The following is a 46,552-nucleotide window of genomic DNA, read 5'->3' on the forward strand; positions in this document are numbered from 1 at the left end:
TAATTACCGAGCAACCGTGGCTAGCGCCAAAACGGCTGATTACCGAGCAACCGTGGCTAGCGCCAAAACGGCTGATTGATGAGCAACCGTGGCTGACGCCAAAACGGCTGACCCGTCCCGCCTACTTGGTGCGCAGTTTCCACACCGGACAAAACCTCTCGTCGGGCCGGGCCAATTGATCGACCACCCGGCTGAGCAGCAAGACGGTCGGGCCGTCGTCGGGGTAGCGTTCCAGCAGCGTCGACAGGCGTCGTGCCGCTTCGAAGAAACGACGTTGCTCGAATGCCGCCAGGGCCTGTTCGTACTGATCTTTCAAATCGAAAAAATCGGCAACCGTGCCGTCGCTGATCTCATAGGCCGCCAGCGGTTGATCGATGCCGACGACCTGGACCTCGCCCAGCCGCCGAAACCGTTCGCTGTCCAGCGTCTGGATGGTCGATTCGGTCGCCAGAGCGGGAACCCGAAAGAACTTGGTGGCTCCCTGAAAACGGCTGCCCACGTTGACCGTATTGCCCAGGGGCCCGTATTTGAATTTCAGCTGCGAGCCGGTATTGCCCACGCGGGCCTGTCCGGTACTGAGTCCGACGCCGAAGCCGAAATCTTCGACCAGCACGTCGTGCCAGCGATCGCACAGCGGTTGCCGCAGGGCCAACATGTCGGTCGCCGCGGCCACGGCTCGGGCGGCATGATCGCTCTGAGCGCCCGGCGCGCCCCACATCGCCAATAGTTCGTCACCGACGTAATCGACCAACACCCCATCGTGCCGCAGCACACATTCGCTTAACTCCGTCAGGATGTCATTGATCCAGCGAATCGTTTTGGTGGCGCCCAGTCGTTGGGTGATGGTGCTGAAGCCGCGGATGTCACAGAACAACACCGTCACATCCGCATCGTGTCCATCGAGCAGACGGGGATTCGCTTGCAACTGGTCGGCGACGCGGGAGGTAAAGAATTGTTCCAAGCGCGTGCGGTTCTCCTCCTCGCGGCGGCGGGCCAAGCCGGCGGAGACCGTTTCGGCGATCACTTCCAACAACGTGGCTTCGAGCGCCGAGATCGGAGGGCTGCCCAGGGTTTGCTGGATGCGGTCGCCGCACAGCGCGCCGATGACCTGCGAATGTTCGCCGTGCAGCGGGGTCGCGACGCCGCGATCGAGGTTGACCAGGGACTCGAGCGCCAGATCGCCGGCTGTGTCGCCGAGCGGTTCGAAGAATTCGGTTTTGCCGTTATGCAGCATCGAGGTCAGCAGGGTCTGACTGAACGGCCGCGTGGACACGGCGGCCTGGTTGGTTTCGCGCGGTGGGTACTCGGCGACGCAGTCCCAGCCATCGGCGCTGCGCATTAGGATCATCGCGCGGTCCAGTTCCAAGGCTTTGGCGGCGGCGTGCGTGGCGGCCTGAAAGAATGCGGTCGATCCGGCCGGGTGTTCGCGAATCTGCAGGATCATCCTCAGCAGCTGGACGACGGCTTCGCTGCGGGTACCGATATCGCGGTCCGCAACCATCCGCGTAAAGGACATCATCGGCGCCGAGGCGGTCAGCGGTTCGCCCGGCGTCTCGGTCGCCGGCGCCCGATGGGTCCGCGCACTCCAGGCGTCGTTGTAGACCTCGATGGCGATCGCCGGTGAAACCTGGATCCGAACCGGGCGCGAGAACGCGTGTTGCTGGCCCGGACCGACCGTACCGAAACCATCGATCTGAAAATCGACGTGTTCGTGCAGGTTGCGGATCAGCAGATCGTTGTCGACGACGGCGACCCGCAGCAGTCGGCGGGGAAAGTAGCGATTGGCGTTGGCGGCGACGATCACCCGCGGCACCGGCCCCGCGTCGTGGCGTTCGAACGGTGGCGGTTCGCCATCCTGTTGGCGTCCCACCTCGACTTCGGCCAAGGCGTACGATGCGACCGACATGCCCGAGCAGAAAACGGTCAATTGGATCATCGTTAGTGACGCCGCCAAAAATTCGGAGAAAGCAAGACCAACACGCTGAATAACTCCACTCTCCCCAGCATCATCAACCACACGAACAGCAGTTTGGCGCCCTGGCTGAAGCCGGCATAGTTCTTGGTCGCTCCGACGACGCCCAGGCCGGGGCCGATATTGTTCAGCGTCGCGGCGACCGCGCTGGCCGAATCCAACAGCTTCTCATCCAGGGTGCTTTTCAGCCGTTGCTGGGGCGTTTCCAGGATCGGTGGCTCGGCGTCGTCCGGACGGTCCGTAGGGGTCGTGATCGCCGCCGCTCCCTCGCTGGTGCGCCGCACACCCCAGGTCTCATCCGGTTCCAGGGTTACCAACAACATCCACGACCAGATGAACAACGCCAAGAACAGACAGAAGTACAGCATGATCCCGCGGGACAGATCCGGATCGTCCACCACTTGCCCGCCGACACGCAACTGGCGGACGACTCGCGGTCGATGCGCCCGTTCGACCTCCAGTTTTAATATTTTAACAAACAGAATGTGCCGGATCACTTTCATGCCGCCTCCGGTGCTGCCCGCGCACCCGCCGACGAACATCAGCATCAGCAGCGCCCCGCGGCCAAAGTTATTCCAGGAATCGAAGTCCGCCGTGCCGTACCCGGTCGTGGTGACAATCGACACGACCTGGAACAAGCCGTAACGCAGGGCCGAACCCGCTGAATCAAAGCGGTCGTCCTGATTGCTCATCCCAAAGAACACGACCCCGATCGTGACGATCAGGATGATGCCGAGAAAGGTCTGAAATTCCAGGTCCCGCCAGAGGCGTCGCGGCCGGCCGATCGAGCAGAAATACAGCAGCGTAAAATTCGTTCCCGCGAGGATCATGAACAGGATCGTGGTGTACTCGATCCATTCGCTGTCGAACCGTCCCAGGCTGGCGTTGTAGGTGCTGAAGCCGCCGGTGGCCATCGTCCCGAAGGCGTGGCACAGACTGTCGAAGACCGTCATGCCTTCGAGCATATAGATCATCGCCAGCACGGCATTCAGGCCGATGTAGATCGCCGCGAAGACCAGCGCCGTGTGCTGCATCCGCGGCATGCTGCCCTCCTTGCTGGGACCGGGCATCTCCGCCCGCATCATCGCCTTGCCAGCCGACCCCTGCCCCAGGATCGCGACGAACAGGACCACGATGCCCAGCCCGCCCAGAAAGTGCGTCCAGGAACGCCAGAACAAGACGCAGTGCGAGACCAGGCGTGGGTCTTCCAGCTCCGTCAGCGTCGTCGCCCCGGTCGTACTGAACCCCGACTGGGCTTCGAACATGCATTCGACAAACGTGATCGGTCGTTCCGGAGCGACGTAGGTGTCGCTCAGGTAGATCGGCAGGGCCCCGAGCACCGTGGCCATCACCCAGCTGAGTCCGACGATGGCCATCGCTTCCTTGCGATACAGCGTCTGGCCGCGCGAGGGACGTCCCAGCCGGCGGAGGCTCGCGCCCAGCACGCCACAGATCAACATACTGACCGTAAACGCACCCAGCGCACGCCACTCGATCGATTCGGCGGCCGGTGCGTACTGGCGATTCGCCAAACCGGGAAACGCCCAGGGCAAACTGAAGATCATCGATCCACCGATCAACAGGCAGACCGCGCCCAGCAAACGGCTCAGCAACGCGAAATTCATACAGATCCCGGAAAGCGAATGATCTCAGCGGACACGGACTTGCATTTGGATACCACCGAAGCGGGACGGGCCGCCACAGTCTAAACGATCACCGGGGATTACAAGAGCGAGTGGCGGTCCGCCAGATCGCTGCCCGTTGACAGCCCGCACGTGGTGGGGAATAAACTGCCTGTGTGCTTCAGATTCGTTCTCTCTCGAACCTCTAAGGAAATTTCAGCATGGCCGAAGTCAAACTCAAAGGTAATCCCTGCCAAACCTGTGGCGAACTGCCCTCCGGCGGCAGCGATGCACCGCCGATCAAGTTGACCAAGACCGACCTGTCCGAGACCACCGGTGCGGACTACAGCGGCAAACGCGTCGTTCTGAACATCTTCCCCAGCATCGACACGCCCACCTGCGCCACCAGCGTGCAACGCTTCAACAAAGAAGCCAGCCAGCTGGACAATACGGTCGTGCTGTGCGTCTCGCGCGACCTGCCCTTTGCCCAGAAGCGATTCTGCGGGGCCGAAGGACTGGAGGATGTGGTGCCGGCTTCGGATTTCCGCAGCGGTGACTTCGGCCGCGCCTACGGCGTGCAGATCGAAGACGGCCCGCTGGCCGGCCTGTTGGCCCGCGCCGTGGTCGTCCTGGATGAGAACGGCAAAGTCATCCACAGTGAGTTGGTCGAGGAGATCGCCAACGAACCGAACTACGACGCCGCCCTGGCCGCGCTGAAGTAGCCCCAAGACGTTAGGGCTGCGTCACCATTTAATCTGAGGGCCCGGGGAGGGCCCTACGAAAACCCTCTCCGGGCCTAAGAGCCCGACTCTCCCAGTGGGAGAGTAAAACCGAATGAAATGTTGCGACGTGCTTAGAACCCGCTGGGGGCCTGGTACTCGGCGTACTCGTCGAATTCGTCGTGGCGATCCGGCGCTTTGTTCTGGAACCGCGTGTACTGCTTCTCCCAGGTCAACTCGACCTCGCCGACCGGACCGTTACGCTGTTTGGCGATGATGATCTCGGCTTGTCCGGCGTACTGCTCGCGTTCTTCGCCGCGGTGGTAGTACTCTTCGCGGTGCACGAACATCACGACGTCCGCGTCCTGCTCGATGGCCCCGGATTCTCGCAGGTGGCTCAGTCGCGGGCGGTGGTCCTTGCTGTCTTCGGCCTGCCGGTTCAACTGGCTGAGGCACAGCACGGGGACTTTGATTTCACGAGCCATTCCTTTTAAGCGCCGAGCGATCTTGGCGACCTGTTCCTGCCGCGGGTCTCGAGAGTTGTCCGGTTCGATCAGCTGGAGGTAGTCGATCACGATCAATCCCAGCGAACCGTCGCGGCGCACGATCCGGCGGGCACCGGCCGCGATCTCGCTGACCGTCCGGCTGGGCGAATCGTCGACGTAGAACGGCGACTGGCTGACTTCATTGGCCTTCTGCATCAAGCGTGCGCGTTCTTCGGTGGTGATGTCCCCGGCCCGCAGCTTGTGACCGTTGACGCGGGCCAGCGAACAGAGCATCCGGTCGGCCAACTCGATCGCCGACATTTCCAAACTGATGAACAACGCCGGCACGCCACTGGCCAGCGAGATGTTCTCGGCGATGTTCATCGCGAAGGCGGTTTTGCCCATACTGGGCCGAGCCGCCAGGATGATCAATTCGCCCTCGTGGAAGCCGCCGGTCATGGCATCGAAGTCGATGTAGCCGGTTTCGACCGTGCCCTCGGAGTGTTCGTTGCACATACGGGCATCGATGCGGTCCATCGCTTGATGCAGGATGTCGCTGATGTTGTTGACCGACTGTGTGGAGCGGCCGTCCATGATCGAAAACACCCGCTGCTCGGCCTGGGCGACCAGGTCGCGAGCCTCGTGCTTTTGCTCGTAAGCGTCGCGGAGGATCTCGGTGCCGGCACCGATCAGTTTTCGATACGTCGCTTTCTCGGCCACGATCTTGGCGTAGTACACCGCGTGAGCGGCGTTGGGCACCGCGGCGGCCAGCCGTCCCAGGTAGGCGGCCCCGCCCACCGCTTCGTACTCCTCGGCTTTGCGCAAGCGCGAAACCAGCAGGGTCACGTCGATCTTTTCGCCTTCGTCGTGCATCTCGCGCAGGTGCGCAAAGAGCTTGCGATTGGCATCGTCGTAGAAATCGTCCGGACGCAGGATCGACGCCAGGTCGTCACAGACCTCCGGCAGCAACAGGATACTGCCCAGCACCCCCATTTCCGCTTCGCGATCAAAAGGCACCTCACGCTGCAAGATCTCGCTCGCGGAGGGTTCTTTTTTCTTTCTGTCTCGGCGCGACCGGTCGCGGTCGTCTCCACCTGCAATCATTACCACCACTCCGTTGGAAAAACGTCTATCCCGTACGCAACATGTTTTCGATCGTCGCCGCCGCCTGCCGCATCCGCTGGGCATCGGGGGCCTTGCCATCACCGGCCGTCTCGGACTGTAACCAGCATTCTACGCGTTTGGTGGCCGCGATCACCGTACTATGGCTGCGATTGCCGAAGTACCCCCCGATCTCGCTGTACGCGGCACGCGTGTATTGCCGCGCCAGATACATCGCCAACATTCGCGGTTGGCTGACACTGCGTGTTTGGCCCCGCGACTGCAACGTGCCGGTCGGCAAACCAAACGCATCACAGACCGCTTTCTGAATATCGTTCATGCCGATCACCGGCGCGGCCGATCGCAGGATGTCGCCGGCGGCCGAATCCAAGACCTGTTGCCACGTCGGCATCTGGCCGCGCAACTGGGCAAGAGCGCGAATTTGATTGATCAATCCCGACAAGACGCGGCCGTCGCCGGTGGCCGACCCGGCCAGCGGCGTCAGCAGCGATTCGGGCAATTCCAATCCTACCATTGCCGCAAACTGCTGCAACACCGATCGCCGGCAGTCCTCGTCCAAGGGCCGCACGCTGCACAGCATCCCGCCGCTGAGCCGGCCGGCCAGTTCGGTGGGCAGCCCGTCGATCTCGCCCGGTGGCCGGTCCGCGGCAAACATCAACTGCTTGCGGCTTCGCAGCAACGCGTCGACCGTGTGCTGCAACTCGCGCAACGTCGCGCGTTTGTTACCGCCGAAGAACTGCACGTCGTCGATGATCAACGCGTCGACATCGCGGTACCGCCGGCGAAACGTCGGCAAGCCGCTGCCGCGAAGGGCGGTGGTAAAATCGTTCGTGAAATCTTCCGCCGTCAATTGAATCACCCGCGGCAGACGATGCTTGCGACGCAGCACCTCACGCACGGCGGTCAACAGATGCGTTTTGCCCGTGCCCGAGGGTCCCCACAGGAAGACCGGCGAAGCCGAGCCCGGTTGTTCGACCACCATCCGCGTCGCCGTGTGGGCCAGTTCGTTACAGGCGCCGACCACAAAATGCTTCAGCGACATCGACCAACGCGTCTGCGGCGGCTGGGTCGAATCCGTCGTCGCCCCGCCCCCGGTCGCACCGTCCCCGCCGGCATTCATCTGCACGCGGTTGCCGTTCATCTTGACCGAAACGCTTTGCGGGCCTCGGGAACGACGGCGCGTCGGCCGTGTGCCAGCCGGACGCGGTGCCGGACGGTTTGGCGGCTCGGCCGTCGCTGCGGTGCCGGGACCAGCTCCGCCAGCCGCAGCGGGCGAGCCGACAGATTGCGCCGCGGCAGACGGCGGGTCCGCGCTTCGCGCCCGGTCACCGGCCGCGGCGCTTGCAGGTTCTTGTACTTGGTCGTCGGCGGACGCTTCGTCGCCGGCCGTGGCGATGATCCGCACCTCGGCATCGGGACCCAAGACTTGACGAGCCGCGTGGCGGACGTCGGACAGGTGCCGGGCTCGCAAACGATCGGCCGCGAAGGCGTTGTCGGTCGACACGGTGACTCCAGCGGAATCCACATGCAGCACGACGCCTTCGCCAAACCATAGCGCATAACGACCGGGGCCCATTTGCCCGCGCAACGCCTCCTTGATTTGTTCAGCGACATCCATGCCACCTGCTTGTTTCAGCTGGTGCATACCGGTAGCGCAACCCTCCCTGATGGACGATGGCCAGTAGCGAAAATGAAACCCAACCCAACAGACGGAGGCAGCCGAGACGCCGGCGCAACAGCGCTCGACATCGAACTGCTCTCAGCGGCGACAAGGCCCCCGTGCGTTTCCTTCGTTGAGTGACGACAGGCGGGAATTGTAGGTCAGCTAGCAAAGGAGTCAAACTGGAGTTCAAGAGTTTCGCAGGCGGGTCTGCGACGACCGACGCGGGACTAGGAAAGCCCCTGCTTTTCATCGTCGGCAGCGACCCGGCGGCGCCTGCACCAGCACTTTGACGATCGGTGGAAAAGCTGTAGAACGTTTCCGCCCAAACCGTCGCGGACGCAAAAACCGTAATCGTAAAGCGTCTGAGTATAACTACTTAGGGGAGTGCTAGCAAAAACGAAGGTTCGGTTAAAGTGCGGCGTCGGTTTTAGCCCAAGGCGACTCGAATCCCCTGATTTCTCTCGGAGACGCGAATTCCCATCCGTCCGGCGGCCCGCGGATAAAGCGTGGCTTGAACGCACGACCAGCCCAGCCGGTAGATCAACCCCAAAGGCCGGAATCCGAGATGGGTGAAGGCCCGCCGCGAGGGCTCGTTGGTCCAGTCCATGGACGTAAAGGCGTGGGTGACCGGACCGTCAAACGCAAGGACCCCCGAAGCGTCCAAAAGGCCCGAGCCGTCTGAAGAGCCCGAGCCGTCCGAATCGCAGGAAGCGTCCGGGTCGAGCTTCCGGGCCAGGCCGAGGGCGGCGCTGAGCAGGGCCGCTGGCAGCCGTCGGCCGCGGTGCTCCGGGACCGTGAATGCGGTATGAACGAAGACGCCGCCGGCGGGCAACTTTAGATCGGTCCCCAGATGCGGTGCACGGCTGAAATGGAAAGCCGCGGGAACATGGCCGCGAGCCAAAAAGACGTAGGACGCCACCCGGTCCCGATAGAAGGCGGCCAGACAGTGCTGGGCTGAATCCGCGGCCACAATGCCACGGGGCAGGCCCAGCGCCGACCGCTGGTCGGGGCCCAGCGGTTTCAGCTGGTACCCCGGGGGTGGGTTTTGCGGAGCCAAACCAGCGGTTTCGGCAACCAGCAGGCGTTTTACATCCAGCACCGCAGCGCGGCGGATGGCTCGGTAGGACCAGCGAAGACAGGGCTGCAGCAACGACATCGATCCGGCCGGGGCAAACGGCGAAGGTAAACCAAGCGGTCCAAGACGACTCTCCACAGACTCCTCGGCAAGTCGGCAAGTCGGCAAGTCGGCAAGTCGGAAAAAGTCCTTCGGCATGGGGACCTGCTGACTGAAGTCTAGATGGCGGCAACGGCCGGTTTCCCGTCTGACGGGGCTACTGGCAGCAAAACTTGCAGGCATTGCGAAGGCTGTAGCGGCCAACGGGTTTGTAGCGATTGCGGTGGCCGGATGCATCGTGCCCGCGCGGTTCGTTAAGCCGTATCGCTGGTATCGATCAGGACAGGATCGCCCCGGCAAAAAACGCGGCAAAGCGGTATTTCGACTACATAAACTGTTGAGTCGCGCGGTTTGACGGATACCATCGAAACCGTGGCTGCTCGCCGCGGGTGTGTTGCCCGTGATGGATGGGATCGGCCAGTTGTGGAACAACAAACATGATGAGACGCGTTCGATATGAGCGATACGCACCCTGTAACTGACGAAGTCGATTTGTTGCTGGACAACGCACGCTTGCGGGACGAGCTGGAGCCCTACGTTGACGAATCGGTCGACGGCACGGTCCGCATGCCGCTGAATGCCGAAAACGAGTATCTGGCTTCGATGTTGGCTTGGGAGCGAGCGCCGGCAATGCCGATCGCCAAATGGTTTGATCCGCCTTTGCAACTGCCGCACCCCGAATCGTTGTCCGACCAACAGATCCACGAACTGCTCGAGCGGACGATCACGCAACTGCGTCAAGCCCACGTGATGCTCGAGTGCACCGAACACCTTTCGGACCGGCAACTGTACACCATCATCGTTCGCGACATCCTGCCCTGTTGCGAAAAGAAAGTCGACCTGCCGCACAACTATCTGTACTGGCGTTGCTTGGACGACGATGACGACCACACCTGGCTGCGCTACTACGCCTCGGCCGTCGAACGGCGTCGCTGGCAAGAAGCCACCGGCCAGGCTCCCCCGCCCAGCGAAACGCCGCCCTACCCGCGAAATACGCCCCGCTGAGCAAACCGGGGCTATCGCCCAGACGGCTCAGAGTGGGAACCGGGCTCAGAGTGGGAACCGGGGCTATCGCCCAACCGGCTCAATTAGGAAACGCTCGAAGAACGCGTAGATGGCGGCGTTGGACTGGGCGTTGGGGGAGTGCTCGGGACGATTGGTCATCGCGACCCGGTCCTCGTATCCCAGCAGCCGATTGACGGCAATCGTGTGGTTCAGGGCGAGCCAGCGCTCGGGCGGGTCCTCCGATCCGCCGGAAACCAAAAACGGCCGCGGCGCCATGAGCGCATGCAGCTCGTGCAGGTCGCGGCCCTCGGCAACCAACTGCGGATACAGTCCGCGGGCTGGGTTCTCTTTGGTGATCATGCCGCGTTTTCGCCAGGGCCGCGGGTGGTAGCCCAGGTAGTACGGCTCCCAGTAATTCACGCTCGGTCGCGATTCGTCGAACACGATGCCCGGGTCCGACCAGGCGGCGCAGGCGAATTTGTCGAACAGGCAGGACGCGAACATCGCCCACTTGCCGCCAAAGGAATGCCCGACGATCCCGATCCGCTGCGAGTCCACCTCGGGGCGGTTGGCCAACGCGTGCCAGGCGTTGGCCGCGGCATAGCCCAGCATCGACAGCGGCTGGACCGTGGCCCGGTCAATGTGCGGATGGAACAGCGCGTAGGTTTTCGAAGCGGTGGCCTCGCTGGTCCCCAGCGACAGTGTCACGAACCCGCGCCGAGCCAGCTGGAGGGCGAAGTCGCGGTAGGGTTTGCCCTGGCCGATCGCGGTTTCCGGTTCGTAGTACACGGTGATGACGGCCGGGTGCGGTCCCGGGCCCTCGGGCACCAACAGATACCCTTCGGTGCGGTTCTCGGGCGTCCACTGCAAACCCACGCGATGCACGCTCAAGCCCTCCTCCCTGGTCGTCTCCAGGATTTCCAGCTGCTGGTCCTCCATCAGGGGCGGCCACGCGCCCAGTTTTTCTTGCCACAGCTTCAGGATTTCGGCTCGTCGCCGCTGCCAGTCTTCGGCGGTTCGAACGCGACTGCCATCGGCGAATCGCAGCGGCGAGCGGTAGTCACCATAACGATCGCGATACTTCGGAGGCGGCGTAAAGGCTCCGGCCAGCGGCCCGGCCCCTTCAGCCGACTGCGCTGCATCGGCCGATTTCGGCGGGTCGGTCTCGGCGTCGTCTTCCAGGATCAAGCAATTCGAGACGTTGTTGCCGAAGGTGTCGAATCGATCCAGCGTCCAGACGACGCGTTTGGTCTCCGGTTCTACCTCGATCAACAGCGGCTGGCCCGGCCCGGCGTGGCAGTTGCCGATAACGCGGTTTCCGTTGGCCAGCACCTGCACCGTGGTGACCCACGCCAGGGTGATCCCGGGCAGGTCGTGCTGGCGGATCTGCCACACGATCTGACCTTCCGGATCGACTTCTAGGACACTGTGCCCGTTGCCCGTTCCGATCAGCGTGTTACCGCCCGCCAGTCGCAGGGCCGAGAAGACTTTGTTGCCAAACGCGTCCGGACCGTGTCCCGGGGCGGGTTCGCGGTCGAACAGCGGAACGCGGTACTGCCAAACGATGTGTCCCGCCGCGTCGTATTCGCGCACCGTGCCGTCGGCTTCGTGGCAGACCAGGTAGTGGCCGCTGGCCAGTTTTCGGGCCAGTCGCGTATCGGTATGCGGGTGCGGGTTTTCCACGACCAACGGCACGGTGTGGACGATTCGACCCTGCCGATCGACTTCGATGATCCGCCGCCGCCCGCTCTCGGCGATCATCACCGTGCCATCGTCCAGGGGCTGGAAACCGTGGATCTCCACCGGCCCGCTTTGTTCGCCTTCGGCACCGGCGGCGTCGTATTTCCAAACAACCTGTTTGCTCTCGCGGTCGATCTCCACGACCGCCGCCTTGCCCTGCTGGACCATCAGGTTGCCGTTGTCCAGCACATGCAGGTCATGAATCGGCCCCCAGGGCCGCTGCCACTCGATGGCTCCTCCGGTGTCCAGGATGACCAACCGTCCGTTGCCGTGCAAAGCCACACGATGATCCGCGGACACCGCAGCCGGGAACCAGAACAAACCGCACCACAAGAGGAGAAAGCGGCGAGCAGAAGCAGAAAGGGGACGCATTGGCAAAACCTGTCAAAAGGGTCCGGTGGGAGGAACGGGGCGGGTGGAAAGGACAGACAAGGGTGGGGCGGACAGAGAGCGTGGGCAGACGGAGACGTCTCAATCGTACCCGAGCGGCAAAGCATACCACAAATGCGGATCGTGAACGAAATGCGGGTTGCGAATGTTGCCGCGCCGCGCCGGCGGTGACTCGCCCGGTTGCCGCCCGCTGGACACTGGCCCGCGACGGGCAGTCGGCTAGGATAAAAACATCCTGTCTTCGCTCGCTTCTCTCTCGCACGGTCAATAACCGGGTATGAACAACCGCCCCCTTTCCCCAACCGAGCCCTTGTCGACGTACCTTGCCAGGGGCTGGCGTTCGCCCGTTTGGACGCCGGTGGGTTGGCGGCGAATCGTTTGCGGCCTGTTGAGTGTCGGGATCGGTGTGGGCCTGGGAGCGGTCGACGGGGTGGCCGGACCGCTGGCTCCGCAGCCGTTGGTCCAGCCGCCCGAGGATGGGCCGCCCGAGGATGGGCCGGCGGTGCAGAACGCTGACGAAGTGGCTGCGGAGGAGCAAGAGGAGGACGTGGTGATCGCCGCGCCGCTGTCCGGTCCGACCGCTGCGCTGGAGATACCGGTACCGGCGGGCGAGTCCGACAGCGAAAACGCGGACCACGGCGAAAACGCGGACCACGGCGCCGCGGGTCAGCCTGCCGAGCAAGCGTCTGCCGAGGCCGACCACGCGGAGTCCTCCGGCGCCGAAAACCAGGACGCGACGGCCGCGACGCTGCGAAAGCTGGGCCCCTTTCTGGCGGCCGCCGAAACGGGCCTGAAACGCTTCGACACCGAGATCGAAGGCTACACCTGTTTGCTGATCAAGCGCGAGCGGATCGACGGCGACTTGAGCGATCATCAGTTCTTGTGGATGAAGGTCCGCGAGCGGCGTGAGCACAAGGAAGAATTAATTACTCCGCAAAGTGTCTACATCCGTTTTCTTAAACCCGCCTACCTGGCCGGCCGCGAGATCCTGTATGTAGAAAACGAGCGCAACGGTCAAGCGCTGGCGCGAAAGGGCGGGCGGCGGTTGCCGAACCTGACGCTGACCATCCGGCCGGACAGCCCCGTCGCGCTCTCGCAGAGCCGCCAGCCGGTCACCCGGGCGGGCCTGCGGTTTCTGCTGGAAGACCTGGTCGACAGCATGCGCAACCGACTGGATCCTACCCAGTGCGTCTTAAACGAATACCAATCGGCCCAGATGGACGGCCGCCCCTGCCGTCACTTCGAGGTCAAGCAGTTGATCCGCAAGCCGGAGGCGGAGTTTTACATCGCGCGGGTTCTGCTGGACGAACAACTGCGGCTGCCGGTGTACTTCGCCTCGTACGATTGGCCTGCCGAGCCCGGTGGCAAGCCGGTGCTGCAGGAGGAGTACATCTTCACGCGGTTGAAGCTGAATCCGGGACTCACAGACGAAGACTTTCGTCGCGACCATCCCGAGTACCGCTTTGCCGAAGAGGACGATGACGAACCGGACGACCAGCTGAAGCAGCAACTGGCCGATCCCGAAGCCAGCAAGCGGTTGTAGGCAGCCAGCGAACAAGCATTCCCGCCCGCCTGCTCAGCGGCTGGCCTGGACGGTGTAGTTCAGCACGCGGCGTCCGTCCTGTTCGGCCGCCCTGAGCAGCAGCGTTTTGCCGACCAGTTCCTGGCCGCCCGCGAGTGCGAATTCGCGGCGGACGCGTTGGCCGGCATCGACCGTCACGGTGCGGCGCTGGTACTGACGACCCGGCGGGAACAACCGACAGTCGTAGCTTTGACGGGCCGCGGAGGAGTTATCCATTTCCAGGCGGACAACCAGTTGTCCGGTCTCGTCCAGTCGCGTTGTGATCTGCACGTCCAGACCTTCTGGGCCGACGCGCAACTGGCGATACACCATGAAGGGCTGGGACGCGGGTTGCCCGAGGCGGAACTCCAGCGTGATGTCTTCGACACCGGTTTTGGCGTTGGAGCGCAGCGTCACGGGCACGTCCTGCAGGACCGCGCCGCCGCCGCGAATCTGCCAGGACAGCGGGCGGCGGGGCAGATCCCAAGCATCGTTGGCCCGCATCACCAAGTCGCCTTCGAGCGGCCGTTCGCTGGGGTTCTGTAGGCGGACGCCGACGGTCTGCGTGCGTCCCAACAGGCTATCGATCGAAGCGCGATCCAGTTCGACAGCCATGCGAAAACGCGTCATCAAGGGGTGGACACCGACGATGAACTTGGGAATCGGTTCGGCCAGGATGCGTTGGCGTTTTCCGCGGCGATCCCGGACCGTCTCCGCGGCCTGTCGCCGGCCCCAGACCGACAGTTCCTCGACGTCTTCGCCCAAATAGATTTCTTCGACCGTGGGATTCGTATTCCAAACGATCAGGACGCAGCGCGTTCCATCGCTGAGCACGATATTGGAGCTGCCACCGGGCAAGGTAATACTGCCTTCGCGTCGCAACGTGCCGATCGTGGCGGCCGTGGTTCGCCAGGGCAGCAACATCACATCGGGCAGTCCGCTGGGCCGCAACAATCCCAGCTGTGGCGCCGTGGGGTCGGACACAAAGGCGGCCTCCACGTCGTGTCCCCGCACCGTGGCCATCCGCAAGACCAGGTCGCGAATACGCGTTGCGGTGTCGTAATCGGACTTGGGCAACGGATCCAGCAGGATCCAGGTCTTGGTTTCCGGACCGCTCTGCGCCGCTTGTTGTTCGATGGCCAGGTAGGCATCCAGTTCTGCGGCGGTAAAGGCTTGTGGCTCGCTGCGAACGACGGCCTTCCAGGCTCGCTGCGAGGCCGGTGGCTGGGGCTCGAGCCAGGGCCATGAGAGCACCATGTTCAGCGGTTGGCCGTATCCCTGCAGGCCACGATTGATGTCCTCGACCGTTTCTTTTAGTCCGCCGCGATCCAGGAAACTGAAGTCGCGTTCGCTGCCCAGCTGCCACCAGCGAACCTTCATGGTCAGGCGTCCCATCAGGGTTTCCAGCAGCGGTTGCCAGGTGTCTTGATCGCGAAACACGTTGACCGCCGGCACCGCTCTCCGGGCGTCGATCTCCGCCGCCGTCCCAGCCGGGGGCTGATCCAACACGCCAACCACCTGGATCCCGCTTTCCAGGGAGCGGTTCATCATCCAGGCCAATTGATCGCTGGCATCGGCATCCTGGCCGTCGATCCAGCAGGGATATTTCAGCCAGCCCACGTGGCAGTCGCGCAACCATTCCGGCAGTACGCGCAGGTCGCCGTGCGGGGCCCCGCGGGGCAGCGTCCAACCGAACGGCCCGCCCGGGCCATCCAGTGGATCGATGATCGCCAGCGAGGTTTCGGTTTTCAGCGCACTGCGATCGGCCGCCAACAATTCCGCCGTCACGCGGTAGTATCCCGGCGGCAGATCCGTCAGGGTCCAGGTCGCTTGGCCGCCGTAGGCCAACAATCGCGACCGGTCGGCATGTGTAAGCACTGCGGCCAAGTGTTCGGCGATGGGGCGATCGAACGCGTCCCACAGTCGAAACTGGATCGACGCCTCGGCGAAACGCAGGCCCATCGCCTCGGCGGTAATCGTTACCGCGTCGCCGCTGGCATACAGCCCCGTGGTCCGAGAACCATACACGTGCAACTGAGGGAATTGAAACAACCGCACTTGATCGAAATCCACATCGCCGCGGATATCGGTTCCGGCGCCGGTCGGTTCAACCCTCAACCGCAGCACCGCTTCGGTACAGTTCTCGGGCGGAGCGACCGCCCCGGTGTCCACGGTGGTCCAGGGCGTGGTCGTCCCCACGGCCGGGGTCGCGACGGTTTTCAGCGGCGCTCCGTCGGCGTCCAGGAAAACCAGTTCGGCCCAGCCCGAATTGGACTCCAGCCCCTCGGTGCGAAGTCGCGTGCTGAGCACATAGCTGTACATGTTGCTGACCGGAAAGGGGGGGCTTTGCAGCATCGCGCCGCCCCCGTCCAGACTGACGCGAAGAAAATCGCTGCTGACGCGATCGGCCAGCGAGGGCGGCAAACCCGGCAGGGCCTGACCGACGGCGCGGGCCAGCCGGTTCCAGCGACTCGGTACGGCCGGCATCCAGGGTGGGGTGGCCGCCAGTTTCAGGCGGGTCTGGACCCATAACCGCAGCAGTGCCGCATCGGCGCTTTGGGCGAACGCCTCCAGGCCGGTTTTCTCGGACTGGATCTCGATCTTTACGTAACTGGGATAATCGCGACCTCGGCGCCGTTGCCAGCGATCGGGCCAGCGGTCGTAGTTGCGATCCTCATCGCGGCCGAAGTCCCATCGCTGGACGACCTGGCCGTTGGACAGCTTGACCGCGGGGACGGCCAGCGGCGGCGGGGCCGCGGCTTGGGTCCGCGCCGGCATCGCCAACGACTGCACCATAGCCACCAGCAGGCAAGTGCTTAGAATAGCGGCGTTGATACGGGTGACTTGCACTTCGGCGTCGCGTGGGGTTGCAGGTTTCCAGACAGGTTTTTTCGCGATTCTTCGTTCCTGACACAGCCACACTCCGCCGTGCCGCAACTAAAAATCTCAGCTCGTTTGACCGCGTTTGGTTTGCCGCTTAAGAAAGCATTGCACGCCGCGGCGCGCAGTGGGGTCGCCGCTGTAGAGATCGACGCTCGCAACGACCTGCGTCCATCCGAATTAACCGATACGGCTTGCCGCCAGCTGAGGAAAATGCTGGATGATCTGAATTTGCGGGTCAGTTCGGTGCGATTCCAGACGCGGCGCGGCTATGACGTCCTGCCGCGGCTGAACGAACGCGTCGATGCGACCAAGGCGGCCATGCGGATGGCTTACCGCCTGGGCTGCAATGTTGTAGTCAACCAGATCGGCCGCGTCCCCGAAGACACGGCCAGCCCGGCCTGCTCCCAGCTCGAAGCCGTGCTCAGCGACCTGGGCCGCTACGGGGCCCGTGTCGGAGCCCTGCTGGCCGCCGAAACCGGCACCGAGCCGGGCGAGCGGCTGGCCCGGTTGCTGGACGTCGACGAACAATCCTTTACCGGCGTGGCCTTCAATCCCGGCAACCTGATCGTCAACGGCTTCTCCGTCGATGAAGCCCTGCAGGCGCTGGCCGACCGCGTGCAGTTGGTCGTCGCTCGCGACGGAGTGCAAGACCTGGCGGCCGGTCGCGGCGTCGGCGTTCCGCTGGGCCAGGGCACGGCCGACTTTCCCGAAATCCTGGGACGCCTCGAAGATCAACAGTACCGCGGCTGGTTCGTCGTCGGCGACGAAGGTGATCCGCCGGACGAAGTGTCTCGCAATACGCAATACCTCCTCAACCTGTGAAGAACCGGTGTACTACACGTTTGCATCCTCCGAATCGTTAAGCATTGTCGACATCATCGGCGACGACGCCGTCCAGGTGGTCAACAATCTTTGTACCGCACCCCTCCAATCGCTGGCCGAGTCGGCCGGTCTGGAGGCGTTCATCACCGAGGTTCGCGGCCGCACGGTCGGCCACGGATGCTTGTTCCAGTTGGCGGACCGCCTGCGTTTTATCGGCGCCGGGGGACAGGCCCAGCGGCTGGTCGCCCACATCGACCGCTACATCATCCGCGAGGACGCGCGGCCCGAGGACCGCTCGCAAGACCTTACCGGGCTGTTGCTACCGCACGAAGATGCCCTGGTGGCGCTGTCCGACGCTTCGCCGACGCCGGCCGACCCGCCTCAGCTGGCCAGCCGGTCGCTCGGCGACGCAGCGGCCGATGCCGGCTCGGATTCCGGCGCGGTCGCCTATCAAGTTCCCTGGCTCAACTCGCCCGCCTGGTTGGTGCTCGGCCCTCCCGCGACGATTGCCCAACTGGGCAAGCGTTTCGCCCCGATGCTGGTATCCGGGGGCATCGAGGACTTTCACCCGGCCCGCATTCAAGCCGGTTTTCCCTGGTTCGGCGTCGACCTGGACGAAAGCAATCTGCCGCAGGAAGCCGATCGTGACGCGCAGGCCATTTCCTTTACCAAGGGCTGCTACCTGGGACAAGAAACCGTGGCCCGTCTGGACGCGCTAGGCCAGGTTCAAAAGAAACTGGTGCGGTGGCAGCTGCAGGGAAGAGGCGAGCTGCCGGCGCCGGGAACGGAGCTGGTGGCCGGCGAAAAGACTGTCGGCAAAATCACCTCGATCACCGCCGGACGCGATGCGGCGATCGTCCTGGCGATGACCCGCCGCAGCCACTTCGATGTGGGCTCCCGCGCCGAAGCCGCAGGAATGCAAGCGGTGGTAACGGAGTGAGCCACGGCGGCGAGGACGAGCATTCCTGCTGCTACGTGTTCGTCTACGGGACGCTGAAACGCGGACAGTGTCGCCAGCGCTGCTGGCCCCGCGAGCCGGTGGCCGTGGAAACCGGCTTCATCCGCGGAGGCTTGCTGGACCTCGGCGCCTACCCCGGTCTGCTGCCGGGCGAGGGCTGGGTGCGGGGCGAGTTGTGGGAATTCGAAGAGGAAGACCTGCCCGAAACGCTGCGCGTGCTGGACGCGATCGAAGGCTATGCGGCCGGCGATCCAGACAATTTGTACGGGCGCGAGGTCGTGCCGGTGTACGCGGTTCCGGAAGAGGGCGAACCCACTGCGGAAGCGTATACTTATTTCTATGCCGACCTCGAAGCCTCCAGCCGGCTAGCGCATCTTCAACCGATCGCCGGGCGGAGTTACGTCGAATGGATTTGAGCCTTTTAAGGTGCGGCTGAAGCGGTCAAATGCGTATTATCAATACGGTCACCATGGTAGGCGAGGCCACTCGTCCATCTCCCAGCCTCCGACAGAGTTAACCTATGAACCGAGCATTACTGGTGATCGATGTCCAGCGTGAATACTTCGACGGCGCCTTTCCGGTTCGCCATCCGGTGAATCATTTGGAGTCGATCCTGAAGGTGATGGCTGCCGCACGCAAGGCGAACATGCCCACGGCGATCATCCGGCACCACCAGCCCGATCCCGATTCGCCAGTGTTCCGGTACGGCAGCGACATGTGGCAGCTGCACGACGAAGTGGCCTCGCTTCCCCATGACGTGCTGATCGACAAGCAAATGCCGGGCTCGTTCACCAACACCTCCCTCGACGCGTTTTTAAAAGCGGAAGACGTCCAGACGGTGTGCATCACCGGTTACATGACCCAGGTATGCTGCGACACGACGGCTCGGCAAGCCTTTCACCGAGGCTACCAAGTCGAGTTTCTCAGCGACGCGACCGGTACGTTGGACGTTTCCAACAAAGCCGGGTCGGTGACCGCCGAACAGCTGCACGAGTCGATCCTGGTCGCCCAGCAGATGTTCATCAGCGACGTCGTCGATAGCGAGACGTGGATGCAGCGGCTGTAGCCGAAGTCGCCAGACTTTGGGCGGCGCCGGAGTCCAGGCTTCAGCCGCCCGGAGCGCTGCCTGAATCGCCTAAAGGCTAGACTCCAACTAGCGATTTCAGCTACTGGCGCTGGAGTCCAGGCTTTAGCCGCGCGAGGAGCCCAAACGGAATCGCCTAAAGGCTAGACTCCAACGGGCGAGTTCAGCTACGTTTTGTAGGTTTCTGCCAGTCGGCTGACCGCGTCGACGACGGCTTGGCGGACCTCTGGCGGCTCGAGCACTTCGGCATCGGCGCCCAAGGCCAGGACCTTGGGCAGCACCTCGCGTGGGTGCGAGGCCGGCACCGTCAAGACGAAGTCGCCCTCGTCCTGTTCGGCCATCTGTTGTTCGGGGTGCCAGGGGTCTTCTCGAACCCAGGCGGCCGCTCGCGGTCCCAGGCGGATCCGCACCTGAATCGGCGAATCGCCCGAAAAGATTCCAATGCTGTTTTTCAGGTGCTTGGAAACGTCCACCTCCGGATCCGGCTTGAACCATTCGTCCAGGGCGGTCGCTTTGTGAAACCGATCCAGTTTCCAGTGCCGCATCCGCTGCTGGGGATCGGTCACTTCGGCCGCGGCCGCGACGACATACAGGCTGGACTGATAAACCGCCAGTCCGTAGGGTTCGATCCGCCGCGTCGAGGCGGGCCGGCCAACCGGTTCGTAATCGATCTGGACGACTCGGTGTTCGGCCACCGCGCGGTTGATCGTCCGCAGGATGCCTTCCTGTTTCTGGTAGGACTTGGTCGAACCGACCATCACGTGGACGCTTTTGCGAAACCGCTCGTAGTGTTCCCACACGCCCTCGGGCATCTCTTCCTGGATCTTGTTCCAGAACGATTCGATGCCTTGCCAGTACTGCGTACCGACCAACGGATACAACAGGTCTCGACCGATCGACAGAGCGATCAATTCGGTGGCCGTGGCGGTGATCTTATGAACGCCGCGTTCGGTGCGTCCCAGCTTGTAGACTTTGCCGCGCTGGACCTGTTCGGTTTGCAGGTCAAAGCCGGCGGCCATCAGGGCTTCCAGGTCGCGGCGGACGGTGCGTTCATGCAGCGAACTGAGCCCCAGGTCGGCGATCAAGTCATCGCGGACTTCGTCCAGCGTCCGGCCAAAGCGCGCCATTTCCAGCAGTTGCAGGATCTTGTGTTGCCGAATCAGCTGTTCGTTGCGAGCCATCCGAGTAAGCCTCCCGCCGCGGATGCAGATTATTTCAAAGTCGCGAATCTAACGCCCGAGCAGCGGTTGTTCCATAGCCTGCGTGGTGCAGTGCTCGCGCGAGGGAGCGCGTGCCGGCGGCTGGACGGGCTGTCGATGTTATTGAGCAATGTGTTTTCGACTACTTCGACAGTCCCTGGATCAAGGTGTGGTAGCGGCCGAAATCGCTGAGCGTCCTGGTTTCGCGCCGGCCGTCGGGCCAGCGGATCTGGAGTTGCACCGCGGTGGTTTCCGGCCGCAAGCTCCACCGCATCCGCGGATCGCTGGACGAGAGGTAACTGCCGCCGCCAAATCGAAAGCGTGTCGAACGCTGGCCGCCGGGATGCTGCTCCAACGTCACGCTCGTGCCGATGGCGTCGCGATTGCTGTTCCGTCCAATTAAGCGAACTCCGACCCAGGGCGTGCGGGGCGCGAGGTCATTTCGCAGCAACCGAAACGGGGCGTTCAGATGAGTGAACGCCAGATCCCAGTCACCGTCGTTGTCGAAATCGCACTTCGCCAACCCACGACCGTCGTGAGCCTGGCCCAGGTAGTCAGAGGGATCGATCGACAACAATTCGAAACGCTGCTGTTTCCCGATCAAGACCAGGGGGCGTTGTCGGCTGGTTCCCGCGGCCGGCATTCGCAGCACGTGCCCATTGGTCACGACGATGTCGAGATCGCCGTCGTTGTCCAAATCGTCGGTCACCGTTCCCCAGCCCACGTAGGTCGTGCCGATGGCGGACAAACCGCACACGCCGCTGGCGTGGGTGTAGTTGCCACCGCCATCGTTGCGGTACAGGGCAAAGGTATTGTTTTCGTAATTCGAGACCCACAGATCCGGCCGGCCGTCGCCGTTATAGTCCAACACCGATAGTCCCATACTGCCATCGGCCATCCCCCGAGCTCCGAAGGCCGCCCCGCCGGTGACGGCGTTTTCTGTAAAGGTCCCGTCACCGCGATTGTGGTACAGATAGTTCGCATCGGTGTCGTTGGCCACATAGATGTCCAGGTGATCGTCGCCGTTGAAGTCCAACAGCGTCACGCCCAGTCCTTTGCCCTTGGGAATCAGGCCAGCGCGGTCGCTGATGTCTTCAAAACGGCCGTCACCGGTGGAGCGGTACAGGACATCGTCCAGGCCCTCAAAGACCAGCGGCGTACACACCTCGCGTTGATCACCGCCGGCAAAACAATCCGGGTTGTTGTCCCAGGACCAATCGACGTAGTGCGTCACATATAGGTCCAGATGGCCATCACCGTCCACATCGCCCCAGCCCGCCGCGGTGCTCCAAGCTCGGTCGTGCAAGCCAGCGGTCGCGGTGACCGATACAAAAGTGCCGTCCCCCTGATTGCGCAGCAGTACGAGACCGCCGTAGCCGGTCAACAGCAGGTCGGAAAAGCCGTCGCTGTCGTAGTCGGCCACCGCCACACCGTGGCCGTAGTGCGGGGCCTCGGCCGCGCCGGCAACGGCCGCGACGTTCTGAAACACGCCGCCGCGAGCACGAAACAGCCCGTTCGGGTGGCCGCGTAACGGTTGATCGGTGACGATGGTTCCGCCGCCGACCAGAAAGAAATCGCAGTGACCGTCGTGGTCAAAGTCCAGCACCCCCACGCCGCCGCCCAACACCTCGGCGATGCTGTACTCCGCGGACTCCCAACCGTTGCGATAGGTGAAATCGATCGCACTGTCGGCCGTTGCGTCGGTAAACCAACTGGCCTCGGCCGGCGGAGAGGGTCGCTCGATGCTCTCGCGCTCGGCCAGCTCGGTCGAGGAGCGACCGCAGCCGCCCAGGCCGACCAACAGGACTGCTGCAAGAATCGCCGAAGATGCCGGCGATCTTTGTTGCGGCCCTTGCCTTCGCTGCAGCCTATCCCTTCGCCGTGGTCCATCCCTTCGCTGCGGTCCATCCGTTTGCCGTGGTCGTGGCGGGAAACGCTTTGCTGTGGGGGCGTTGGGGGCAGCTTGTTTCATGGTTGGCTCGTCTGCAACGTTTCCAAGATCTCACGGTGAGTGCGTGCCCGGGCCGCGTAATTCGGCTCCGCGTTCTGATGTTGCTCGTAGAACTGGGCCAGTGTTTGGTGGGCTGCGACGTGTCCCGGTTCGAGCGCCAACACGCATTTCAAATGAAACAAGCCTCCGGCGTGGCGGCCGTTTTCCAGCATCAGCACGCCCATGCGAAACCGGGCGTCGACGTTGTCCGGTTCGTCAGCGATCCGATACGCGTACGCCCCCAGTTCGGCGAATCGGGCCCGCCGCTCGGTCACCCGGGTCAAGATCTCGTCGCCTTCGTCCGCCTGTCCCAGCCGTTTCAGCGTCAGCCCCAGCTGATACTCCGCATCCTCCAACTGCGGAGCCAGTTGCAGCGATTGTCGGAACCGTTCGGCGGCCTCGGCGAAGTGACCGGCGTCGAAATCCAGCATGCCACGTTCGTATTCGGCGAGCCCGGATTGGGGTTTCAGGCATAATCGCAGATAGGCTTTTTCCAGGTCGCGTGGAGCAGCGGCCAGGGCGGACTGCAGCACCGCCTCGGCCTGCTCCGGGGCCCCTAACAAGCGATGACAGCGCGCGCGGAACGGATTGACGGCCGGCGCGGCCAGGGCATCGGAGGCGACACAACGATCCAGTAACGGCAGGGCTTCGTCAGGACGCTGCTGCAGAACCAACCACTGTCCCAGGGCGAACAACCCCGGCGGATACGAGGGGTTGGTTTCCACCGCTTGCCGATACGCTTTTTGGGTATCTTCCTTGCGAAATTCGGCTTCGGCGATCTGCCCCTTAGCCAGGTAGGCTTTGGGGTCCCAGGGACAGTCCGCCACCCAAGTCTGGACGATCAACTTCGCCTCGGCCAACCGCCCCTGGGCTCGCAATCCCAGCACGTACACATCGGCGATGTCCGCGGCGTGGCTCCCCGGGTTCTTCATCCACCGAGCAAGCTCGCGGTCGACTGCTTCCAACTGACCATTTTGGGCTTCGGCCAGCAAAGCCTCCCGCTCCGCTCGCTCCCGCTCCAGGCCCGCCGCCAGGGCTTCGCGCAGATGCCGCTGCATCGCGTGGCCATCGCCATAGCGGCGCGCCAACCTGGCACGAAACCAGGCGATCTCCGCAGGGTCTCCGTTCAGTCGCGACGCGGTTTCCAGACGCCGGAGCATTTGATCGTGATTGCGGAGCAACAACTGGTGCTCGGCCTCCGACAGCGCAGACCAAGCCATCACGCCGGTGCTCCAGAGCACCAGAGCCAATCCCCCCACGGCAGCCGCGGCCCAATACAGACCTCGGCGCAGGGTTGCCGTTGGCCGCTTGCGGGCTGTGGCACGACTCGAGTCACGTTGCCCGCGGCGCTTCCGCCGGCTGGTTTTACTTTTTTCCAATGGACTGTGTTTTTAGCGAACCAAAACGCCACGCACCGGGTTTAATGGGAATCCTTTGTTCACCCGCTCGCCCCACCCCTAGAGTCAGGAGCCAACGGCAATCTTCCCGAATTTGAACGTCTGGACCATTGTCCAGAACTCAACAAAATGATACTATTAAACTGCTTGTTTTCTATTCCCTATTTTCTATTCTAAGGATCTTTGGATGCTTGTACGAACTCGAAATTACCGGGCGGCTTCGCCCCCCTCTCGCGACGGCTTTACCCTGGTCGAACTGCTGGTCGTGATCGCCATTATCGGCGTGCTGGTCGGTTTGCTTCTGCCAGCCGTCCAGGCGGCTCGTGAAGCGGCTCGCCGCATGTCCTGCTCCAACAACATGAAACAGTTGGGTTTGGCCATGCATAACTACCACGATACGTTCCAGGTTTTCCCCTACGGCTATTCCGAAGGTGGGTTTGCGACCCGCAAGCGAGATTGCTGGGTGCAGCGGATTCTGCCCTTTATCGAACAGGGCAATATGCAGGAGCGTTACGAAACGCAAAACCCTGTGTGGATCATGGACACCGACGCCACGATCAAAGACTTTGAAATCCCCGGCATGGTTTGTCCCTCGGACGGCACCACGCCGTTGGGCGGCAGCGGTGGCCGTCGGTCTGGCGGAGACGGTTTTCAGGGTAACTACATCCTCGCCACCGGCGATGGGATCATGTTCCACCATCAGCAACTGCGAGGGTTGTTCTATTATCAATCCGCCAACAAATTCGCCAGCATCGTCGACGGCACCTCCAACACGCTGATGGGTGCGGAATCGATCCGCGGCGGCAATGAAACCGGCGGATGGGGCGGGGCTGGTGCGTACTGGGGCGGTGCTCGCTGGGGCGGTTACGGCTTTACCGCTTTGGAAGGCCCCAACACCACGGTTCCGGATCGTGTCTATCAGTGTAAGTCGACCAGCTACCGCAATCTGCCGTGCGAATCCTTGACCGGCGCCGACGAGACGCAGGTCTTCGCGCGAAGCCACCACCCGGGCGGCGTTGAAGCGTTTTTGGCCGACGGTTCGGTCCGCTTTATCACCGACACCATCAACCTGGTCGCCTATCGGGCGATGTCCACGATCAATCAAGGTGAAGTCGTTAATGAGTAAGAGTGTGATGACCCAAGCCAGCAAGCTCTTCAGCGTGCTGACGCTGTCCGTCCTGCTGGTCCCCGCGATCGGATGCGGTCCGAGCGGACCGGTAACCACGCCGGTTTCCGGTTCCGTTTCCTACGACGGAACCCCGCTGGACAACGGCTACGTGACCTTCCGCGACACCGATAGTTCGACGCCCAGTGCAGCGGGCAAAATCGGCGCGGACGGCACTTATACGGTGGACGTTATTCCCGGCAGCAAGACTGTTGAGATCACTTCCTCACGCGATGTTCCCGGCAAGTTTGACATGTCCAATCCGGGCGTGAAAGTTCAGTTGACTGAGCAATTCATTCCGGAGGATTACAACAAGCAGACGAAGCTGACGGCTGAAGTCGGTGACGATGCGATGACCTTGGACTTCGACCTCGAAGCGGTGAACTAATCACTGGGCTGTCCTCAGCCAAGTAAGCGACGCAGCCCCGCGGAGAAAGGCCCTCTTTTCCCGCGGGGCTGTTTTTTGCGCCGAGTCGACCGTAGCTGAAGTCGCCAGGCTTTGGCCCCGCTGCCGTCGCTGAAGTCGCCAGACTTTGCATAGGGTTCTCGGCAACCTGGAAGCGAGGCGAGTGATGGTAAGCACGTCGCAACATTTCATTCGGCTTTACTCTCCCCCTGGGAGAGTCGGGCTCTTAGGCCCGGAGAGGGTTCTCGTAGGGCCCTCCCCGGGCCTAAGAGCCCGACCCTCCCGCTGCGCGGGAGGGTGTTGTCGCGGGGTTTCACCGAAAGATTCATGCCGACGTGCTTAGAAAGACCACTAATCTTCACCGATCTCATCAGCCGAACGGCTGTTAGTGTGCGATTAGTGAAAATTAGTGGTGAAAGATCCTGCTCGGCATCCGCTGCTCTGGGCCCACGTGTCCGCGTCCCACCGACAACTTGCCTTTGAAAGAATCTGCTGTCCAAACGCTGGCGAGTTCAGCTACGAGGCGTCCAATCTCTGGCGAGTTCAGCTACGGTTGGGAGAAACCGCCCAGCAGCATGTAGCCGGACCAGAACAGGGGCGGTTCGCCGGTCAGGGACGTTCGTTCGGCGTCTGCGTCGTTCAGGACCGGTTCGGTCGTGGGATCGAGTTCGGTCTCTCGCAGCACCGCGATCGCTCGTCGCCAAGCGTCCTCCACGCCGATAAAGGCCAGCTCCTGGGCGTATTCCTTCAGCAGCAACGCCGTCGATTCGCCTCCCACCGGCCACCGCGCCAGGATCACATCGCTGACGCCCGAACCGTGCAGGGCCAACGCGGCAAAGAACAGCTCGTTGCCGTCGCTGCTCTGCACCTGACGGGCGCCCGTTCGCAGCCCCGGTAGGGCGATCGACTGCGGAGAGGCCCAGGGCAACCGCATCCAATCGTTTAACTGTCCCCCCGGCATGCCGCTGTCGTAGCCCAGCGGGCTCCAAGCAAACGGTGCCGTCGGTGGACTGGGCGTGATCGGCATCCCGACGATGACGTGGGCCGCGCGTGTGCCGATCCATCGTCCCGGCAGCGGTTCGGCTCCCGGCAACGGAACCGGATTCTCAATCGCGTCGCGGATCTCACCGGCCAACACCTCGTTGCGCTCGCCATCACGCAGCGCAAAGAACAGGTCGTTCAAGACACCCACCGTCGGCTCGCCATCGGCGGCCGGAACGCCGTGCACGGCCAAGCCCGGCGTTGGGGCGTAGCGGATCTGTGTCTCCTGTCCCAACAGGTTCGACGAGGGGTCCGCCGTAGGCAGAAGCTCAAACGGTACATACCACAGAGCCGCGGTCGGGACGACGACCAACTGTTCCACCTCTGCAAGCGCCTCGACGTCGGGCACCAAGCGTTTGCGGATCTCCACCGCCATGTTCCGCCAGGTCTCGTCGTTCTCGGGCAATTGGGCGGCACCGCCACGGCGGCGGACCACGCCGATTTCCTGCATCAGTCGCGCGATTTGCATGGGCAGGGCGCGGTAACCGTTGACCGGCCAGACCGTGACCTTATCGCCCGCGGCCAGCACGCCCAACAGGTTATTGCCCGCCAAGATGTAAGCCAGCACGGCTTGTTTGTCGTTCAGCGGCTCGAGATCGCTTTTGGACGTGAACGGTCGCGGAAAGGCCATCGGCAGATCTAACCGCTGAAGCGCCACGGTGTACGCCGCGGCTTCGGCGGCGTCGCCTTGTTGACGGGCGGCGGCGGAATCTTCTGGAATCGGGCCGGAGGTCAATTGCCGCAGTCGCGCAAGCGCCGGCGGAGCGGTCTTGCGAAAGGTCAGGGCGTCGGCGGTCAGCGCGTCGTCCGGTGCCGCGGCCAACCACCGGGCCTGCAGCACGCGGCCGGCCAAAGGAAGGTGCGAGGTGAACATGCGGGCGGCCAGCAGGTCGCCGCGCACGAGCACATCTTCGCCCGAGCGTCGCGTCGCCGCCGCGCGAACCCAGGCTGCCATGGTGTTGCTGTGGTCGGCAGCCAAGAATCCCAGCGCGTCGACCGGATCGTTCAACCAAGTTGCCGTGGTGGGACCGCGGAGGTATTCACCGAGCAACGTCTCGGACGTCTTGCCCCCCAGTTTTGCGGCCCGCGCCGCCGATTCGATCAATCGCAGCTGGTACAACCGCGGGGTGGATTCCAGGCCCCCTCGGCGGGAAGTGAAGGCGACCAGTTGTCCGATCGCAGCGTCGCTGCCCTGCAGGTCGCCCGCAGCCGCGTTGATTCTCGCGTGTAGATATTGGAAATAGGCCGAGCGGCGTGGCAGTTCGACATTGCGGCGGTCCAGCATGGCACTGGCGGCTTGGAATGCCTGGACCGCTTCGCTCGGACGGCCGGCGTCCATGGCCGCTTCGATCGCGACGATTCCAACACGGGCCGCAGCGATCCGGCCGTCGCGGCCGAAGGTCTGTGTCGCCGCGGTCGTGGCCGTGTAAAGCTCGGCGGCTTGCGCGGCGGGTTTGACGCCGACGGCAATCTCAAACCCTTCGGCCGCCCACTCGGGTTGTTCCAGCAGGGCGGCCGCGGCGGCGGCTCGCATGGCCAGCGGATAAGCGGCTTCGGGACGATCCGAAGCGGCCAACCCGCGGGCCGCGCCGCACAACAGCACGGGGGTCAACGGATGGATTTCGTTGCCATTGATCGTTGCGCTACCGCTGGCGCTTGCCGCGACCTGCGGCCCACCCCCGTTGGCCAGCTCCGCCAACGCTCGCACGCTGGAGACGACCGATCGACCCAAGGGACCGGCCTGGGGAGGCACGTTGCCCAGAGTCCGCATCGATCGGCTGAGCAGCGGTTCATTCGCCGCCAAGGGGCCCAGAATGATTTGCCGCCGATAATAGACCAGCCCCAAGCCGCGGAGGATCTCCAAGGCGTCGATGCTCTTCGCCGTATTGACGGCGCCCACACCCACCTGACCATCGGGGCCCGGCCCTACGGTGGTGCTGGTCATATTGATGGGGATCTTCCGGGGCGAATAGGCCGGGCGCATGCCCGGGCCTCGCCACCAGGGCGCCCGGTTAATAGTAGTCTGGACAGTGGCCGCTTGCGGCGGCGGCCACTGCAGGCTGCCGATCCAGCCCGAAAAACGCTCTTGGATGATCAGGGCCTGGTCGAGATGCTCATGGGCCAGCCGCAGATTGCCCGCTTCGTAATGACATTCGGCCAACATCGCATGCACGGGGATCGCGTCGATCCAGCGACCTCGCGAGTCTCGGCGGGTGCGTGACAGGGCCTGTTCAAACCCCTTGATCGCCGTCGACAGTTCCCCCGTCCGGTAGACGGCCAGGGCCTGATAGTACGTTTCTGACGGGTAGGTCTGCTGGGGCATGACCAGCGGTTGCTGGGCCCACACCACGCTTGGTGCGATCGCTCCGATACCGCCCAACGCAACGATCCAGAGCCCGCACGCAAGACAAACAGCATGCTTCCATCGCCGCCAGGTCGCTTCCGGCCGCCAGCCCGACTCGGCCTCGTCATGGAGGAGAGAGGCGAGCGGACGGTTCGTGTTCATTGAAGCCACGGCAGCGATCCTACGCGGAAAGGAGAAGAAACGTCGGGTGATTGCCAGGATGCTCTATTCTACCCGGTCAGGTGGAAAACCGTCACGTCAGCCCCAAGCCCGCCGCCGCACGTCCCGAATTTTCCGGCGAAACGGTAAAGCTTTACGGATTCTGCCGCCGATAACGGTGATAACATTTGCACCGCTTCCCACGTGGATTAACGATCATGCGTCCAAACCTGAAGAACTGCCTACGGATTTGCCTGTCGACCGCCGCTTTGGGCACGATCACGGTAGCGTCGACCGGGTGTCAATCGTCGATCAACGGGCAGACCCTACCCAGTCCGTATTACCTGTTCGACGACGTCCAGTACCCCGCGGCGGGTCCGGAATTCAAGCTCTCGCGTGAAGCCGCCGCGCTGCGAGCCGCCGAGGCGGAAGCCAAACTCAGCGAAGGCGCTCGTTAGGAGCCATTCTCATGCATCGGCACGGTTCTCTCCTGCTCGGCACCTGTCTGTCGCTAGCGATGTGTTTCGCTACCGCCGGGTGCCGCACGACGCCGCCGACGCCGGCCGGGCCGTCGCTACCGCCGCCGACTCCGCTGGCCGATGGCACGCTGTCTTATCAGGTCGGCCCGGAACATCCCTTGGTTCAACAAGCCAACGCGATCCGCGCCAGTGCGACCGCTCAGGCGAACACCGCCCACGCATCGGCCCGCACTGCGCGCCCGCCGGCCTCCGCGGTTAAGAAGTAGGCCCCTTCGCAGCGCTCGCCCCGGCCCCAGCTCTCTCTTTCCGGGAACTCGTGTCGACGCAAGGCCCCCCCTCCCAGCCAGCGGGTGGTCGCTCGTACTATGGTTTGTGTTGATGCGAACATCCCCAAGGCTGAACTTGCGAAAAGGGAAAACCATGGATCCGAAAACACTGACCAGCAAACGCTGTAAGCCCTGTGAAGGGGGCGTCGATCCGATGCAGGAAGCGGACGTGCAGCAGCACCTGGCGGCCGTTCCGGCCTGGTCGCTGTCCGGCGATGGGCGTGCCATCGGCCGCAAATGCAAACGCAAGAACTTTGTGCAGGCCATGGACGTGCTGAACCGGGCGGCGGAGATTGCCGAAGCCGAGCAACACCATCCCGATCTGCACCTGACCGGGTATCGACACGTCGAAATCGTGTTGACCACGCATGCGATCGGCGGGCTGAGCGAAAACGATTTCATCGTCGCGGCAAAACTCGACGCGGTGCTCGACGATGCGACGTGACCGAGCGCTGGCGCTGCTGAGCGAATGCACGGGCGATGATATTTGGTCGCCCGAACACTGCCGCTTGCGAGGCATCCCCGAAGCCTGGATCGACGAGCTGGCCGAGGCCTACGAATCGGGCTTTCGTGCCGACCGCGAAACGATCTACGAAGGCGGCCAGGTAACCAACCAGTACCACGGCATACGCGACGTCTTTCTGGCGATCAAACTGGGCGAAGTGCTGGGCGTCGACGCGCACAGCATCGAACAACAACACGGGCGTCCGGCACGCATCGTGGCCGCTATCAAAGATGCCGTGTTCGAAGGTTGAGCCAGCGGGCTGCTCCGGCCGCTTCGGGCGCTTCGGCTGCTCCGGCCGCGACGTCGGGGCGCCCCGGCGCCGGGTCATCAACCGATCGCCGATCCCTCCGCTTCGCCCAGTAAACACCACAGGGCGGCGGCGATCAGGTCGGCGGTCGTGCCGGGGTTCCGCCGATGCCCGTCGGCCCGCAGCGACGAATCGAACGCCTGCCAGGCGGATGCGAAATCGGCTGCGGCTCGGACGCTGGCCGCATGCTGTTGCACTTGCCGCGCAACGTCCATGCCGACCTTGCGGACGATCAACGTATCCACACGGTCGGCTAACAGCTCGATCTGGGCCCGTTGGATGCCCGCCAGGACGTCGCCCGAGTCGGAAATCGCCGCACGGACTTTGCCCAGCACTCGCGGGCCCAGCAGATCTTCGAAATCGGTGGCGTACTGCCGCGCGATGTCGTCGCGGTGGGCGGCCGAACGCATCGCTGCGATCAACGAGTGGGGAGCCGGTTGATGGACGTCCATCTGCTGTGGCCTATCCCGACCCTGCGGCCCGTCCAGTCCGCCTGCGCCGGCGATGCGGATCGCTCGATACACATCTCGGGAATCGTCGGCAGTAAGGCCCGCTAAGACGAGACGCACGGCCTGCTGCAGGGTCACTTGCTTCACTTGCCGCACGCGCTCGGCTTCGACCAACGGTCCCAGCAACAGCACCATGCCCAGATTGACGTTGCTGTGACATACCTGGCGGGTTCGCCGGACGGCATCCAAGATGCGGCCTCCGCAGCCGGCGGTCTGGTCACCGGCCAAAGGTTCCGCGATCGCGTCGGCGGCCAGCACGAAATCGGCGTAGCGGAGATCGGAAAAGGCAGCCCCCGGAAACACATTGCCGGCCTTCGGCGCGGTCGCCTCCAGGACGCAAGCCCAGCGGATGCGGTCGGCGGGTGAGGTGATGGATCGTGCGATCGTCCCTATCGGCTCGATCACCGCCCGGCTCCGACGTCCCTTGCCCCGTTTTCCGCTGCGCTGTTGTCCGCGGTGTTCCTCTCGGCGGTGTTCCTCTCGGCGGTGGCCGGAGCGGTCCCGAGCGATCCAATGGCCTGGATCACCGCGTCGGGAGCCTCTTCCATCACGTAGTGCCCCACGTCGTCCAGCTGGGTCGTCTGCTGGTGTGGAAAGATCGGCTGCAGACGGTGCAGGCATTCCGGTCGGAAACACCAATCCTTCATGCCCCATACGAAACGCACGGGCAGATGCTCGAGCAGCGGCAGACGCTGCTCCAGATCCTCCAGAACGGCATACGTCGGATGGCTGGGGCGCATCGGAATGTCTTTGACAAACGCATCGATCGCCACGCGGTCGTGCCAGGTGCGGTAGGGGGCGAGCAACCCGGCGGCGGCGGCGGGCCGCAGCGGCGCCTTGGCCACGGCCATCGTGACGGCCGCCCGCGAGAACGCATTCGCGCCGCGAACGGCCAGTGTGCCCAGGGCGGGGATCCGGCAAGCCGAGATGCGTTTGGGGATATAGGGCGGCGGAAACGCTCCGGTATTCAAAATGACCAGCGCCGCAAACCGCTCGGGCTGGGCCACGGCGGCCGATAGACCGATCGCCCCACCCCAGTCGTGCACGACCAAGGTGATGTTTCGCAGGTCCAAGTGTTGGATCAAACGCAGCAGGTTGTCGCGGTGCTGGGCCAGCGTGTAAGGATACCGCTGCGGTTTATCGCTCAGCCCACACCCCATGTGATCCGGCACGACCACGCGGCAGGGGCCCTCATCGGCGGCCAGGCGAGGCAGCCTAGAGGCCAGTTCGCGATAGTAGAAGCTCCACGTCGGGTTGCCGTGTACGGCCAGCACGGTTCTGGCGGCCGCCGCGTCGGCACGGCCGCCGGGATGTTCGTCCAGGTAGTGGTAACGATGCCCGTCCTGGTCCAGCCAGTTCGAGACGAAAGGGTATTCGTCGCGCCAGGGCGCGTCGGGATCAGCGAGCAAAGGTCCACCTATCGCGGTCAAAACAAAGAGAGTCGTTCAGGTCAACGACGAGCTCAGGTATCGATGATGTCTTCGGGCGCGAGGATCGGAACGGTGTTTTCTTCCACCTCTTGTTCTTCCCGCCAAGGTTTGCCGTCGCGATAGCTTTCCAGTTCCTGTTTCAGTTGATCCAGTTGGTCGTTGTCGGTTTCTTCACCGCGGCGGACCGCTTTGGTAGCCCACTCGATCGCTTTTTCGAAGTCGCCCGTTTCGGCATAGGCTGCGCCCACGGTGCTGAGGATATGGGCTTCCTGGTGTTCGGTCAGCTCGGAGGCTTCCAGAGCATATTCGACGGCTTGTTCGCCGTCGCGCAGCTCCGGCTCGGTCGAGGTAGCCAGCACCCAGGCCAAGTTGTTCAGAATGCCGGACTTACTGGCCGCCCGGTCTTTGTCGCTGATTTCCTCGTCTTTGACGATGTGTTTCAGAGCGTTCTTGTAGTCTTCGATGGCTTTGTCGTGCTCGGCCGTACTCAGTCGTGCATCGCCTCGCAGCCGCAGGGCCCGCCAGTTATCGCTGTCGCGGGCCAGCAGGTTGGAGATCACGTTGATGGCTTTCCGCGGGCGGTTATCCAGTTGGTAGAAGTTCGCCAGCTGCAGGGCAAAGCCTTCGTTGTCGGGCACCGCATCGACCAACAGCCGCATGTCGTTGATGGCGTCGGCCATTCGGCCTTCTTCGTAGGCCAGCATGCTGCGCATCACGATCCCCTGCACGCTGTTGGGTTCGATCTGCATGGCGCGATTGACATCGCGGCGGGCCCCGCGAACGTCGTCTTGGTTCAGCAGGATCTCGGCTCGCATCAACAGGGCGGCAAAATCCCGCTCGTCCAGGGTCAGCGCCTTGGCCAAGTCCTCCAGCGCTTGTTCGTGTTTCTGTTGCGATTCGTAGATCACCGCCCGCAACCGGTACAGTTCGCCACGTGGCTGATCGGCCAGCGCCTCGCCGAGCAACTCTTCCGCATCTTCCACGCGTTCCAGCCGCAACAGGGCACGCGCCGCTTCGGCGACCACCGCGGAATTTTCCGGCGTCAGCTCCATCAGTTTCCGCATGTCTTCGAGCGCCGCTTCGGTATCGCCGCGTTGCATTCGCAGCATGGCACGACCTTGGTGGGCGGCGACGTTTTGCGGATCGGCTTTGATCGCGCGATCGAAATCCTCTAGTCGCGCTTCGTCATCTTCTTGTAACAGGGCTCGCAGAACCAAGGCTTCGGCCCGCTGCACGTCGTCGTCGCCCAATTGCTGGACCGCGGCGGTGGCCGCTTCGCGGGCGCGTTTCTGATCACCGCCCGGTAGGACATTCAGCCGGGCGATCAACAGGTGTGCCTCGGCCAATGTGGGATCGTGCTTGACGGCCGTCTCGAGGGCTTCGATGGCTTGGCTGCGAAGCTCGTGAAACCCACGGGCACCGGCGCGTTTGATGCGTTCGGCGTAGGCTCGGCCTTTTTGCAGCGAGACCGCACCGAGCATTTTTTTGGCAAACGCCTGGTTCTCTTCGTCCAGCCCCTTGGCCAGGGCCGATTCCAGCAACGTGGTCACCTCCTGGAGATCCGCCGCCGTCTCGGCATCGATCCGTTTGACCATCGCTTCGTCTAAATCCCCCTGGCCTTCGCCCTCGGCCCATGCGACCGCGGGCAACGACACAACGACCAGCGTCAGCAAGGCACACAGCAGCCGACCGACGCGAGCACGCGCCGCCGTAGGGAAGTCGAACAGACGAAGTTTAGTGGTGGTCATGGTGATTGATTCCGTGAGCATGTAAGTTCCTTTGGATCACGTCTCTCATTATGGCGGTTCGCATCGGGCAAACGTAGAGCAAGTGCGGAGAGCGACGGCATTTTTGCGCTTTTTCCGCGGGCAACCGCGCTGCGGTGCCCGGTTGACACCGTCTACCAATCACCAGGATACCACCATGAACCCCGATACCGCCGCGAGCCCCGATCATCGTCCCCGCGTCTTGGTAACCCGCCGGATCCACGAAGCCGGCCTGCAGCAGCTCGGCGAACACACCCGCCTGGAGGTCTGGGACGGAGCGATGCCGCCGTCGCGCGAGGAATTGCTGCGACGTGCCGAGGGCTGCGAAGGTTTGGTGACGCTGCTGAGCGACCGTGTGGACGGGGAACTGCTCGATCGTGCCGGCCCACAGCTGAAGGTCGTCTGTAACTATGCGGTCGGATTTAACAATATTGACGTGCAAGCGGCCGCCCAGCGCGACGTCGCCGTGGGGAATACGCCCGACGTGTTGACCGACGCCACGGCCGACTTGGCCGTCGCCCTGCTGTTGGCGGCCGCCCGCCGCTTGCCCGAAGCCATCGATCAAGTTCGCCAGGGCCGGTGGAAGACGTGGGAACCGCTGGGGCTGCTGGGCGTGGACCTGGTCGGCAAGACGCTGGGCATCGTCGGCATGGGACGCATCGGACTGGCCACGGCCCAGCGGCTGCATGCCGGCTGGGGCATGCGGGTGCTGTACACGGCGCGGGATCCCAAGCCGGATGCGGACAGCCGCCTCGACGCCCGGCACGTGGATCTGCCGACCCTGCTGGCAAGCAGCGACTTTGTTTCCATTCACTGCCCCCTGACCGAGCAGACGGCGGGTCTGATCGACGCCGAAGCCCTGGCCCGGATGCCCCAGCACGCGGTTCTGGTCAATACGGCGCGGGGCGAAGTCGTCGACCAAGACGCGTTGGCCGCGGCACTGGAAAAGCGTCAGATCTTCGCAGCCGGCCTGGACGTGACCACGCCCGAACCGCTGCCGCCGGAGCATCCGCTGGTGGGGCTCGACAACTGTGTGATCGCCCCGCACATCGGCAGCGCCAGCCAGGACAGCCGCCGGCGGATGTCCGAGATCGCCGCCCAGAACGTGCTGGCCGGTCTGCGAGGCGAGCCCCTGCCCCACCCGGTCAGCACGGGAGAAGCGGGATAAAGCAGGCCCGTAGCCGAAGTCGCCAGACTTTGGAGGAGCCGCCGCCCGCCCTTGCTTAAACCGTCCAAACTCTGGCCGGTTCAGCTACGGCCGGTTCAGTCTTCGTAGCGGACTTGGCCGCTGCCGTCGACGATTTTGCCGATCTCCTGACAGGGAAATCCGGCCGTCTCCAGCAGCCCGCTCACGGTGCGGGCATAGTAGCCGCTGACCACCAACACCAGGCCGATGCCCATGTTGAACACCCGTTCCATCTCTTCGGGCTGCACCCCGCCGAGCTGCTGCAGCCACTGAAAGATCGCCGGCACTTCCCACGCTTTGGCATCGATCACCGCATCGGCACCGGAGGGCATCACCCGCTGGAGATTTTCGGCCAGCCCGCCGCCGGTGATGTGGGCAATCCCGTGCAGCACCTGTTTGACGCGGTAGTGGCTTTGGATGGCGCGCACCGCCGGCACGTAGATCCGCGTCGGTTCCAGTACGGCATCGGCCACGCTGACTCCGCCCAGCGGCTCCGGAGTGTCGTCCCACTTCACGCCCGCATCGTTGATGATCTTGCGAACCAGGCTGAAGCCATTGGAATGCAGGCCGCTGCTGGCCACGCCCAGGACGACGTCCCCCGGCTCGATCGCGCGGCCGTCGATCAAGCGGGACTGTTCGACCACGCCGACGGAGAAACCCGCCAGGTCGTAGTCGTCCGTGCCGTACATATCGGGCATGATCGCCGTCTCACCGCCCAGCAGGGCGCTGTCGGCCTGGACACAGCCATCGCTGATCCCTTTGACGATCTGTTCCAAGCGATCCGGATCGTCCCGCCCCATGGCGACATAATCCAGGAAGAACAGCGGCTCCGCTCCGGTACACAGCAGGTCGTTGACGCACATCGCGACCAGATCGATCCCCACGGTCGCGTGCCGGCCGGTCAGCTGGGCCACTTTCAGTTTGGTGCCCACGCCGTCGGTCCCGCTGACCAAGACCGGCTGGCGGTAATTGCGGGCGAATAGCTTGCCTTCGAAATCCAAGCGGAACAGGCCCGCAAAACCGCCATCGCCGCTGATCACCCGCGGGCTGAACGTGCGGTGCATCAGCGCCGGCAACCGCCCCATCGATTGGGCGTAGACGTCCAAATCGACTCCGGCATCTTTGTAGGTGACTGGCATGGGTATCGGCGACAACAAAAAAGAAGGAAGGTTCGCACCGGCTCTGAGCCTTGGTACCGGCTCTGAGCCTTGGTACCGGCTCTGAGCCTTGGTACCGGCTCTGAGCTTTTACACCGATTTGCACTTTTGCACACCGGTACTGGCGGCGGTTATTATGCCAGTCCGGCGGAATGCTTGCAGGTGGGGCAGAACCGGAGAAACTTTTTTCTGGGGACGGCGAGCCCCCGTTCGGACGGTGGAGCGACCCGGAGCCGCGGCGGCTCGGGTTGCCGGCCAGCGGGCCTCCGCGGCCCGGTCCCTTAGAGCGTGGTTAATGGGGGCCTGCGAGCCGCTGCCGCGCGAGGGTAGCTTTTTTGACGTTTGTGGGGCATGGAAAGCTTGCCTAAGCGTTAGACTTTCCCACAGTTTTCCCAGCTGGCCAGCCCCCTAAGGGCGGGCGCACAGCGAGTCTAATCCGCACAAATTTGGTCACCGAAAAGGAGGACTTCTTTCGCCAACTTCAGCCAGCCGGCAACAAGCGCGACGGGCCGCGGCGATTCTTTCAGCAAATCGCTGGAAGCAGCCGACAGTTGTAAGGGCGCGGGTAGGGTTTCCTATCTCCCATCAGTCACGCTCACGTGAACAGCGAAAGAAGGACCTTCCTACATGCTAATGCGACAACCGCATCCCGAGCTTCAGTTTGCATACCAGGCTCCCTTTGGACCCACGGTACAGGAAAACGGCGTCAAGTTTTCCGTGTTCAGCCGTTCGGCGACCGCTATGCGCTTGCTGCTGTACAACCGCGTCACCGATCGCGAGCCGGTCGAGATCATCGAGTTCGATCGGGATACCGATCGCTGGGGAGATGTGTGGAGCCTGCAGGTGCCGGGAATCGGTCCGGGCCAGCTGTACCACTTTCAGGCCAGCGGTCCCTGGGATCCCGATCGCGGGCACCGCTTCGATTCCTCGGCGCGGCTGATCGACCCCTACGCCCACGCCCTGGCCGGCACGTTTCAAAAAAGCCAGGACGGCGTCGTGCGGCCGCCCAAGTGTGTGGTCATCGACGACGCCTTCGACTGGGAAGGGGATCGGCACCTACGCCGCCCGCTGGACGAATCGGTGATCTACGAGATGCACGTTCGCGGGTTCACCAAAAGCCGCACCGCGAAAATTAAAACCGGTGGCACCTACCTGGGCGTGATCGAGAAGATCCCCTATCTGCAGTCGCTGGGGATCACGGCGGTGGAGCTGATGCCGATCCACGAATTCCCCATCATGGACCCGACGGGGCATAAACCCGAGCGTCCGAACTACTGGGGATACGACTCGATGGCGTTCTTCTCGCCGCACCGCGGTTACGCCCACGACCGGGCCCCGGGCGCCCAGGTGCGCGAGTTCAAGGAGATGGTCAAGGCGCTGCATGCCGCGGGCATCGAAGTCATCCTGGACGTGGTCTTCAACCACACCTGCGAAGGCAACGACCAAGGTCCCACGCTGTCCTTCAAGGGGCTGGAAAACAACGTCTATTACATCCTGGAAGACGGCGGCCGCCACTACGCCAACTACAGCGGCTGTGGCAACACCGTCAACGGCAACCATCCGGTCGTCCGCGAGATGATCTTCCACTGCCTGCGGCACTGGGTGCACAACTACCACATCGATGGTTTCCGCTTCGACCTGGCCAGCATCCTCAGCCGCGACCAGTCGGGCAACCTGGTTCCGAATCCGCCGATGGTGGAATTGATTGCCGAGGATCCGATGTTGGCCGACACCAAGATCATCGCCGAAGCCTGGGACGCCGCCGGAGCCTATCAAGTGGGCTCGTTTGGTTCGGGCAGCCGTTGGGCGGAATGGAACGGCCGCTACCGCGACGACGTGCGGCGTTTCTGGCGTGGCGATTCCGGAACGCTGGGCGCCCTGGCGACGCGTCTTGCCGGCAGCAGCGACCTGTACGAGCACAGCGGCCGAGCCCCGGCCAGCAGTATTAATTTCGTCACCAGCCACGACGGCTTCACGCTGAACGACCTGGTGTCGTACAAAGAGAAGCACAACCTGGCCAACGGCGAAGAGAATCGCGACGGCGACAACAACAACTGCAGCGACAACTACGGGGTCGAAGGCCCCACCCGGCGCAAAGGCATCCGCGAAGTCCGCAACCGCCAGATCAAGAACATGATGGCCACGCTGGTGCTCAGCCAGGGGACGCCGATGTTGGTCAGCGGCGACGAAGTGCGACGCACGCAAAAGGGCAATAACAACGCCTACTGCCAGGACAACGACATCAGCTGGTTCGATTGGCGGTTGGTCGAAAAGAACGCCGAAATGCTGCGGTTCACCAAGAGCCTGATCCATTTCCGCTTGGCCCAGCCCACGGTCCGCCGGCGGACGTTCCTGACCGGCCAGCCGACCGCCGGACGGTTGATCCCCGACGTCTCCTGGTACGCCCCGGACGGAACGCCGCTGGACTGGTCGCAGCACGAACTGGCCATGGTCGCCTACCTGGCCGCCCCGGCCAAAGAAGACGACCCCGAGTGCGCCGGACGGGACGTGTTGATGCTGTTCAATTCGACCGGACAGGAACGCGAGTTCCAGCTGCCCGACGTGGGTCGTGGCATGACCTGGAACCTGTTCCTCGATACTGCGGCCCCCGCGCCCGAAGACGTCTTTCCCGCCCTCGATGGCCCCATGCCGCCCAGCACGCGGATCATCGAGATGCCGTATCACTCGATGCAGGTCTACGTCAGCGAGACGATTCACGCCTAGCGGCGTGCGTGGCGATATGGAGCAGCCCCCGGGCGTGAGCCCGGGGTGCCGGCTACTGCGTGGCTTCCAGTAAGCGATCGGCGACTTGGGCGGCCAGGCGGTTGACGGCTCCGCGGCCGTCGGGGTGCAAGCGGTTGCTCAGCCACACAAAGACGGTCTCCTCGGCCGGGTCGATCCACAGCACGGTGCCGGTGAAGCCGCCGTGACCGAAGGCTTCGTCCGAATAGCCTTCGGCGCGGTTCGAGGAGTAGGGCGAGCGAACGTCCCAGCCGTAGCCTCGCGTGCCCCGCGGCACGTCGCGGCCCCGCGTCATCTGAGCCAGCGCCTCGCCGCTGAGCAGCCGCTGCGGCGACGCTTTGTCGCCGTCGCCGTCACCGTCATCGCCCTCACCGTCATCGCGCTTACCACCCATGGCGTTGCCGTAGCGGATCAGATCGGCGGCGGTCGAGAACAATCCGGCATGACCGGCCACTCCGCCCATCCGCGCGGCCCGCGGATCGTGCACGCGGCCGACCAGAAATTCTCCCTTATGCTTTTCGGTCGCCGCGGCCCGCTGGCGAAGTTCGGCCGGCGGATTGAACTGGGTTTCGTCCATCCCCAGCGGCTGAAAAATCGCACTCTGGCTGAACGTGTCCAAACCTTGTCCGCTGACCGCTTCGACGACTTTGCCCAGCACGATGAAGCCGACATCGGAGTAAATAAATCGCTCGCCCGGTGCGGCCAACGGTTTGAGATCGCAGATGTTCTGCCAAGTTGCCGCCGGATCGTCACTGTAATCACTGAGCGCGTTATCGGCGATCAAACCGCCACGGTGCAGCAGCAGATCTTCCACCGTCAGCACGTCCTTGCCGTGCGTACCGAACTCCGGAAGAACCGCAGCAATGGTCGTGTCGGCCGTCAATTCGCCGCGATCGATCAGACACATGATCGACGTGGCCGTGGCGACGGGCTTGGTCAGCGAAGCCAGATCGAAGACGGTATCGAGTCGCATCGGACGCCGCTCGGGCTCTACCTGGGCGTCGCCAAACGCCTTGGCGTAAACCGTCTCGCCGCCGCGAGCGAGCATGACCACGGCGCCGGCCATCTGACCGTCCTCGATCGCCGCCTCGATCAACTCGGCCGCCGAATCGGACGTTTGCTGCGCATTTGCCGGGTTCAACACCGCCAGGTTGAGCATCGAACAGGCAATCAGTACAGCCAACGGAGGACGCGGTATCGAGAAGGGTAGGTTCATCATGTTTGCGATTTACCGGAGTGAGGAAAGGTCGAGGCGGGGAGAGGACTTTGGATTTTGATTCGTCTAGGCGGTGGTGTCCACAATGATTCGGCCGGTCACTTTGCCGGCCAGGATCTCTTGCACCGAACGGTCGATCTGCGAAAGCGGCACCCGTTCCGTACGCGACTCCAGTTCCGGCAACTGCCACGGTCCGAACATGCGTTCCCAGATCTGCATCCGGTCACCGCGGGGACACTGTGCCGAATCGATGCCGTCCAGGGTGACGCCGCGGAGGATAAAGGGAAACACGGTCAACGGCAGCTCCACCCCGCCGACGTTTCCGCAAGCGGCCACACAGCCGCGATGGGCCAGTTGTTTGATGACGGTGGCCAGCGTTTTGCCGCCCACCGTATCGACGGCGCCGGCCCACGCGCTCTTCAGCAGCGGTTTGTCGCTGTCGGTGTCCAGTTGCTCGCGCGAGATCACTCGCTCCGCGCCCCAGCGCCGCAGTTGCTCGTGCCGCTCGGCTTTGCCCGTCACAGCCACGGTCGTATAGCCCAGTTTCGACAGCAGCGCAAGGGCGATCGAACCGACGCCGCCGGTCGCGCCGGTCACCAGGATTTCTCCTCGGTCCGGCGTGATCCCATGCAGCTGCAATGAGGTGACGCACTGGGCCGCGGTGAATCCGGCGGTGCCGATCGCCATGACCTGGGTGTCGGAAATCTCCTCCGGCAGAGGCACGACCCAGTCGGCGGGCACGCGCACCTTCTCAGACCATCCGCCCCAGCGCGGGGCGCCCAGTTCGTAACCGGTGACGAACACGCGGTCCCCCGGCCGATAGCGATCATCGTCGCTGGTCTCGACCACGCCGACGACGTCCACGCCGGGCACGTGGGGCAGATTGCGAGCGACGCCCGGATGCCCGGTCGCCGCCAGGGCGTCTTTGTAGTTCAGCGACGAATACGAGCTGCGGATCAGAACCTCACCGGCGGGAAGGTCGTCCACAGCCAGCATTTTTAGCTGGCCGTGCTTGTTTTCATCCACCACGAAAGCCTGGAAGGTTTTAGCAGAAGTCAACGATTTCGCCTTTGATTTACGGTCGATTTATTGCGGATTCTGAGTCGCGACTGTGTTATAAACGATTGCATGAATGCGTTCTATTGTTCTCCTCGATCAAGCCGTGTCGGTGTGAGCACGGTTTTGCTGGCGACGATCTTGCTCGGCATCGCTGCCGGTTCGGCCCGGGCTGCGGATCCTGCGGCTGGCGATGCGGAGGCCGCGATGGCGGCGAGGATCGATGGCTTGCTGAGCGACGCTTGGCAGGAAGCCGAGGTGCAGCCAGCGGGCCCGGCCGACGACGCCGAGTTCTGCCGCCGCGTTTGGTTCGATTTCGCTGGCGTGGCCCCCCCGGTCTCGGTCGTGCGAGCCTTTCTAACGGATCCGGCGCCCGACAAGCGGGACCGAATGGTCCGGCGGCTGCTGCATTCGCGACGCTTCGACCATCACCTGTCCGAGCGATTCAGCGAATTGCTGGTCCCGGCCGACGACCCGGCCCAGGCACTCGATACGCGGCCTTTGCAGGTATGGCTGGAGGAACGTTTTCGCCGCGACACGCCTTACGATCATGTGGTGGCCGACCTCTTGGTCGCCAGCGGGCCGGTGGACCAGGGTCCGGCCGTTTTCTTTGCCTCGCGGGAATCGGAACCGACACGCGTCGCCACGGCGACTTCGCAAATCTTTCTGGGCCTGCAATTGCAATGTGCCCAGTGCCACGACCATCCGTTCGACGACTGGAAACAGGAAGACTTCTGGAACTTTGCGGCCTTCTTTGGGCAACTGCGTCAGCGTGCGGTGGGAAATCGTCAGTGGGTCGAGGACGATCGCAATCAACAGCTTCGCACCACCGAGGGTACGCTGGTTTCGACGCCCATGTATCCCGGCGTCTCGCAGCCGCCGGAACCCGACCCGGCGGGACTGCGGCGCCGCCAGCTGACGATCTGGCTGGCCTCGCGTGACAATCCGTATCTGGCCAGAGCCGCGGTCAATCGCGCCTGGCAACATCTGTTCGGGCGCGGACTGGTCGAACCGGTCGATGCGATGGACGCCTACCAGCACTCGCGTCATTCGCAACTGCTGGACGAATTGGCCGAGTACTTCGTCGACCAGCGTTTCGACCTGCGGGCGTTGTACGCGACGCTCGCTGCCACCGACGCCTACCGGCGCAGCAGCGTCTACCGCGGTGCCGACCGGCCGGGCGCCGAATGGTTCGCCGTGATGGCCGTTAAAACGCTCACTCCGGCCCAGTACTTCGACACGCTGGTGCAGAACGTATGGATGAGCGGCCCGGCCGACACCGGGCCGACCGACCCGCGAACCTCGATACGCGGCCGGTTCCTGACCCGCATGCGAATGCGCTCCGCGACGCCGACAGAGTATCCTCATGGCGTCCTGCAAGCTCTGGCGACGATGAATGGACCGGAACTGCAACGCGCCACGATGTCTACCGATGTCGGCGTGCTGGCCACAATGAAAACGCCGCTGTTCAGCGAAGAAGACCAGCTGGACGTTTTGTACCTGGCCACCCTGTCGCGTTTCCCTAGCGACCAGGAACGTCGACGCTGTGAGGCATTCCTTAATGAACAAGCGGGCGACAACGAGGAAGCGGCGATGGCTATCCGCAACGAACGTTTTGCTGATCTGTTGTGGGCCTTGCTGTGCAGTACCGAATGTGCCATGTGTCCCTGACCGCAGTGGAGAGGAACGACGATGCACCGCCCCCGTCCATCATCACGCCGAAGCTTCCTGAAAGCGTCCCTGGCCTACGGTGCGGTCTCGGCCGCCGGCGGTAGCTTGGCGACCAGCCGATTGTCGCCCGCGATCTTGCGTGCGGCCGAAGCGGCCCGCCAGCAGAACCGTCACGTCATCCTGCTGTGGATGCCAGGCGGCCCCAGCCAACTGGACACGTTCGACATGAAGCCGGACGCGGCCACCGGTGGACCGCTGCAGGAAGCGCAAACGAATGTTCCCGGCATCCGATTCTCCGAACATCTGCCGCGTTTGGCCAAGCAGGCCGATCGGTTGGCCCTGCTGCGGGGAATGAGTACCGCCGAGGGCGACCACGCGCGGGGCACGACGCTGATGCAAACCGGTCATCCGCCGGGCGGCCCGGTCAAGTATCCCGCGGTCGGTTGCACGCTGTCGCGGGCATTGGCCGAGGAGGCTCCGCGGGCCCCGGAACACGATGCCCTGCCCGCCTTTGTCAGTATCGCCCCGGGCCCCCTGGTTCAGCAGAGTCCGCGCAGCGGCTTTCTCGGTCCTCAGTACGCCCCGATGACCGTTGATGCTTCGGCCCCCGGCGGAACCCGTTCGCTGGCCGAGCTGCGGGTGAATTTTTTAGATCGCCACGCTCACGTCGATCCGCTGCGTCAGGGTCGACGCGTCGACCTGTGGCGAGCGATGCAAGATGATTACCTGGCCGGCCGCCGAGTCGATAACGCGCTAGCCCATGACACGGTTTTTCAGGCGGCCCTCGATTTGGTGGATAGTGACGCCCGCGAAGCGTTCGATCTGACGCAGGAGTCCGCCAAGACGCGCGCCGCCTACGGCGAAGGCATCTTCGGCCAAGGCTGCTTGATGGCTCGACGGTTGCTCGAGCGAGACGTGCCGCTGGTCGAGGTCAGTCTCGGTAACGGGATCGCGTGGGATACCCATGCCGACAACTTTGCCCAGGTCCGGCGTCTGTGCGGCGAACTGGATCAGGGCTGGGCGACGCTGATGGACCAACTGGAAACCTTGGGCCTTCTGGAATCGACCACGATCCTGTGGGCCGGCGAGTTCGGACGCACGCCCGTGATCAACGACAACGGGGGCCGCGATCACTACCCGCAAGCCTTCTCCTGTGTGCTCGCCGGTGGCGGCGTGGCCGGTGGCCAAGTGTACGGGGCCACCAGCGCCGACGGCAGCGAAGTGGAAGATGGTAAGATGAATGCCCAAGACCTGCTGTCCACCCTGTGCGGCGCGATCGGCGTTTCTCCGCACACGCAATTTGATACGGCCGATGGCCGGCCGATCGCGATCGCCGAAGGACAAATCGTCCGGCAAGTGCTCTCCTAGGTGGGGCGGTCCATGCGATTCCGAGCATTCGAGGCGCCGATGGCACACGCCCAACCTTATCGCTGCACCACGCCCATTGTCGCCGGTTTGGCGCTGATCGTTCTGGGCGGGATCGGTTGCAGCGAACCGGTGGACGTCAGCGATCCGAACGGGGCGCCGACGGCCGAAGACGAACCGCAAATCGTCGTGATCAGCGATCCCGACAGCGAACTGGGCCGCGGCGAAGGGGAAGCGACAGCCGCGTCTGGCGAAGCGCCGCCGGCGGACACGACAGAGCGTTCACCGTCTGCGGACGATCCCCGCGACCAATCGCCAATGGTTGCGGCGAACATGACTGCACCGAACATGACCGAAGCTTCGGCGGATATGGCCGAGGCCGCGTCTGCGGACCGCGCAGACGGGTCCGATGAACAGGACGACTCGGCGGCCGAGCTCCGCCGTGCGGCAAGCGAGCCTGCGGACGATCCCGACGTCACCACACACCGTTTGTACGTGCCGACGACCGCCGGCGCACTGCTGATCGATGTCCAGTTGCGTGTCGACGGACAACCGATCGGCCAGTTTCTAGACAAGCAACTCGATCGCTTACAGGCCGAGATCACCTCGGAGCCGCGGCTGTTGTGGAGCGAGTTGGTCGTCTTCGCTCGGCAAAACGCCGCGCTGTTCCCTGCCGGCTTGAACGTGGTCGACGAGACGGCTGAACGTTTCGACCGCAATGCCAACGGGGTGGTCGAACGCGAGGAGCTGCGGCGGTGGTTGCTGTCGGCGAACAACGGCGGACGGCTGGTGCGAGTGCAAACCGACGACCGCTTCCGGCATCGCAATCGTTGTGGGTCGGCCGTGTTTGCCGCCTTGGATTCCGATGACGATCAGGTGCTCCGTGAGCCGCAGTACCGCGACGCAGCGGAAGCGATTCTCAGCCTGGACCGCAATTTCGACGAGCGGCTGGATGTGGACGAGTGGCTCTCCGCCGCGGCTCCGAGCCAAACCAGGCAAGGCCGCGGCGGGTCGCTGGGCGGCTCGGTCTCGGTCCTTCAAGATTTTTCGCAGTGGGACCGGCTGACCTATGCGGCGACGAGCGAGCTTGCCGCTGCCCCGTTCGGGGCCGCTCCGCTGCTGGCCCGCATCGATACCGATGGCGACCAGCAATTGACGGTCGCAGAAATCCGGCAGCTGCGCGACGGCCCGGCGACGCTTGCTGTGCAGATCGATTTTTCCACCGACTCGACCAGCCCTCCCAGCGTGTCGTTATTGTCCTCACTCGACTCGCTGAAAAATAAAACCAGCGAAGGGAGTCAATGGATCGCGGTCAGGGATGAAACGCTGCAGTTGTTGTTGTCGGTCGAGGATACGTGGAGCCAGATGGGGCAGCGTGGGTCCGATCAGCTGCCTTTATGGCTCGGCTATGTGAGCCTACAGTGCGGGGAAGCCAGCGATGCCTGGTTTCACTGGCTGGACCGCGATGGCAACGGTTATCTTTCCAGCAGAGAGCTGCAGCGGGCCGGAGAGCGGATCGGGGAATTGGCCGATGCCGACCGCGTCAGCTGCCATGCCGTGCCGGACGCCTACACCATCCGCGTGCTGCGCCAGCCACCGCAGGCAATGGCCGCCGCCAGGATGAGGCTCACGCGGCGCGGCGACCCACAGCGCAGTCCCCTGCCCGGTTGGGCCGCTCCGATGGACCGCAACGCCGACGGCGACCTCAGCCGGCGGGAATTCGTCGGTTCGCCCGAGCAGTTCGATCGCCTGGACCGTAATCAGGACGGCTTTATCGATGTCGACGAAGCCAAACGAGCCGGCGAGTTGTGATTGCGCTGTGTGGCATAGTAGCTCGGCTGTCCTCAGCCGAGAGCTGAAGGGGCCACGGCTGTGACAGCCGTGCTAAGCACGTCGGCATGAATCTTTCGGTGAAACCCCGCGACAACACCCTCCC

Annotated in this window: 35 protein-coding genes; 18 read left to right on the forward strand and 17 right to left on the reverse strand. The window is 63.6% G+C overall.

Annotated features, from left to right (window positions below):
* Positions 1 to 121: 121 nt before the first annotated feature.
* Together GE027_RS18055 and GE027_RS18060 are read right to left on the reverse strand one after the other, a co-directional pair.
* Positions 122 to 1,906, reverse strand: a complete 1,785-nt coding sequence (locus tag GE027_RS18055; RefSeq protein WP_162006795.1) for an adenylate/guanylate cyclase domain-containing protein — start codon at positions 1,904 to 1,906, stop codon at positions 122 to 124.
* Between the two features lie 32 nt (positions 1,907 to 1,938).
* A complete protein-coding gene (locus tag GE027_RS18060) occupies positions 1,939 to 3,597 on the reverse strand; it encodes a TrkH family potassium uptake protein (RefSeq protein WP_153558622.1) in 1,659 nt (552 codons plus the stop codon).
* A gap of 218 nt (positions 3,598 to 3,815) precedes the next feature.
* On the opposite strand from GE027_RS18060, the gene tpx reads away from it, so the two are divergent.
* The gene (gene tpx, locus GE027_RS18065; protein WP_153558623.1) at positions 3,816 to 4,316 is read left to right on the forward strand and encodes a thiol peroxidase; all 501 of its coding nucleotides are present in this window, start codon (positions 3,816 to 3,818) and stop codon (positions 4,314 to 4,316) included.
* A 131-nt stretch (positions 4,317 to 4,447) separates the two neighbouring features.
* Here the strand turns inward: tpx and dnaB are convergent, their stop codons facing one another.
* The 3 genes from dnaB to GE027_RS18080 form a co-directional block, all read right to left on the reverse strand.
* Positions 4,448 to 5,902, reverse strand: coding sequence for a replicative DNA helicase (gene dnaB, locus GE027_RS18070; protein WP_153558624.1), 1,455 nt, complete (start codon positions 5,900 to 5,902; stop codon positions 4,448 to 4,450).
* A 25-nt stretch (positions 5,903 to 5,927) separates the two neighbouring features.
* The gene (locus GE027_RS18075; RefSeq protein ID WP_162006796.1) at positions 5,928 to 7,538 is read right to left on the reverse strand and encodes a DnaA/Hda family protein; all 1,611 of its coding nucleotides are present in this window, start codon (positions 7,536 to 7,538) and stop codon (positions 5,928 to 5,930) included.
* A 472-nt stretch (positions 7,539 to 8,010) separates the two neighbouring features.
* Positions 8,011 to 8,739: a hypothetical protein gene (locus GE027_RS18080; protein WP_153558626.1), complete on the reverse strand. Its 729-nt coding sequence runs from the start codon at positions 8,737 to 8,739 to the stop codon at positions 8,011 to 8,013.
* Between the two features lie 474 nt (positions 8,740 to 9,213).
* Here GE027_RS18080 and GE027_RS18085 point away from each other — a divergent pair, with 474 nt between their 5' ends.
* Positions 9,214 to 9,762 carry a hypothetical protein gene (locus GE027_RS18085; RefSeq protein WP_153558627.1) on the forward strand — a complete coding sequence of 183 codons (549 nt, stop codon included), beginning with the start codon at positions 9,214 to 9,216 and terminating at the stop codon, positions 9,760 to 9,762.
* A gap of 63 nt (positions 9,763 to 9,825) precedes the next feature.
* On the opposite strand, the gene GE027_RS23465 is transcribed toward GE027_RS18085, so the two are convergent.
* Positions 9,826 to 11,802: an outer membrane protein assembly factor BamB family protein gene (locus tag GE027_RS23465; protein ID WP_237607633.1), complete on the reverse strand. Its 1,977-nt coding sequence runs from the start codon at positions 11,800 to 11,802 to the stop codon at positions 9,826 to 9,828.
* A gap of 400 nt (positions 11,803 to 12,202) precedes the next feature.
* On the opposite strand from GE027_RS23465, the gene GE027_RS18095 reads away from it, so the two are divergent.
* Positions 12,203 to 13,435, forward strand: a complete 1,233-nt coding sequence (locus GE027_RS18095; protein WP_162006797.1) for a DUF1571 domain-containing protein — start codon at positions 12,203 to 12,205, stop codon at positions 13,433 to 13,435.
* Positions 13,436 to 13,468: 33 nt separating this feature from the next.
* On the opposite strand, the gene GE027_RS18100 is transcribed toward GE027_RS18095, so the two are convergent.
* Positions 13,469 to 16,249, reverse strand: coding sequence for a hypothetical protein (locus tag GE027_RS18100; RefSeq protein ID WP_153558629.1), 2,781 nt, complete (start codon positions 16,247 to 16,249; stop codon positions 13,469 to 13,471).
* Between the two features lie 174 nt (positions 16,250 to 16,423).
* Between GE027_RS18100 and GE027_RS18105 the strand changes: the two genes are divergently transcribed.
* The 4 genes from GE027_RS18105 to GE027_RS18120 all read left to right on the forward strand — a co-directional run bounded on the left by GE027_RS18105 (position 16,424) and on the right by GE027_RS18120 (position 19,182).
* Positions 16,424 to 17,158 carry a sugar phosphate isomerase/epimerase family protein gene (locus GE027_RS18105; RefSeq protein ID WP_237607634.1) on the forward strand — a complete coding sequence of 245 codons (735 nt, stop codon included), beginning with the start codon at positions 16,424 to 16,426 and terminating at the stop codon, positions 17,156 to 17,158.
* 7 nt (positions 17,159 to 17,165) lie between these two features.
* The gene (gene ygfZ / locus GE027_RS18110) at positions 17,166 to 18,098 is read left to right on the forward strand and encodes a CAF17-like 4Fe-4S cluster assembly/insertion protein YgfZ (RefSeq protein ID WP_162006798.1); all 933 of its coding nucleotides are present in this window, start codon (positions 17,166 to 17,168) and stop codon (positions 18,096 to 18,098) included.
* Complete coding sequence (locus tag GE027_RS18115; RefSeq protein ID WP_153558632.1) at positions 18,095 to 18,532, forward strand: gamma-glutamylcyclotransferase family protein; 438 nt, start codon at positions 18,095 to 18,097, stop codon at positions 18,530 to 18,532. The genes ygfZ and GE027_RS18115 overlap by 4 nt, the downstream gene beginning before the upstream one ends.
* A gap of 104 nt (positions 18,533 to 18,636) precedes the next feature.
* Entirely contained in the window at positions 18,637 to 19,182 is a 546-nt protein-coding gene (locus GE027_RS18120; RefSeq protein ID WP_153558633.1) for a cysteine hydrolase family protein, read from the forward strand.
* 185 nt (positions 19,183 to 19,367) lie between these two features.
* Here the strand turns inward: GE027_RS18120 and GE027_RS18125 are convergent, their stop codons facing one another.
* The 3 genes from GE027_RS18125 to GE027_RS18135 all read right to left on the reverse strand — a co-directional run bounded on the left by GE027_RS18125 (position 19,368) and on the right by GE027_RS18135 (position 23,609).
* Entirely contained in the window at positions 19,368 to 20,381 is a 1,014-nt protein-coding gene (locus GE027_RS18125; RefSeq protein WP_153558634.1) for a helix-turn-helix transcriptional regulator, read from the reverse strand.
* Positions 20,382 to 20,541: 160 nt separating this feature from the next.
* Positions 20,542 to 22,200 carry a CRTAC1 family protein gene (locus GE027_RS18130; RefSeq protein WP_162006799.1) on the reverse strand — a complete coding sequence of 553 codons (1,659 nt, stop codon included), beginning with the start codon at positions 22,198 to 22,200 and terminating at the stop codon, positions 20,542 to 20,544.
* 167 nt (positions 22,201 to 22,367) lie between these two features.
* Positions 22,368 to 23,609, reverse strand: coding sequence for a tetratricopeptide repeat protein (locus tag GE027_RS18135; protein ID WP_153558636.1), 1,242 nt, complete (start codon positions 23,607 to 23,609; stop codon positions 22,368 to 22,370).
* 364 nt (positions 23,610 to 23,973) lie between these two features.
* Between GE027_RS18135 and GE027_RS18140 the strand changes: the two genes are divergently transcribed.
* Both GE027_RS18140 and GE027_RS18145 read left to right on the forward strand, forming a co-directional pair.
* Positions 23,974 to 24,912: a DUF1559 family PulG-like putative transporter gene (locus tag GE027_RS18140; protein WP_153558637.1), complete on the forward strand. Its 939-nt coding sequence runs from the start codon at positions 23,974 to 23,976 to the stop codon at positions 24,910 to 24,912.
* Positions 24,913 to 24,919: 7 nt separating this feature from the next.
* A complete protein-coding gene (locus GE027_RS18145; protein ID WP_153558638.1) occupies positions 24,920 to 25,339 on the forward strand; it encodes a hypothetical protein in 420 nt (139 codons plus the stop codon).
* 565 nt (positions 25,340 to 25,904) lie between these two features.
* Here GE027_RS18145 and GE027_RS18150 read toward each other — a convergent pair.
* Positions 25,905 to 28,778: a CHAT domain-containing protein gene (locus GE027_RS18150; RefSeq protein WP_162006800.1), complete on the reverse strand. Its 2,874-nt coding sequence runs from the start codon at positions 28,776 to 28,778 to the stop codon at positions 25,905 to 25,907.
* Positions 28,779 to 29,119: 341 nt separating this feature from the next.
* On the opposite strand from GE027_RS18150, the gene GE027_RS18155 reads away from it, so the two are divergent.
* The 4 genes from GE027_RS18155 (at position 29,120) to GE027_RS18170 (ending at position 30,461) form a co-directional block, all read left to right on the forward strand.
* Positions 29,120 to 29,359 (forward strand): hypothetical protein, encoded by a 240-nt coding sequence (locus GE027_RS18155; protein WP_153558640.1) that lies wholly within the window; start codon positions 29,120 to 29,122, stop codon positions 29,357 to 29,359.
* 59 nt (positions 29,360 to 29,418) lie between these two features.
* A complete protein-coding gene (locus GE027_RS18160) occupies positions 29,419 to 29,646 on the forward strand; it encodes a hypothetical protein (protein WP_153558641.1) in 228 nt (75 codons plus the stop codon).
* Positions 29,647 to 29,800: 154 nt separating this feature from the next.
* Positions 29,801 to 30,151 carry a 4a-hydroxytetrahydrobiopterin dehydratase gene (locus tag GE027_RS18165; protein ID WP_153558642.1) on the forward strand — a complete coding sequence of 117 codons (351 nt, stop codon included), beginning with the start codon at positions 29,801 to 29,803 and terminating at the stop codon, positions 30,149 to 30,151.
* Positions 30,141 to 30,461, forward strand: a complete 321-nt coding sequence (locus tag GE027_RS18170) for a hypothetical protein (RefSeq protein WP_153558643.1) — start codon at positions 30,141 to 30,143, stop codon at positions 30,459 to 30,461. Before GE027_RS18165 ends, GE027_RS18170 begins: the two co-directional genes overlap by 11 nt.
* Before the next feature lie 77 nt (positions 30,462 to 30,538).
* Here the strand turns inward: GE027_RS18170 and GE027_RS18175 are convergent, their stop codons facing one another.
* From GE027_RS18175 to GE027_RS18185, 3 genes are read right to left on the reverse strand one after another with little or no spacing between them, the layout of a single operon-like run.
* Positions 30,539 to 31,432, reverse strand: coding sequence for a triphosphoribosyl-dephospho-CoA synthase (locus tag GE027_RS18175; protein WP_162006801.1), 894 nt, complete (start codon positions 31,430 to 31,432; stop codon positions 30,539 to 30,541).
* The gene (locus GE027_RS18180) at positions 31,429 to 32,436 is read right to left on the reverse strand and encodes an alpha/beta fold hydrolase (RefSeq protein ID WP_153558645.1); all 1,008 of its coding nucleotides are present in this window, start codon (positions 32,434 to 32,436) and stop codon (positions 31,429 to 31,431) included. The genes GE027_RS18175 and GE027_RS18180 overlap by 4 nt, the downstream gene beginning before the upstream one ends.
* A gap of 53 nt (positions 32,437 to 32,489) precedes the next feature.
* Positions 32,490 to 34,205 (reverse strand): tetratricopeptide repeat protein, encoded by a 1,716-nt coding sequence (locus GE027_RS18185; protein WP_162006802.1) that lies wholly within the window; start codon positions 34,203 to 34,205, stop codon positions 32,490 to 32,492.
* Between the two features lie 175 nt (positions 34,206 to 34,380).
* Here GE027_RS18185 and GE027_RS18190 point away from each other — a divergent pair, with 175 nt between their 5' ends.
* Positions 34,381 to 35,391, forward strand: coding sequence for a 2-hydroxyacid dehydrogenase (locus GE027_RS18190; RefSeq protein WP_153558647.1), 1,011 nt, complete (start codon positions 34,381 to 34,383; stop codon positions 35,389 to 35,391).
* Positions 35,392 to 35,486: 95 nt separating this feature from the next.
* Here GE027_RS18190 and purM read toward each other — a convergent pair whose 3' ends face one another.
* The gene (gene purM / locus GE027_RS18195; protein WP_153558648.1) at positions 35,487 to 36,548 is read right to left on the reverse strand and encodes a phosphoribosylformylglycinamidine cyclo-ligase; all 1,062 of its coding nucleotides are present in this window, start codon (positions 36,546 to 36,548) and stop codon (positions 35,487 to 35,489) included.
* A gap of 645 nt (positions 36,549 to 37,193) precedes the next feature.
* Here purM and glgX point away from each other — a divergent pair.
* The gene (gene glgX, locus GE027_RS18200; RefSeq protein ID WP_153558649.1) at positions 37,194 to 39,290 is read left to right on the forward strand and encodes a glycogen debranching protein GlgX; all 2,097 of its coding nucleotides are present in this window, start codon (positions 37,194 to 37,196) and stop codon (positions 39,288 to 39,290) included.
* Positions 39,291 to 39,342: 52 nt separating this feature from the next.
* Here glgX and GE027_RS18205 read toward each other — a convergent pair whose 3' ends face one another.
* Complete coding sequence (locus GE027_RS18205) at positions 39,343 to 40,491, reverse strand: serine hydrolase domain-containing protein (protein WP_162006803.1); 1,149 nt, start codon at positions 40,489 to 40,491, stop codon at positions 39,343 to 39,345.
* A gap of 99 nt (positions 40,492 to 40,590) precedes the next feature.
* Positions 40,591 to 41,583 carry a YhdH/YhfP family quinone oxidoreductase gene (locus GE027_RS18210; RefSeq protein ID WP_237607635.1) on the reverse strand — a complete coding sequence of 331 codons (993 nt, stop codon included), beginning with the start codon at positions 41,581 to 41,583 and terminating at the stop codon, positions 40,591 to 40,593.
* Between the two features lie 111 nt (positions 41,584 to 41,694).
* On the opposite strand from GE027_RS18210, the gene GE027_RS18215 reads away from it, so the two are divergent.
* Genes GE027_RS18215 through GE027_RS18225 form a run of 3 tightly spaced genes read left to right on the forward strand, consistent with a single transcriptional unit; the run spans position 41,695 to position 46,428 of the window.
* Positions 41,695 to 43,251: a DUF1549 domain-containing protein gene (locus tag GE027_RS18215; protein WP_162006804.1), complete on the forward strand. Its 1,557-nt coding sequence runs from the start codon at positions 41,695 to 41,697 to the stop codon at positions 43,249 to 43,251.
* A 21-nt stretch (positions 43,252 to 43,272) separates the two neighbouring features.
* A complete protein-coding gene (locus GE027_RS18220; RefSeq protein ID WP_153558652.1) occupies positions 43,273 to 44,619 on the forward strand; it encodes a DUF1501 domain-containing protein in 1,347 nt (448 codons plus the stop codon).
* Positions 44,620 to 44,658: 39 nt separating this feature from the next.
* Positions 44,659 to 46,428 carry an EF-hand domain-containing protein gene (locus GE027_RS18225; protein WP_162006805.1) on the forward strand — a complete coding sequence of 590 codons (1,770 nt, stop codon included), beginning with the start codon at positions 44,659 to 44,661 and terminating at the stop codon, positions 46,426 to 46,428.
* The last annotated feature ends 124 nt before the right edge of the window (positions 46,429 to 46,552 follow it).

The organism is Roseimaritima sediminicola, from assembly GCF_009618275.1.
In the GTDB taxonomy this organism is placed as follows: Bacteria; Planctomycetota; Planctomycetia; order Pirellulales; family Pirellulaceae; genus Roseimaritima; species Roseimaritima sediminicola.

What these genes read in the sequence shown, in the direction of transcription:
- GE027_RS18055 (WP_162006795.1), bottom strand. Translation starts at nt 1,906, where the DNA reads ATGTCGGTCGCATCGTACGCCTTGGCCGAAGTCGAGGTGGGACGCCAA.
- GE027_RS18060 (WP_153558622.1), bottom strand. Translation starts at nt 3,597, where the DNA reads ATGAATTTCGCGTTGCTGAGCCGTTTGCTGGGCGCGGTCTGCCTGTTG.
- tpx (WP_153558623.1), top strand. Translation starts at nt 3,816, where the DNA reads ATGGCCGAAGTCAAACTCAAAGGTAATCCCTGCCAAACCTGTGGCGAA.
- dnaB (WP_153558624.1), bottom strand. Translation starts at nt 5,902, where the DNA reads ATGATTGCAGGTGGAGACGACCGCGACCGGTCGCGCCGAGACAGAAAG.
- GE027_RS18075 (WP_162006796.1), bottom strand. Translation starts at nt 7,538, where the DNA reads ATGGATGTCGCTGAACAAATCAAGGAGGCGTTGCGCGGGCAAATGGGC.
- GE027_RS18080 (WP_153558626.1), bottom strand. Translation starts at nt 8,739, where the DNA reads ATGTCGTTGCTGCAGCCCTGTCTTCGCTGGTCCTACCGAGCCATCCGC.
- GE027_RS18085 (WP_153558627.1), top strand. Translation starts at nt 9,214, where the DNA reads ATGAGCGATACGCACCCTGTAACTGACGAAGTCGATTTGTTGCTGGAC.
- GE027_RS18100 (WP_153558629.1), bottom strand. Translation starts at nt 16,249, where the DNA reads ATGGTGCAGTCGTTGGCGATGCCGGCGCGGACCCAAGCCGCGGCCCCG.
- GE027_RS18120 (WP_153558633.1), top strand. Translation starts at nt 18,637, where the DNA reads ATGAACCGAGCATTACTGGTGATCGATGTCCAGCGTGAATACTTCGAC.
- GE027_RS18125 (WP_153558634.1), bottom strand. Translation starts at nt 20,381, where the DNA reads ATGGCTCGCAACGAACAGCTGATTCGGCAACACAAGATCCTGCAACTG.
- GE027_RS18135 (WP_153558636.1), bottom strand. Translation starts at nt 23,609, where the DNA reads ATGGCTTGGTCTGCGCTGTCGGAGGCCGAGCACCAGTTGTTGCTCCGC.
- GE027_RS18140 (WP_153558637.1), top strand. Translation starts at nt 23,974, where the DNA reads ATGCTTGTACGAACTCGAAATTACCGGGCGGCTTCGCCCCCCTCTCGC.
- GE027_RS18145 (WP_153558638.1), top strand. Translation starts at nt 24,920, where the DNA reads ATGACCCAAGCCAGCAAGCTCTTCAGCGTGCTGACGCTGTCCGTCCTG.
- GE027_RS18155 (WP_153558640.1), top strand. Translation starts at nt 29,120, where the DNA reads ATGCGTCCAAACCTGAAGAACTGCCTACGGATTTGCCTGTCGACCGCC.
- GE027_RS18160 (WP_153558641.1), top strand. Translation starts at nt 29,419, where the DNA reads ATGTGTTTCGCTACCGCCGGGTGCCGCACGACGCCGCCGACGCCGGCC.
- GE027_RS18165 (WP_153558642.1), top strand. Translation starts at nt 29,801, where the DNA reads ATGGATCCGAAAACACTGACCAGCAAACGCTGTAAGCCCTGTGAAGGG.
- GE027_RS18170 (WP_153558643.1), top strand. Translation starts at nt 30,141, where the DNA reads ATGCGACGTGACCGAGCGCTGGCGCTGCTGAGCGAATGCACGGGCGAT.
- GE027_RS18185 (WP_162006802.1), bottom strand. Translation starts at nt 34,205, where the DNA reads ATGACCACCACTAAACTTCGTCTGTTCGACTTCCCTACGGCGGCGCGT.
- GE027_RS18190 (WP_153558647.1), top strand. Translation starts at nt 34,381, where the DNA reads ATGAACCCCGATACCGCCGCGAGCCCCGATCATCGTCCCCGCGTCTTG.
- purM (WP_153558648.1), bottom strand. Translation starts at nt 36,548, where the DNA reads ATGCCAGTCACCTACAAAGATGCCGGAGTCGATTTGGACGTCTACGCC.
- glgX (WP_153558649.1), top strand. Translation starts at nt 37,194, where the DNA reads ATGCTAATGCGACAACCGCATCCCGAGCTTCAGTTTGCATACCAGGCT.
- GE027_RS18220 (WP_153558652.1), top strand. Translation starts at nt 43,273, where the DNA reads ATGCACCGCCCCCGTCCATCATCACGCCGAAGCTTCCTGAAAGCGTCC.
- GE027_RS18225 (WP_162006805.1), top strand. Translation starts at nt 44,659, where the DNA reads ATGGCACACGCCCAACCTTATCGCTGCACCACGCCCATTGTCGCCGGT.